This is a genomic window from Pseudoalteromonas sp. SM9913 (assembly GCF_000184065.1).
In the GTDB taxonomy this organism is placed as follows: domain Bacteria; phylum Pseudomonadota; class Gammaproteobacteria; order Enterobacterales; family Alteromonadaceae; genus Pseudoalteromonas; species Pseudoalteromonas tetraodonis.
Genome location: NC_014803.1, coordinates 3,229,700 through 3,287,370, shown reverse-complemented (window position 1 = coordinate 3,287,370; position 57,671 = coordinate 3,229,700). Strand labels below are relative to the sequence as shown.

The 57,671-nt window shown below is 41.0% G+C and carries 42 protein-coding genes (1 of these 42 cut by a window edge); 22 read left to right on the top strand and 20 right to left on the bottom strand.

From position 1 onward, the window contains the following. The first annotated feature begins 273 nt into the window (after nt 1–273). The 3 genes from PSM_RS15100 to PSM_RS15090 all read left to right on the top strand — a co-directional run bounded on the left by PSM_RS15100 (nt 274) and on the right by PSM_RS15090 (nt 4,517). Entirely contained in the window at nt 274–1,863 is a 1,590-nt protein-coding gene (locus PSM_RS15100) for an alkaline phosphatase (RefSeq protein WP_013466246.1), read from the top strand. 11 nt (nt 1,864–1,874) lie between these two features. Further along, nucleotides 1,875–3,668, top strand: a complete 1,794-nt coding sequence (locus PSM_RS15095) for an alkaline phosphatase (protein ID WP_013466245.1) — start codon at nt 1,875–1,877, stop codon at nt 3,666–3,668. Nucleotides 3,669–3,788: 120 nt separating this feature from the next. Then, on the top strand, nt 3,789–4,517 hold the full coding sequence (locus PSM_RS15090; RefSeq protein WP_013466244.1) for a hypothetical protein: 729 nt from the start codon (nt 3,789–3,791) through the stop codon (nt 4,515–4,517). Here the strand turns inward: PSM_RS15090 and PSM_RS15085 are convergent. The 9 genes from PSM_RS15085 to PSM_RS15045 all read right to left on the bottom strand — a co-directional run bounded on the left by PSM_RS15085 (nt 4,492) and on the right by PSM_RS15045 (nt 14,872). Next, entirely contained in the window at nt 4,492–6,387 is a 1,896-nt protein-coding gene (locus PSM_RS15085; RefSeq protein WP_013466243.1) for a monovalent cation:proton antiporter-2 (CPA2) family protein, read from the bottom strand. The genes PSM_RS15090 and PSM_RS15085 overlap by 26 nt on opposite strands. Before the next feature lie 102 nt (nt 6,388–6,489). Then, the gene (locus PSM_RS15080; RefSeq protein ID WP_013466242.1) at nt 6,490–7,329 is read right to left on the bottom strand and encodes a hypothetical protein; all 840 of its coding nucleotides are present in this window, start codon (nt 7,327–7,329) and stop codon (nt 6,490–6,492) included. Between the two features lie 207 nt (nt 7,330–7,536). After that, nucleotides 7,537–10,071 (bottom strand): TonB-dependent receptor plug domain-containing protein, encoded by a 2,535-nt coding sequence (locus PSM_RS15075; RefSeq protein ID WP_013466241.1) that lies wholly within the window; start codon nt 10,069–10,071, stop codon nt 7,537–7,539. A 275-nt stretch (nt 10,072–10,346) separates the two neighbouring features. Next, nucleotides 10,347–11,192, bottom strand: a complete 846-nt coding sequence (locus tag PSM_RS15070; RefSeq protein WP_008466776.1) for a DUF4198 domain-containing protein — start codon at nt 11,190–11,192, stop codon at nt 10,347–10,349. Between the two features lie 34 nt (nt 11,193–11,226). Beyond that, entirely contained in the window at nt 11,227–11,736 is a 510-nt protein-coding gene (locus PSM_RS15065) for a DUF2271 domain-containing protein (RefSeq protein ID WP_013466240.1), read from the bottom strand. Then, nucleotides 11,736–12,368 (bottom strand): PepSY-associated TM helix domain-containing protein, encoded by a 633-nt coding sequence (locus PSM_RS15060; protein ID WP_013466239.1) that lies wholly within the window; start codon nt 12,366–12,368, stop codon nt 11,736–11,738. Before PSM_RS15060 ends, PSM_RS15065 begins: the two co-directional genes overlap by 1 nt. A gap of 82 nt (nt 12,369–12,450) precedes the next feature. Beyond that, nucleotides 12,451–12,846 (bottom strand): YbaN family protein, encoded by a 396-nt coding sequence (locus PSM_RS15055; protein WP_013466238.1) that lies wholly within the window; start codon nt 12,844–12,846, stop codon nt 12,451–12,453. Between the two features lie 142 nt (nt 12,847–12,988). Then, nucleotides 12,989–14,275, bottom strand: coding sequence for a hypothetical protein (locus tag PSM_RS15050; protein ID WP_013466237.1), 1,287 nt, complete (start codon nt 14,273–14,275; stop codon nt 12,989–12,991). A 111-nt stretch (nt 14,276–14,386) separates the two neighbouring features. Then, nucleotides 14,387–14,872 (bottom strand): MarR family winged helix-turn-helix transcriptional regulator, encoded by a 486-nt coding sequence (locus PSM_RS15045; RefSeq protein ID WP_008466785.1) that lies wholly within the window; start codon nt 14,870–14,872, stop codon nt 14,387–14,389. Between the two features lie 415 nt (nt 14,873–15,287). On the opposite strand from PSM_RS15045, the gene PSM_RS15040 reads away from it, so the two are divergent. The 4 genes from PSM_RS15040 (at nt 15,288) to PSM_RS15025 (ending at nt 21,201) form a co-directional block, all read left to right on the top strand. After that, entirely contained in the window at nt 15,288–16,142 is an 855-nt protein-coding gene (locus tag PSM_RS15040; RefSeq protein ID WP_013466235.1) for a D-hexose-6-phosphate mutarotase, read from the top strand. A 16-nt stretch (nt 16,143–16,158) separates the two neighbouring features. Beyond that, nucleotides 16,159–16,704, top strand: a complete 546-nt coding sequence (locus PSM_RS15035; RefSeq protein ID WP_013466234.1) for a PH domain-containing protein — start codon at nt 16,159–16,161, stop codon at nt 16,702–16,704. Further along, the gene (locus PSM_RS15030; RefSeq protein WP_013466233.1) at nt 16,694–18,244 is read left to right on the top strand and encodes a PH domain-containing protein; all 1,551 of its coding nucleotides are present in this window, start codon (nt 16,694–16,696) and stop codon (nt 18,242–18,244) included. Before PSM_RS15035 ends, PSM_RS15030 begins: the two co-directional genes overlap by 11 nt. Nucleotides 18,245–18,387: 143 nt before the next feature. Beyond that, nucleotides 18,388–21,201 carry a TolB family protein gene (locus PSM_RS15025; protein ID WP_013466232.1) on the top strand — a complete coding sequence of 938 codons (2,814 nt, stop codon included), beginning with the start codon at nt 18,388–18,390 and terminating at the stop codon, nt 21,199–21,201. Nucleotides 21,202–21,218: 17 nt separating this feature from the next. Here PSM_RS15025 and PSM_RS15020 read toward each other — a convergent pair whose 3' ends face one another. Then, nucleotides 21,219–22,382: a tetratricopeptide repeat protein gene (locus PSM_RS15020; RefSeq protein ID WP_013466231.1), complete on the bottom strand. Its 1,164-nt coding sequence runs from the start codon at nt 22,380–22,382 to the stop codon at nt 21,219–21,221. Nucleotides 22,383–22,430: 48 nt separating this feature from the next. Continuing rightward, nucleotides 22,431–23,564, bottom strand: a complete 1,134-nt coding sequence (locus PSM_RS15015) for a PepSY-associated TM helix domain-containing protein (protein ID WP_013466230.1) — start codon at nt 23,562–23,564, stop codon at nt 22,431–22,433. A gap of 271 nt (nt 23,565–23,835) precedes the next feature. On the opposite strand from PSM_RS15015, the gene PSM_RS15010 reads away from it, so the two are divergent. Beyond that, entirely contained in the window at nt 23,836–24,450 is a 615-nt protein-coding gene (locus PSM_RS15010) for a PQ-loop domain-containing transporter (RefSeq protein ID WP_010392228.1), read from the top strand. A 65-nt stretch (nt 24,451–24,515) separates the two neighbouring features. Further along, complete coding sequence (locus tag PSM_RS15005) at nt 24,516–25,304, top strand: PhzF family phenazine biosynthesis protein (RefSeq protein WP_013466229.1); 789 nt, start codon at nt 24,516–24,518, stop codon at nt 25,302–25,304. A gap of 52 nt (nt 25,305–25,356) precedes the next feature. Here PSM_RS15005 and PSM_RS15000 read toward each other — a convergent pair whose 3' ends face one another. Beyond that, the gene (locus tag PSM_RS15000; protein WP_013466228.1) at nt 25,357–27,867 is read right to left on the bottom strand and encodes a zinc-dependent metalloprotease; all 2,511 of its coding nucleotides are present in this window, start codon (nt 27,865–27,867) and stop codon (nt 25,357–25,359) included. 292 nt (nt 27,868–28,159) lie between these two features. Between PSM_RS15000 and PSM_RS14995 the strand changes: the two genes are divergently transcribed. The 4 genes from PSM_RS14995 (at nt 28,160) to PSM_RS14980 (ending at nt 35,560) form a co-directional block, all read left to right on the top strand. Next, a complete protein-coding gene (locus PSM_RS14995) occupies nt 28,160–29,338 on the top strand; it encodes an efflux RND transporter periplasmic adaptor subunit (protein WP_013466227.1) in 1,179 nt (392 codons plus the stop codon). Between the two features lie 13 nt (nt 29,339–29,351). Beyond that, nucleotides 29,352–32,483, top strand: coding sequence for an efflux RND transporter permease subunit (locus PSM_RS14990; protein ID WP_013466226.1), 3,132 nt, complete (start codon nt 29,352–29,354; stop codon nt 32,481–32,483). A 277-nt stretch (nt 32,484–32,760) separates the two neighbouring features. Then, nucleotides 32,761–33,336, top strand: coding sequence for a hypothetical protein (locus tag PSM_RS14985; RefSeq protein ID WP_013466224.1), 576 nt, complete (start codon nt 32,761–32,763; stop codon nt 33,334–33,336). 151 nt (nt 33,337–33,487) lie between these two features. After that, nucleotides 33,488–35,560 carry a S9 family peptidase gene (locus PSM_RS14980; RefSeq protein WP_013466223.1) on the top strand — a complete coding sequence of 691 codons (2,073 nt, stop codon included), beginning with the start codon at nt 33,488–33,490 and terminating at the stop codon, nt 35,558–35,560. Nucleotides 35,561–35,624: 64 nt separating this feature from the next. Here the strand turns inward: PSM_RS14980 and PSM_RS14975 are convergent, their stop codons facing one another. Beyond that, on the bottom strand, nt 35,625–36,098 hold the full coding sequence (locus PSM_RS14975; RefSeq protein WP_008112861.1) for a Dps family protein: 474 nt from the start codon (nt 36,096–36,098) through the stop codon (nt 35,625–35,627). Nucleotides 36,099–36,497: 399 nt separating this feature from the next. On the opposite strand from PSM_RS14975, the gene PSM_RS14970 reads away from it, so the two are divergent. Beyond that, a complete protein-coding gene (locus PSM_RS14970; protein WP_008112863.1) occupies nt 36,498–36,707 on the top strand; it encodes a hypothetical protein in 210 nt (69 codons plus the stop codon). On the opposite strand, the gene PSM_RS14965 is transcribed toward PSM_RS14970, so the two are convergent. Together PSM_RS14965 and PSM_RS14960 are read right to left on the bottom strand one after the other, a co-directional pair. Continuing rightward, the gene (locus PSM_RS14965; protein ID WP_013466221.1) at nt 36,704–37,309 is read right to left on the bottom strand and encodes a PGAP1-like alpha/beta domain-containing protein; all 606 of its coding nucleotides are present in this window, start codon (nt 37,307–37,309) and stop codon (nt 36,704–36,706) included. The genes PSM_RS14970 and PSM_RS14965 overlap by 4 nt on opposite strands. A gap of 184 nt (nt 37,310–37,493) precedes the next feature. After that, entirely contained in the window at nt 37,494–38,030 is a 537-nt protein-coding gene (locus PSM_RS14960; RefSeq protein WP_013466220.1) for a YaeQ family protein, read from the bottom strand. Between the two features lie 91 nt (nt 38,031–38,121). Here PSM_RS14960 and ylqF point away from each other — a divergent pair, with 91 nt between their 5' ends. Both ylqF and PSM_RS14950 read left to right on the top strand, forming a co-directional pair. Further along, the gene (gene ylqF / locus PSM_RS14955; RefSeq protein WP_013466219.1) at nt 38,122–39,066 is read left to right on the top strand and encodes a ribosome biogenesis GTPase YlqF; all 945 of its coding nucleotides are present in this window, start codon (nt 38,122–38,124) and stop codon (nt 39,064–39,066) included. Nucleotides 39,067–39,489: 423 nt separating this feature from the next. Continuing rightward, entirely contained in the window at nt 39,490–42,939 is a 3,450-nt protein-coding gene (locus PSM_RS14950; RefSeq protein ID WP_013466218.1) for a PAS domain-containing hybrid sensor histidine kinase/response regulator, read from the top strand. Between the two features lie 14 nt (nt 42,940–42,953). Here PSM_RS14950 and PSM_RS14945 read toward each other — a convergent pair whose 3' ends face one another. Both PSM_RS14945 and PSM_RS14940 read right to left on the bottom strand, forming a co-directional pair. Continuing rightward, on the bottom strand, nt 42,954–43,616 hold the full coding sequence (locus tag PSM_RS14945) for a response regulator transcription factor (protein ID WP_010392247.1): 663 nt from the start codon (nt 43,614–43,616) through the stop codon (nt 42,954–42,956). A gap of 366 nt (nt 43,617–43,982) precedes the next feature. Further along, on the bottom strand, nt 43,983–46,271 hold the full coding sequence (locus PSM_RS14940; protein WP_013466217.1) for a TonB-dependent receptor: 2,289 nt from the start codon (nt 46,269–46,271) through the stop codon (nt 43,983–43,985). 256 nt (nt 46,272–46,527) lie between these two features. Between PSM_RS14940 and PSM_RS14935 the strand changes: the two genes are divergently transcribed. The 6 genes from PSM_RS14935 (at nt 46,528) to fusA (ending at nt 53,537) form a co-directional block, all read left to right on the top strand. Beyond that, on the top strand, nt 46,528–47,829 hold the full coding sequence (locus PSM_RS14935) for a GntP family permease (RefSeq protein WP_013466216.1): 1,302 nt from the start codon (nt 46,528–46,530) through the stop codon (nt 47,827–47,829). A gap of 9 nt (nt 47,830–47,838) precedes the next feature. Continuing rightward, complete coding sequence (locus tag PSM_RS14930; protein WP_013466215.1) at nt 47,839–49,020, top strand: E22 family MetX-like putative esterase; 1,182 nt, start codon at nt 47,839–47,841, stop codon at nt 49,018–49,020. A 4-nt stretch (nt 49,021–49,024) separates the two neighbouring features. Next, complete coding sequence (locus PSM_RS14925; protein WP_013466214.1) at nt 49,025–49,786, top strand: 3-hydroxybutyrate dehydrogenase; 762 nt, start codon at nt 49,025–49,027, stop codon at nt 49,784–49,786. A 10-nt stretch (nt 49,787–49,796) separates the two neighbouring features. Beyond that, the gene (locus tag PSM_RS14920; RefSeq protein WP_013466213.1) at nt 49,797–50,504 is read left to right on the top strand and encodes a CoA transferase subunit A; all 708 of its coding nucleotides are present in this window, start codon (nt 49,797–49,799) and stop codon (nt 50,502–50,504) included. Between the two features lie 10 nt (nt 50,505–50,514). Beyond that, on the top strand, nt 50,515–51,174 hold the full coding sequence (locus tag PSM_RS14915) for a 3-oxoacid CoA-transferase subunit B (protein ID WP_013466212.1): 660 nt from the start codon (nt 50,515–50,517) through the stop codon (nt 51,172–51,174). 278 nt (nt 51,175–51,452) lie between these two features. Next, the gene (fusA, locus tag PSM_RS14910) at nt 51,453–53,537 is read left to right on the top strand and encodes an elongation factor G (protein WP_013466210.1); all 2,085 of its coding nucleotides are present in this window, start codon (nt 51,453–51,455) and stop codon (nt 53,535–53,537) included. A 182-nt stretch (nt 53,538–53,719) separates the two neighbouring features. On the opposite strand, the gene mdoH is transcribed toward fusA, so the two are convergent. The 3 genes from mdoH to PSM_RS14895 all read right to left on the bottom strand — a co-directional run. Further along, nucleotides 53,720–55,684 (bottom strand): glucans biosynthesis glucosyltransferase MdoH, encoded by a 1,965-nt coding sequence (gene mdoH, locus PSM_RS14905; protein ID WP_013466208.1) that lies wholly within the window; start codon nt 55,682–55,684, stop codon nt 53,720–53,722. Then, complete coding sequence (locus PSM_RS14900) at nt 55,656–57,275, bottom strand: glucan biosynthesis protein G (protein ID WP_013466207.1); 1,620 nt, start codon at nt 57,273–57,275, stop codon at nt 55,656–55,658. Before PSM_RS14900 ends, mdoH begins: the two co-directional genes overlap by 29 nt. Before the next feature lie 323 nt (nt 57,276–57,598). Continuing rightward, nucleotides 57,599–57,671, bottom strand: the final stretch of a protein-coding gene (locus PSM_RS14895; RefSeq protein ID WP_013466206.1) for an ExeM/NucH family extracellular endonuclease. Its footprint extends 2,591 nt past the window's final position; the window shows 73 of its 2,664 coding nt (coding positions 2,592–2,664); its start codon lies off the right edge, out of view; it ends in the stop codon at nt 57,599–57,601.

The following is a 57,671-nucleotide window of genomic DNA, read 5'->3' as shown; positions in this document are numbered from 1 at the left end:
GCGCTATTGTAGGCAATAGCAAGCTTAGGCTCAAGCAAGAGATCAATAAACTAATATATTGTGATGTGCTTTTATAGAGCTGTTACATATATTATGAGAAGGGTTAAGCAGTCGATGGAAATACAAAGTAGGTGTTATTGATATAAAATTTGGCTGTCACCTTCTTGTCATTAAAATTACCTTTATTAGTAACATCTATTTCCTATAGTGCAGCGGTTGATGTTTTTGAGCTCACAGTTTTTAAAAATAACCACTACATAATGGGAATTACGGATGAAAATTAAAAAAGTCGCTGCGGCAATCGCACTCACCTGTGCGTTTAGTGCCGTTAGTCATGCCAATGTTCTACCGCAAAGTCAAAAAGACAGCAGCTGGTACAGTGCCGCACAAACAAAACTAACAACTAAAACAACGCAAGCACAAGCGGTTAAAAGCACCAAAGCTAAAAATGTAATTTTATTTGTTGGCGATGGCATGGGTATTTCTACCTTAACAGCGGCGCGTATTTTACAAGGTCAACGAAACAACCAGCTCGGTGAAGAAGGCTACTTAAGCTTTGAAAAATTCCCGTATTCAGCACAAGTTAAAACCTACAATGTTGACGCACAAACGCCAGACTCTGCAGGCACCATGACGGCCATGATCTCAGGTGTAAAAACCGATGTGGGTGTTATTGGGGTTGATGAAAAGGTTGAACGAGGTAACTGTGCAACGGCTATCGGTAATGAGTTATTAACAGCCACGGAGCTGGCTGAAATTAAAGGCTTAGCTACCGGTGTTGTTTCAACTGCACGTATCACTCACGCAACACCGGGTGCAACGTATGCTAAATCGGCTGATCGCAACTGGGAAGATATCTCAGACATGCCTGAGGCAGCAGTTAATGCAGGCTGTGAAGATATTGCCTCACAGCTAGTTAACTTTGAAAAAAACCTAGAAGCGCGTTTTATAGGTACCGATGTTGATGGCTTAGACTTTGTAATGGGTGGCGGCCGTCGTCATTTTTTACCTAAAGATGCATCGGCAAATTCAAATGATGCAATGAGCGCCGTAGAAGGCGATCGTACTGATGAGCGCAACCTTGTTACTGAATGGCAAACACAATATCCAAATGGCACTTATGTGATGGACCAAGCCGGATTTGATGCTATTGCCGATGATGCAACCCAAGTCTTTGGCTTATTTAACGAATCGCACATGCAATACGAAGCTGACCGTGCCAACGATATAGCTGGTGAGCCGTCGCTTACCGATATGACAACTAAAGCGATTGATGTACTGGGTAAAAACGAAAAAGGCTTTTTCTTAACCGTAGAGTCGGGCCGTATTGACCATGCTCACCATGCGGGTAATGCTTTTAATGCACTTAACGACACTATTGAATTTGCAAAAGCCGTTCAAGCTGCCGTTGATAACACCGACCCTGAAGAAACGCTTATTTTAGTTACAGCCGATCACAGCCATGTGTTTACTATTGCAGGTTACCCGAAACGTGGTAACCCAATTTTAGGTAAAGTGGTTGGTGTTGGCCAAACTACACCAACGCTAGCTGCTGATAACATGCCATACACCACAGTAGGTTATGCAAATGGCCTCGGTTTTAGAAACTTAGTTGATGAAACGGATGCAGATGCAAGCTATGAAACAGCTGCGGTTGCAGGACGTGTTGAGCTAAATGGTGTTGATACAAATACGCCAGGTTTTCACCAAGAGGCTACTGTTCCACTTGGCTCTGAAACGCATGCAGGTGAAGATATTTCATTGCATGCAATGGGCCCAGGTGCTCACCTTGCTCAAGGTGTTATAGAACAAAACGTTGTATTTCATTTAATTAATCAAGCTCTTGAACTAACTCAGCAATAATGGCGGCTCACATGAATAAATTAACAGTACTTTCTTTAGCAGTAATGGTCGCATTAACTGGGTGTTCGAGTGATGACGACAAAAACAGTAATAATATTTTAGCGGTAGATAACCAAATCGCAGTAGGCTCAGCACAATGTGTTAATGGCGGCGTAGAAACGCAAAGCGGTGTTGATACCAATACTAATGGGCAATTAGAGAGCAACGAAGTAACGCACACTAACTTAGTATGTAACGACCCAGCTACCTCATTAACGAGTGAACAGCTCGCTTCATTAAGTAACAATGCTTGGTTTAGCGACGCACAAACTAAACTTGCTAGTGCGCAAGATGCAGCAAGTAAGGTAGTAACAGAGTCAGGTAAAGCGAAAAACGTGATCTTGTTTGTTGGTGATGGTATGGGTATTTCTACCATAACGGCGGCGCGTATTTTAGCGGGGCAGTTGCAGGGTGAAATGGGTGAAGATCACCAATTAAGCTTTGAAACTATGCCGTATTCTGGGTTTGTAAAAACTTATAACGTAGATGCACAAACACCAGATTCTGCCGGTACGATGACAGCAATGGCCTCTGGTGTAAAAACCGATGTGGGTGTAATTGGTATTGATGAAGCGGTTGAGCGTGGTAATTGTGCATCAGGCAAAGGGCATGAGCTTGTTACTTCGTTAGAGCTTGCGGAAATTGCCGGTAAATCTACCGGTATTGTTTCTACGGCACGTATTACCCATGCAACGCCTGCGGCAACTTATGCTAAGTCGGCTGATCGTAACTGGGAAGATATTTCAGATATGCCAGCTTCAGAGTCAGCCAATTGTGAAGATATTGCTTCACAGCTGGTTAATTTTGAAAAGAACTTAGAAGCCCGTTTTAGTGGTGTTGATGTAGACGGAATCGAAGTGGTTATGGGTGGCGGGCGTCGTCATTTTTTACCTAAAGATGCAGCCTTTAATTCTGCAGATGCGGTGAGTGCTGTTGAAGGCGACCGTACTGATGCGCGTAATTTAGTGACAGAATGGCAAACAACTTACCCGACTGGTACTTACGTAATGGATCAAACTGGGTTTGATGCCATTAGCGATGATGCCACAAAGGTATTTGGTTTATTTAACGAATCGCACATGCAATACGAAGCAGACCGCGGTAACGATATCGCTGGTGAGCCTTCGCTATCGCAAATGACCGAAAAAGCTATTAATGTTTTAGATAACAATGATAAAGGCTTTTTCTTAACAGTTGAGTCGGGCCGTATTGATCACGCCCACCATGCGGGTAACGCTTACAATGCATTAAACGACACTATTGAGTTAGCGAATGCAGTAAAAGTGGCGATGGAAAATACTAACCCAGAAGAAACACTAATCGTGGTCACGGCCGATCACAGCCATGTGTTTACTATTGCGGGTTACCCTAAGCGTGGCAACCCAATATTGGGTAAAGTGGTTGGTGTAGGCCAAACAGAGCCAAGTTTAGCTGCCGATGATATGCCTTATACTACGGTTGGTTACACTAATGGTGGTGGCTTTAGAGACTTAGGCAATGAAACCGATGCAGATGAAGGATATAACTTTGCACCCGTTACAGGGCGCGTTGATTTAAGCAATGTTGATACTACAACGCCGGGCTTTCACCAAGAAGCACTTGTGCCACTATCATCAGAAACCCACGCCGGTGAAGATGTAGGTGTGTATGCAACCGGACCTGGTGCCCACTTAGTGACTGGAACTAATGAGCAAAGCTTTTTGTTCCATGTTATGGACTTTGCCGCAGATTTTGTAAAAGCGGCGGATGAAAAAGTAGCGCAATAAACCTTGCGATATAAAACAACCCGCACACTGTGCGGGTTTTTTTATGTCATTAAACTGCCATTATTTTTGGTTATGTTAAAGGCAATTAAGCTAAAAGCGATTAACTAAAGAGATAGCCCAATGAAAAAAGTATTTTTAATAATGAGCGCATTATTTAGCGCAAGCAGCTTTGCTGAGCAGTGCGATATAAATCCACAGGTATTAAAAGCCACTTACACTATTATTAATAAGGCTCCACAAGCGCTTAAAAATAATAAGGAAAACAGCCAAACTCTCACCCTTTGGCGAAATGAGCAACAAGTGGCGCACCAAAGCCAAGTTATAACAGAGCTTTGGCAGCATACGAGCAACAATCAAATACGGCCTATTCGTTATTTTAATGCGCAGCAGCGCGGTATTGAATATCAGCCCTCAGAGGTGCAAGGAGTGCAAAACTGGAGTGCAAAAGTACAGCTGGTAGATAATCATCTTATTGAAAAAATGACATTAGTGAGCACCGAAGGCGAAGGCTGCAACGAAATAAAAAATTACAGCTTAGAAGAAAATAACTCTCAGTATAACTTGGCATTTTTTACCCATTCAAAACTAGTAAAAACATTTAGTATTAGTAACCTAGCGAATAAAGCAAGCACGTCACTTAGCTTAGACGCGGTGCAAAATGACACACCAGCGATTAAGGCTCAGTTTGCAAAATGGGATAACTTTCAAACCACCGACTATGCCGACATTGGCGATAACGAAAGCGACCCATTTTTAGCAAAAATGATTAACCTAGGCTTTATAGAGCACGGCGCCACCGGTTTTTATAATCCTCAAGGTGATGCTATTCAAGGTGGACATCATCATTAGGTCGTTTTTTGGGCTTAGCAGAGTCTTCTGTTAAGCCATTTTCATAATCGTTTGCATCACAGGTATTTAAATTTTGCTGTGCTTGCTTATCTTGCTGTAATACCTGTTTTAAATCTTCCATACGTTGGCGTACTGCAACGCCGTAGCTGGCATCATCTCCCCAAAGCTCAGAAAGTTGTAACACAGATGCACGGTCATGATCCCTAAATAATTTACCAGCACGCTCAGCGTCTTCTTTGCTATTGCCAAGTAGCTGCAGTGATTCTATGGCTAAGTTAATGGCTGAGTCGACGGTTTCGCGGTTAAACGCATCCACTTTTAGATTCAGTAGTTGATACGCATGGCGACGATCGATTGCGCGCGCCACTATTTTTAATTGTGGGTAGTTTTTATGTGCCAGCTTAATAATTTCAATGGTTTTATCTGGGTTATCAATCGCAACAACCAGCATTTGTGCAGTATGTGCACCAGCAGCTTCAAGCAGTTCTTGGCGAGCAGCATCACCGTAAAATACGGTGTTACCAAAGCGGCGCAGCAGTTCTATTTGGCTTGGGCTGTGATCAAGTACGGTAATTTCGTAGCCTTGTGCATGTAATAAACGCCCCATTATTTGCCCAAAGCGGCCATAGCCCGCAATAATTACGTGTTTAGCGGTATTTATTTGTTCTGGTTTATCAAACTCAGGCTTAGTGCTACTACTGCGTTTTTGTATTTGCTCATACAACATCAGTAATAAAGGGGCTATCAACATAGATACCGCAACCACTAAGGTCACTAGACTGGTTTGTTCTGGGGTTAAAATACTTAATGTGGTGGTCACGCTTAAAAGTACAAAAGCAAATTCACCACCTTGTGCTAGTGCCAATGTAAACAATAGTTTTTGCTTTGAGCTAATTTTAAATGTGACAGCAAGGGCAAACAAAATGCAGGCTTTAATGACAATTAATAAGGCAACTAAAGCAACCACGGTACTAAATTGATTAAATAATAGCTCAAAATTAATTGAAGCCCCTACAGTGATAAAAAATAGTCCTAGCAATAGGCCTTTAAAGGGCTCTATGTCGGCTTCTAATTCGTGTCTAAATTCACTTTCGGCCAATACTACACCGGCTAAAAAAGTACCTAAAGCAGGTGATAGGCCAATACTGTGCATTACAAGCGAAATAGCCACGACTAAAAACAATGCAAAAATTGTGAATATTTCACGCATGTGGGTTTGTGCTATGTATCTAAACAGTGGTGCCGACACATATTTACCGCCAGCAATGATAGCGGCAATAACGCCAACAGAGACGCCTACTTGTTGCCAAACAGGCCAGCCTGCAATGATTGAATCGCTAATTTGTTTTGAGCTACTTGGTGCAGCAAACGCGAGTAAGGGGAGTAGCGCTAAAATAGGAATAATGGCAATATCTTGAAATAATAAAACCGAAAATGCATTTTGCCCAGCTTCTTGCTTTAACCAGCCTTTTTCTTCGAGGCTTTGCAATACAATCGCGGTAGAAGAAAGTGCCAGCATTAAACCAATGGCCAATGCGGTTTGCCAATGCATGGTAAAAAACCAATAACAAAAGGCAAAAATAACCGCCGCAGTTAGCACCACCTGTAAGCCACCAAGCCCTAAAATAGAGTGCCGAAGCTTCCATAGTCGTGAGGGTTGTAGTTCAAGTCCGACCAAAAATAGCATCATCACTACGCCAAATTCGGCAAAATGCATTACATCGGTTTGATCCCCTACGACTCCCAATGCATAGGGACCAATCAGTATGCCAGCAATTAAATAACCCAGTACTGATCCTAAGCCAAGTCGTTTGGCAATAGGAACAGCCACAATGGCGGCGGCTAAATAAATTAAAGCTATTTCTAACACGCGTTTATCCTAATAATTTCAAGACATTTAGCATGGCTTAGGTGTTAGTAAAATACAATAACTGATGTAGTGAACAGCCATTTATTTCGCTTTATTAGTGTATTAGCGGTCTAATTTTACAGTGCCTGAAATATTATCAATACTGACATCACCCGAGCCTGCTTCTGTAATAGTCAGCGCTTTAGCATAATTAACACGAATATCGCCAGAGCCATCTTCAATCGTCACGCTTGAGCCAATATGTTCAATCAACATATCTCCTGAGTTATCGTCTACGGTGACTGCGCCATTAATATGTTTAATAGTTATGCCGCCCGAGCCATCTTCAATTGCGACATTACCACTGACATTATCAATATCAATGCTGCCTGAGCCATCATTTAATGCTAAATCGCCGACTACATTTTTTACGTAAATACTGCCCGAGCCATCGTCAATATTTAAGTTTTTAGCACTATTAATATCAATATTGCCAGAGCCATCTTTTACATCAATATTGCTTTGCATAGCGTTAATAATAATATCGCCTGAGCCGTCGTTAATATCTAAATTTAGGGTGTTAGGTACGGTAACAACTAAATTGATACTTGGTGATTGCCCGCTGTAAAAGCTAATCCCATTATTACTTTTATTTTGTGCAACAAGTTTTGCTTGTGTACCGCTTTTCTCAAGGGTGAGTTCGTATTCATCGTCAATGTCGGCGGTGTAAATGATGGCATCAACGCTAATATTGGTTGCAGTATTAGAGCCCTGAATATCGAGCGAACCGGCACCACTTAATATCGTTATGTACTCAAGGTTATTGCTTGGTAGTGAAAGCTGCTGGGTTTGTTTAACTGATGCGACACTGGGCGATATGTGAAATACACAACCGCTGAGTAATAAAATGCCGCTAATTAGTGAAACGGGCTTAGTGAAGTTGAATAGAGTTGATGCGCTCATGTTTAGTCCTTTGATATTGATTATTTTAGTTAATATACAAAGTATAGAGCAAAATTGAGGCCGAAATGTAAGTTGTTGTTTTATATGAGATGGCAGCAGTAGTTAAAAAGTTAAAATGCCAAAATATGGTTAAAAATACTAAATGTTAATAAAAAGGATGCACACTGCATCCTTTTGTAATTACTCTATTGTTAATGGGCGTTTTACTTAAAAATTGTAAGTAATGTTACCGTATAAAAAGCGCCCATCTAAACTGTAGGGTGTGTAAGGCGTGTACGGAAATATTTGGCCAAAGTTAGAGTAGCCAATATTATCTACCGTTGCTTGAGGGTACTGATCAAATAGGTTATTCGCACCTACTGCAAACTTCCACGCTTCGTTAGGACGATAAGCGACTTCTAAATCAGCAATCCATTTAGCATCTAAATATTCATCACCCTCGCTGGTGGTTGAAATATCTGCCACTTCCCCATAGCGAGTTGCACGCAAGGTTGTTTGCCATTGGTTAAAGCTCCAAACAGCCGATAGGTTTAGTTTGTTATCGGGTGTGCCTTGCTCAAAACGGCCTACTTCACGACGGGCAAATACCACGTAGTCATCGCCTAAAGAATTTAGCTCGCTCGGGTTTGCATCTACATGAGTCACTTCGGTATCGTTAATGTTTGCCGCCGCATTTAAGCGCACATCACCCAATGTATTTAAATCAAGTGTGTACGTTGCCACAATATCAACACCTTGCGTGCGCGAATTGATGGCGTTGGTAAAGTAACGAACACTTTCGGTATTTAGCTTGCCAGCATTCGCTAGAATTTGCTGCACAGCGTTACCGCTTAAGTTTTCAGAGAGTACAATCCGGTCATCAATATCAATGCGGTACGCATCAACTGTTAAGCTAAAGCCACCTTGAGTGTAAACAAATCCAGCGGTAACGTTAACTGAGTCTTCTGCATCGAGCTGTTTTGCACCTAACGCTTGAGCTGCAGGAGCAGAGCTTGGGAATAGACCAACTTCAAAAGGCTGGTTATTTTCGAGAATAGTCGATATTTGACGGTACGAGCTTTGTGCAAGTGACGGCGCACGAAAGCCAGTACTTGCCGCACCACGTAACGATAGGTTGTCGTTAATACTGTAACGCATGGCTAATTTTGAAGTAAATGTGTTACCAAAATCGCTATAATCTTCATAGCGACTGGCTAAAACAACATTCCATTTATCAGTTAAGTAAGTATCAAATTCAGCAAATACAGCAACATTATGACGACTTTCATTGGTTGCGCTTTGCGGCCCAAACCCAGGAAGCACTTGCGCACCGCCAGCAGCAATTGGGTTGCCGTTGTTATCAAGCGCAGTAATATAAGAGGCTTCCTCGCCTTGCTCTATTTTATAGCTTTCACGGCGGTATTCAGCACCAATAGTGAAAAACACATCATCGGGTAGACCAAAATCAACGCTGGTATTGGCATCAAAATTAACTAAAAATTGATCGTAAACCATGGCGCCGTTATCAAACTCAGTTTGGCTATTAGTACCTAAAGAAGTATTGAGGCTATTTACAACGCCTAAACCAAAGTCATTTCGGCCGTAGTTGGTGCTTACATCCCAAGTCCAGTCGCCACTATCGCCTTGTAAACCAAGTGCCAGCGAGTAATCTTTTACGTCGGTAGCAATTTGTGGCAAAAAGCCATTAGGGTATAGCTCTAAAACATTGCGGCTGTCTTTTGCACGACGGTAAAATCCGCCCGAGTTACCTTCACGCTCTGAATAGCTACCAAACGAATAAACATTAAAGCCATTCTCTAAATCGTATCCCATATTGTAAAACAAAGCGTAGTCTTCCAGCGCTGCTTTACCAAAACGGTGATTGTAGCGATCAATTGTAAATTCGCGTGGGTCTAGGCTGCCATCATCTAGGCGGCTGTATTGTTCGCGCGGATCAAAACCAGAGCGTTGAGTTGAGTCGTTATCACGGTATTCAATTGATACATTTACAAAACCATTGTCTGTTAATGAAAAACCTGAGTTTGCGCTAATTGTGCGGGTACTACCGTCGTTAACGTGACGATCGTCGCCTAAATTAAATGCAAGGTTGCCGTTATCATCCGCATAAGTGCTATTTAGTTGCGGTACACCGGCCATTTGGCTGTCGTATTGGCCATAAGTTACGCTAACACTGCCGCCTTCGGTGGCATCTTTTAAAACAATATTGATTACTCCCGCAATGGCGTCAGAGCCATATTGTGCTGCAGCCCCATCGCGCAGTACTTCAACACGCTTAATTGCAGAGGTTGGGATCATGTTTAAATCAACCGCGGTAGAGCCGCGACCAACCGTGCCCCCTAAGTTTAATAACGCACCAGAGTGGCGACGCTTACCGTTAATAAGGACTAAGGTGTGATCGGGTGCAAGGCCTCTTAAAACCGCTGGGCGAGCATGATCGGTGCCATCAGAGAGTGTGGCACTTGGGTAGTTAAAGCTCGGGACTTGGTTAGCGAGCACTTGGCTAATTTCAAGTTGCCCCGTACTTGCCATATCGTCACTGCTAATAATATCTACAGGCACAGTACTTTGCGCAATACTACGCAAACTGCGACGCGTGCCTGTTACTGAAATTACTTCGATATTTTCTTCGACTTGGTTAGTTTGCTCAGCCGCATTAGCAGCTGAAAAAGAGGCGCTAAGTGCGGTGGAAATAGCCAAGCTAAGTGCTAATTTTTTATTAGCTGATAAATGCTGAAAAGTCATTAAGCGTGCCTTGAAGATTTTGAAAAGGGCGCATCATATATAAGCGGCTAGTGCATCGCAAAGATCTAAATTGACTAAGTTATTCAACTATTTTCATAAAAATAAGTGATCGGAATAATAGATTGAAACAGGAACAGACAAGGAGGCTAAAATATAGGATTATGCTTATTTAGGCAGCGAAAATGACTAACTTGGTTTAAAGCTTTGCTAAAGGGTTTAAATTATAAAGAAGCTACAGGCCAAACGATTAATGTGGCCTGTAGGGAATTAAAAATTTATTCAGGTGCTACTTCAAGGGTGGTAAATAATACATAGCGGCTGGCGTCTACATCTTTTTCGTTTACTGTCACTTTTTGAGAGGTTTCGATTAGGTATAGGCCTGGCTCTTTCCACGTTGTGCTAAACATGCCGTTTTTGTCGGTCGTTACTTTTATTTCGCCACGTTCGTTACGGTAGCGTGTATCACCTTTTAAAATGCTGACTTCAATGCCTTCGCCAACCGGCTTTCCATCGCTTATTAGCTGAAAGCGCGCTTGCTCGCCAACAAATAAATCGTTTGGATGCGTTGGGCCGCTAAGCTCTAAGCCTTGACCTAATTGTGCTGGTTTAGAGGTACCATTATGACTAACAAAGGTATCAACAGTAGAGATGGTTTTAATTGTAGTGATGTCGCTGGCGTCTTTAGGTAGATTGGCATCTGCTTTTTTGGCGAATACACGGCTTCGCTCACCTGCTGCATTTTTGTAGAATGTCATGTACATAGGTTTTTGCGTCATCGCAATATGATAGGTGCCTTGTTGCTGAAGTTTTACTGCAGCAGAGCTTTTGCGTTGTAGGTAGTAGGCACGAATGGTATCGGTAACTTGCTCGCCATTTGGGGCAAGTGCCATAAGCAGAGTATCGTCGTATTCAGCGCCTTTTGTGCTTGGACGAAATGCTTTATCAGGTGCAAAAATTTCGTTAGAAATACTCGCATCAATCATTACATAATGGGCTTTATCCCCTGATAGCGAGGTATGCGAAGGTAGTAACCAGCGGCCATGTGCACTTGCAGCTGTTGATACCAGCGCTGATAAACTCAGTGCGCCAATGAGTGCTGTTTTTAATAAATTAACGTTCATTATTTTTCCTTTAAATTTGAATGATAAGTAGGGACTACCTAGCGGATACAGTGACAAAGCTGGTTGAAAATTCGTTTTTGCCATCAATGGTTATTTTTCCTGATTGGGTTAAATCAAGTTCAATACGGCTGTAATCACGCCCGCCTTCTTCACGAACAACTTCAATATTTAACAGGTATTTTCCTGCGATAACTGATTTGCCATTAAGATCGTTTCCGTCCCAATTAATGGTATAAGTGCCTGCGCGTTTGGTTGCGCTACTAACCCCATCGAAGTTTGCATCACTTTTACCTGCTTTACGCCACCATTGGCGTAGGTCTTTAAACCATTCCGCTTTTTGTACCCAAAGCGCTAAAGTTGTGACATGTTTTCGCTCTGGTGTTTCGAGCCAAACTGCAACATAAGGGCGATGATAGGGCTGCACATCTAACTCAGGTAGAGTTAATTCGATTTCTAATTGGGGCGATTGCGCTGCCACCGAAGTGTGAAAACACACGGCAATTAACAGCAATACGGTGCTAATTAAAGATTTAAACTTGAACATTAAAATACTCCTTTAATTTGTGGAACCCAGCATAAATAAATAACCAATGGTGTTGCGATTCCTAATACGGTTATCCATATTCCTGCTAAGCGTTTTTTTCTGTTTTGAAATAAAATAATCATGCCGGTGATGGCAAATAGAATCATCAGCACCGCTGATATATCAATAACCCAGCTCCATACTTCTCCTGAATGACGACCTTTGTGCAAATCACTGATAACACTTAAAAACCCCCCGGTTTGATAATCGAGTAACAATTCGCCACTGATAAAATCAAACTCTGCATAGGCATAGCCTGCTGGTAATGGGTAGTCGAGCATAACCAGTGAATCTTGCTTTTCCCATTCAATGCTTTTTACTTTATTAAGCCCATAGTGTTTGGCTAAGTAAGCTTCAATTTGGGGGTAAATAGCAGGCAGGCTATTTAATTGTGTATTTGCTTGAGTAAGCAGATCTTGGGGGATTTGGACCGTAATTTGGCCATTGTTTTTATCGTTTTTTAACCAGTCAACATGGTTTAGCACTATACCGCTTACACAAAATAGAATAAGTAAAAAAAACAAAGCGGTGGAAATATAGATATGTAGAGTACGACTTGTACTATATAAAGTGCGTTTATTAACAAAGGGCATAAAAGGTACAAACTTATTTAACTTGTACGGATGATAATGATTTGCATTAGCTGTTACAAATTTATTTACCAAACTTTACACTTTATTTTTTAGGAGGAGCTGAGGGCTTAGAAATTAAGTAAGCCATAACCAGCACTTCAACAACAGCCACTAGGGCAATAATCCAAGCTGGAGGGCTGTTGTATAATAAAAATATAAAGCCTATTAGCATACCTATACCTGCAGCATACTTTGCCTTTACAGGAACCACTTGATGGGCGCGCCAATGTTGTAATGTTGTACCAAAGCGAGGGTGGTTTAATAGCCAAGATTCAAGCGCCGCGGATGAGCGAGCAAAACACGCTAAGGCTAAAATTAAAAACGGTGTGGTTGGCATAACGGGTAATACAACACCAATAATGCCGAGTAATACACACAGTAGCCCCAGCAATTTAAAGCCAAAATTTTTATAATAAATAAAAACGTTTTTTATGCTCACTTTAGCTCTTTTTTAATTAATTAAACGGTAAAAGGGTAAGCTAATTAAAAGGTAAAATGAAGAGAAAATGGCTTAGTTGCATGTTATCAACTAAGCCATTTAGGGTTAGCAAAGGAAAAGAATTTCCTGATTGCACTACCTATTAAAAGTAATAGCCTAAATTAATATTAAAACGGCGCTCGGTATCGCCATCACCAATAATGGTACCGCCAATAAAGGGTTGATTGCGGGCTTGTACGAAATCAACATAACTAAAGAATCCGCCAGCAGTAATGCTCATACCGGTTACATTCATCCAAGTATTGGCGCTATTATCTGACTTGTTGTAGATGATCCCATAGTCGTTATAAAACTGCAGGTTGGTAACTGGGCCCCACTCTATTGCGTAGTCATAGGCAATATTAAAGTTGGTCATTGTGGCTTGGCTCGATACACTGTCATAATAGTCAAAAGCACCCACCGCAAAGCGGTTATTACCATCGTCTAAGTCGTAGTCATATTCACCGTGTTGCAATTGAATATTCCAGTTATTAATGTTGCTGTTTAAGTGAACAGCCCACGCACTGTAATTACCAGCGCGGTCTTCACCGTCGTGAAGTCCACCACTGAGTAACGATACCCCGATGTCAGTGGTGATATTTTTACTATGCTCAAGCTGATAAGTAGCGCGACCAGCAAAGGTGTTGTATTCACCAAGTTGCTTTGCAGGCTCGGCATAGGTGCCTTCATCTGCAGGGCGACTACCAACAATATCATAAGAGTAACGATGATTTTTGTCTGATGCTGAGCCATCAACTCCACCCAGTTCATCATTTTTGAAAAAGCCTAAATCAAGTGTCCAGTTGTCTTTAAGTTTACGCTTAGCAACCACACCTAAATCAAAATCATCTTCTAGGCCAACATAGTAGTTAGTGCTAAAAAAGTAGCTGTGAGAATTATAAGGACCGTTACCAAACGACACGGCTGTTATGCCTGCCTGAGCTTCCCAGCCATCAATAAATTCGTACCCTAAGTAAGCGTACTTTACGACAGTCATATAATCGTAAAAGCGTATTTCACCATTGACTGAAATGTCATTAATTTCGCCAGAGACATTTAACCGGAAAATATCAAAATCAAAGTCACCACCGCGATCTTCATTGTCTTCATCGTAAGAGTTTATACCGTAGTTAGCGCGAATAGCACCTCCTACCTTTATTCCAGATGATTGCTTTTCTTGCTGTGCAGTGTCTGTAGAAGTAGCTTGCAACTGTTTACTAACTTGGTCTACTTGCTGAGACTTTTTTTCAGCGAGTTTGCTTTCAAGTTTATCTACTTGTTGCTTTAACTGCGTTAATTGGCTTTGGAGAGGTTGAAGGTTTGATGCATAAGAATTGCTAGCAACACCACTTAAAATTAATGCGAGTGTTAGTTTTGAGAGTTTAGTCATAATAGCCGTTTTGATTGTGATTAAAAAAATAAAGGCGCAACGATGCGCCTCTTAGTGTGGAAAAAGGAGAAAATGGCAGACTAATTTAGTTTATTGTTTTTATACTGCGTTTTATTCTTTAGTAGAAGTTTGAAACAGTGCGCCTACTTCTAAAAGAGGAGAGGCATCTAGCTTATCTGCATCCATCATTGCGGCAATACGTTGCATTGATGAAAGTAGTAGGCTCTGTTCCCATTCAGCAAGCGCTGAAAATTTTTCGATAAAGTGTTCTTGCAAGGGCTGAGGCGCTTTTTCGAGTAATTCTTTACCTTGTTCAGTAAGGTATAAGCTGACCCGGCGTTTGTCCATTTGACTACGAACGCGTGTTACCAAATTCTTGCTTTCTATTCGGTCAAGAATATTTGTGACAGTTGCCGGACTTAAATTGACGTTTTGCGCAATACGACTGGCGGTAATACCATCAGTTTGAGACACTTCTTGCATAATAAGCAGTTGTGGTCCAGTTAAACCCGCTGTTTTATTAAGTTGTTTTGAATGTAAGTCAATCGCACGGATCACCTTGCGTAAAGAAACTAGTAACTCGTCATATTTTTGCATTTGTTTGTCTCATGGAAGGCGAATCATTTGCCGTAATCATGAAATGTTACACATCAAATAAATTGAATTCAAATGATATATGTTATTTCAGCCTGCTGTTATTAGTTTTTATTGGTTTTTATTAATTTGAGCAGTAATTAAAATGGTGTTTATTATCTTTATTTTATTAAAAGTTAATAACACTCTGTTTGCTAAGGCTGCGCACCTTACGTAAGTTAAAAGCGATACGCAAGCCACAGGTTTAAAACTTTAGTCGTAATTGAGCCGTTGATGTGGCATAAAAATATAGTAACTAACTCAATTTAAATAACTATTCTATGTAGCTTATGCTTTAAGCATGCATTATTGTTTGTGTACAGTAACCTGAACTCAGGTTAAGTACTAAAAAATTAGTCTCAGTGTTAAAGGAAATAAAATGCAATTATCACCCTCAGTATGTATTGAGCGTACACATAGCGGTTTGGAATTTATTAGTATTAATAGTCGCCAATGTAAGGCGAAGATATTTTTACAAGGTGGGCAAATAACTGAGTTTACACCCAAAGGAAAATTGTCACTATTGTGGGTGTCTGGGGATGAAACCTTTAGCGAAGGGAAGGGCATTCGTGGTGGTATTCCTATTTGCTGGCCTTGGTTTGGTCAACATGAAAATAAAGACTTTCCAGCACATGGTTTTGCGCGCACGCACGTATGGCAAGCCGATGAAGTGCATGAAACCGAGAACGAGATTACTGTTAGTCTTAAATTACCAATGAAGCAGATAGATTCTACCTTTTGGCCTCATCAATCTTCTTTAAGGGTTGAGTTTATTTTATCTGAGCAGTTAGAGGTGCGTTTAACCACCTTTAATTTAGGTAACACCCCATTTAGTTATACACAGGCGCTGCATTCTTACTTTCCAACTGATGATATTAATAATACTCGCGTAACAGGGCTGCAAGGGGCGCAATACATAGAATTTGGCCAAGGGCCTTATCAGCAAAGTGATGTGGTTGGTTTTACCCGTGAAACCGATATGGTTTATACCCAAGCCGCCGCTGTGCAAACTATTGAAACTCCTCAAGGGATGATCAGCGTTAGCAGAGAAAACTCGCGCTCGTGCGTGTTATGGAATCCATGGATTGAAAAATCAAAGCGACTATCAAATTTTGCCGATGATGATTATAAAAGCATGTTATGCCTAGAGGCTGCGAATGTACTTGAAGATGCGGTTTCGCTTGAGCCAAAACAAAGTCATACCCTAGTAACAACAATTAAGTGGCTTGGCTAAGCCTACCATACGCGTAATGGAGCAAAGTGTGTTTACTAATCAACAAATAACCGACCTACCGCAACATAAAAGCATAGTGTTTGAGCCGCTTGCGGACAAAGCATTGTTGCATGCACAATTGAATTGGTTGTTATTTTTCATTCCTTTTTGCTTAGTACTAGCGGCTGTTTGCTATTTTAATACAGACTTTGCTGCTATGGCGCAAGGTTACTTATTGGTTGCTGTTCCGCTATTAATTTTACTGTGTATGTTATATAGCGTGTTCAGCATAAAATTACAGGGCAGCGCGTTGCGTACCCACGATATTGCTTTTAAAAAAGGCATTATTTGGCAGCAGGTGACAATTTTACCGTTAGCGCGTGTGCAGCATATTGAAATACACCGTGGGCCCATAGAGCGAAAGCTTGGTTTAGCCAGTTTAAGACTTTATAGCGCCGGCGGTATGAGTGCCGATTTACAAATTAGCGGCCTGACCCACGAAAAATGCAAAAATATTCGTCAGTTTGTACAAAGCTATCGCCACGATGAAACCGCAAGCGAGGCAGCTGCCAGTGAATGTTGATGCTGCGCAAATAACGTCACCTTCACTTAATTGGCAAAAAGTGTCGCCTTGGGCGCTGGCTTATTTTGTAATGCATTTTAGTGTGCGCTTCATAAAAGACGGCTTATTTAATTTACTGCCCGTGTTGGTGGTATTTGTTACCCAAGTAGAAAATAAACTATTTTGGGGGCAAGTTGGGCTCGCGGTTGCTTTGACTTCATTGCTTGCCTATTGTTTTTTGTATTACCGTAGTTTTCGTTTTTGTATTACTGACGAGCATGAAATTTTATTAAACAAAGGCGTATTTAAAAAAGAGCGACTTACCTTAAAATTTTCTCGAGTGCAAAACGTAAATATAGCTGAGCCATTTTACTTTACCCCCATAGGGTTAGTTAATTGTATTTTTGATGCGGCAGGCAGTGTGGCTCAAGAAGCTGTTTTGCCAGGGGTAACTAAAGATTACGCGCAACAAATGCGTAAACGAGTGTTTGACTATAAAGCGCAGCAGCAACCATCAGTAGAGCTCGCTGATACAGCGCAATCTCATATTGAAGAGCAGAGCGAAAATAGTTTAGTTATCACCAATAAAGAAATTGCTAAATTTGGTTTAATGTCGAATATGGCCATTTTAGCACTTGCGGCTATTGCCCCTTTTATGAATGTGGCCATCGACTTTTTAGAGCAGCAGTTCATAACAAAAATAGAGGGTTTTTATCAGCAAGAGCTCGGTATGATGGCTAATGCAGCTGTGTTTGCGGTTATTACTTTAATTATTATGTTGGTATTTATTGCGGTGTTTTTATCGGTGACTATGTCGCTCATTCGTTTTTATAACTATCAGCTTTACTTTAAAAATAATAAATTCAAACGTATTGCAGGGCTGTTAGAGCGTCATCAACTATCAATTAGTTTAGACAAAGTACAGTCAATCGTTATTAAGCAAAACCTAGTTGCCAGGCTATTAAAACGCTTTACTGTGGAGTGTTTGCAAGCCAGTAGCGGCGGTGCTGCAAGCATGGCGAAAAAGAATAAACAAACCTTAGTGCTGCCTGTGCTCACGCAGGAGCAAGTTGATAATGTGTGTCAGTGGATTTATCCGTGGTTTGACAGTAAAAAGCTGGCATTCAATGCGGTAGAAAGGGCGTTGTTATATAAAAACACGGTGTTTTATGCTTTGCTACCGAGCGTTGCTTCTGGTTTTTTTATTAGCTTTATGCAACTTAATATATTAATTGCATTAGCATTATTCTTGGTATTAGCCGCGTTAGTGTTTTTATCTTATAAACGTTATGGGTATTACCTTCATCAACAAGATGGGCGTTTTTATATGGTGGTACGCAAAGGTATGATTGGCGTGCATTACCGGGTCTTTGAGCTGTACAAAGCACAAAGCGCTCGCAGTGTGAGCACCTTTTTTATGCGTCGTTCTGGCTTAAAAAGCCTGTATATACAACTTGCTGCAGGCGGTGCGTACGTCCCATATTTAAAACAGCAAGATGCTGACTTTATTATAGATTTTACACTTATGCAGGCTGAGTCAGACCCTCGCAGTTGGATGTAACTTCCTTTGTTCAAAACTCAGATTAAATAATAAAGCGGGTGTAAATACACATTTGCACATGCTTTATTACACTTTTTTACTGCCCGTTTTTTCCATTTGATAATACTCTAAGCATTATCAAATGTACTATTTAAGGGATTATTGTGAAAAAGTCACTCATTGCATCAGCCTTATTATTGGCTGCACCTAGCTTTGCTGCTGATTGGCAAACCATTCATACCGAGCATTTTAATGTTCACTTTAGTAGTGAGCATACTGATTTTGCTAAATCGACTGCTGTGGAGCTGGAAATTGTTCGCACTAAAGTGCTTGAGCAACAAAACCGTGCGCTTGATAAAATCGTCGATGTGGTGGTGTTTGACCCTCTAAATGCAGCGAATGGCTTTGCCTTACCAACCTCTAATAATCCTGTTATGGCGCTTTTTACTACGCCACCGCAGTCGGATACCGTGATATCAAATTCATCGGGTTGGCAGCAATTGTTGGTGCTGCACGAATATATTCATTTAGTTCATTTAGCGCAGCCAACCCGTAACGACTGGCAGCAAAAGATTCGCGGTGTATGGGATATATACGATTTAACCTATGGTGATACACCGCGCTGGGTAGCCGAAGGGTACGCCACTTTAATCGAATCAAAAATGACAGGTCGAGGGCGCTTATTTGATAACTATGCTGAGGCAATACTTAGAGAGTTTGCTCAGCAGGGAGCGCTTCCCACCTATGGGCAACTAAATAGCGATGAGGGCTTTATGGCGGGCTCTATGGCATATTTAATGGGAAGTCGTTTTTTATATTGGCTAGAGCAAAATTACTCAGAGCAGCTACTCGATAATGTATGGGTTCGTATGCGGGCGGTTAAGTCTCGAGATTTTGACGACGCATTTTCTGGTGTATTTGGGCAAAGCGCTGCAAGGTTATATCGTCGATTTATTGCAGAGTATACCTATAAAGCGATGCAACAAGAGCAAACCGAATCACCACTTAATAGCAAGCTTTGGTTAGAACTTGATTTATACGCTAGCAATCCAGCTCTTTCAAATGATGGTAGCAAAATTGCGATAGTTGAACGTGATGAAAAGAGTAAAACAAAACTAATAATTTACAGTACAGAAGACAACACCAAAGCACGAGATAAGTTTACTAAGGTGCAAAAGGAGCTCCTAGAGAACGATAAGCAAGATGTTCCTGATACCCCGCCAATCGTGTTTAAGCGCGAACAAAAACAAGTACTAAATCAAATTAATCGCGCAGGTATTGCTAACCCGCAATGGGTAAATAACAACACACTTTATTTTAATGCCTACAGTAGTGAAGGATCGGGTATTTATAACAAAGTGTCTGACATTTTTAGCTACAACACCGACACTGGCAACATAGAGCAACTTACAGAGCTGGCCGGTATTCGCCGTTTTAGTGTTACCCGTGATGGTGAAACACTTTACGGTGAGCAAATAAGAGCTGGGTATTCTGAATTAGTAAAAGTCGATCTTAATACGCAAACTATAACGCCGCTTTTCAGCAAGAGCTTAAAAACCACGTATGATTACCCGACGCTTAGCCCCGATGAAACAAAATTAGCTTATTTATCAGCGTCATTAAACGAAAATTGGCAATTGTACATACAAGGTGTGGGCGGTGACACTAGAGAGTCAGTCCCAATGCCTAACGGGTATCAATACTTAAGCCAACCGAGCTTTAGTCAAAACGGGGAGTCTATCTATTTTGTTGCTGGCCTAAATAATAAGACTGATATTTATAATTATCATATAAAAAATAACACCCTCACCCGCTTAACTAACGGGCAAGAAGCGCTCGCATACCCGATTGAGGCTGAAGATGGCTCACTACTTTACTTCTCCATTAATGCCGATGGCCCTGATGTAAAAACGCTAACAATAAAAAGCCGTACAGTCGTAACTGATCTCGCTGTAAACAGTGAGGCTCCATTGTTGATGGTAAATAAGCATACCTTGCCACCGGCAAAAATATATACCGATGAGATAGCAGAACAAAGCGATTACGCAGTACTTGAGCAGCGAGCGACGTTTGCCTTGGGATCACAGTATTATTCAGCGTCAACCAGTTTGCTAAGTGTAGGTATAAAAAGTAGCGACTTATTAAAACAACTTGATTTACAAGCGGGTTATAACATTGATTTGCATGACGGTGCATTACATGGCGGCTTTATACAAGCAAAATACAATGCGTTAAATACAAAGTTTAAGCTTGCGCTATTTGATTATAATTTGGATACATCACATCAATATCAACCTAGCTTAAACGCTGATATTGATGCCCGAGGTGGTTTTGCTTCAATAAACCATCCATTGAAATTTGGCCAGCTTCAGTTAACCCCAGAATTGGCCTATAACTATACAGATTATAAAAATAGCCATAAAAATTGGACACGGTTGAGTATTGCTCAAAGCTGGCAACATGACCGCCAAGCATTTGCTATTGGGCAGAGTATTTATGCCAGCATTTATGATGGGCAGAATCACAGTAGTCATTGGCAAGGTTATGACTTGGCAGCAAAAATATTTGGTAAAGCGTTTGATATACCACTTTTTGTTAACTTTGAGCAAAAGCAAAGAGATGACAGTAGCCTGACATTAGGTGGATTCAGTTCTAATTTAATTAATCAACAGCAAAGTAGTGAATTTGTGCTTGCTGCTGAACTGCCTTTTTACAGTGCAACTGCAGAGCGTTATCAAGGTTATGGCGGTGGTATTAGCTTTAAAGAAGGCATGCCTTGGCTTTATTACAAGCAACATCAATTAGATAGCAACGTTTATGCACAAAGTTACGGCTTAAAGTACCAAGGTGACTTTAGCTTTGGTATGGGGCCTGCGGGCGTTAATGACTTAACCTTTGATATGGGGTTGTCGCGAGTAGAAGGTGACAGCTTTGAAGATGAAATGCGCGCGTGGTTAAGCTTTTACTATTCATTGTAAAAGCCTATTTAGCTAAGTTACTTACTCGCTTTTAAGGACAGTAACTTAGCTTGATATACATTTAACTTTTGCTTGTCTTTTTCGAGCTCTATCGCTTTCTCAAGTAATTTTTGTGTTTGGTGATTTTTTCCTTGTTGATAGCGAATTTTAGCAAGCTCTAAATAAAGTTCTGCAATATACGGCGCTTTTGTTATGGCTTGTTCAATATGCTCTGTAGCGGTATTAATTCGTCCTGTTTCTAGGTCATTTTTTGCAATAACTAAAAGTTCATAAGGATCTTTTTCTACTTCAGCAAGTCGGCTTGCTAATTGTTCAACAAGTTGCTGATCACCAATTTGTTTGGCTAAAACTTGATAATTACTAAGTAAATTTATATTTATCAGCTTATTATCTAAAGCAGTTTGGTAAATAAGCTGTGCACTTTTTAAATCGCCAGCTCGTCGATGTAAAATTCCAGCCATATTAAATAGTTCAGGATCATAAGGGGTGTATTTATTTGCTTGTAAAATAAGAGAGTACGCTTGATCAAGCTGCTTATCTAAAAGCGCGTCAGCAGCTAAGTTACTATAAAATTTAGAGATTAAATCATTATAATTAGCACTATCAGAATACACACTACCTCTGGTTGGGAAGTAGTCTATTAAGGTTCCTGGGCGAAAAAAAGTGATCACATTTTCTTCTTTTTCAGGCAGTTCCTCTTCTGGGGCATAAACTTTAGTTCTAAAATGGTTTGCTACATAAACCAAGTTATCTTCCTGTGCATAAACTGGCTCGCTAGTCATTTCTTGAAAGCTGGTTTTAAGCCCTAATGTTTGTGCATAACTTTGGGTAAGAACAGCAAGGCTGATACAGTTACCTTGTGCAAGGTTGAGAGATTGAGATGATGTAAGCGTATCGCCATGATACTTAAAATTAGAGAGCTGATTTTCAAGGTAGTTATAAATAATACGGTCACTACGAATATTAGTTGTTTGTTGTTTTGTTACGAATGCTAAAAAGCGTGCTTTTTCTGCCTCGGGAAGTTCAAATATAACTTTTTCAGAAGGTGTGGTTTGTTGTACAAATAATGTGTGATTAATTAATGAACTTAATTGTACGCGCTGAGTTTGCGTATTGATTTTGCTGCTGCACCCCACAACAAATAAAAAAGTTAAACTTATTATTACCTTGAACATATTCATTAACTCACTCCCTCGTTGGTTTCACTTTACAAGGGAGTGATTGTTTTATCAAACATTCGCGCTTCGTCGTTGAGTTAAGCGATTTTTGTGTGATTGCTTTTTACGTTTACGGCGTGTGAGCCATAAATAAAAGCCTGTACCAGCGAGCCATACAGGGCTAAGGCCAACAATACACCATAGTATTTTACTGATAAGCCCAGCAAAATAACCAAAGTGTAGTTTTCTAAAACTGTCTATTACTTGCCAACCAGCACCAGCCTCTCGAATATCCCAGTTAGTCATGTGTTCACCTGTTTGCTTATTATAGGTTATGGTATTGGCATATTCACTGGTAAGTGGATTACTGGTATTTACTTCGCCATAAAGAGTGATATTTTCATCGGGCTCTCGTGGAAAAACTAAAAAAGTTGTATTAAAAGTGGGTATTTGCAGTTTGCTATCATTAAGAATCCGCTCAAAAGAGATGTCGTCACTATATAATTTATTTGTAATAGTGTGGTGCTCTTCTTCTGCGTGTTCTATTACTTCGTGATACCACACTGCACCATTAAAATAACCACCTGTAATCGCTAAAACGATAAGAATAGGTGAGCCTAAAACACCGGTCATCTTATGAATGTCACTGAGTACTATTTGTAACGTTGCGCGCCAGCGTACGCTAAATAGTCGCTGCCAAAATTTGCGGTAAATAATTAAGCCGGTGATGCCCAGAGTTAATAAAAATAAAGCAAAAAAGAACCCTAATACGGTACCTGTTTGCCCAGGTAAACTTTTTAAGTCGTTAAGTAAAAAGGTGTAATGGAGCTCTAAAAACCAGTCGGTAAAATAATGAGTTGTGCTTACTGGTTTTGATAAAATCTCTCCGGTGTATTGGTCTAAATGCAACTTATACCAATCGTCAGTGCCACGCTTAACCAAATAAAGCCGGTCGGCGGTGGTGTTATTAAAAAGCTCCCAGCTTCCTACTACATACTCAGGAAAGGCTGCTTCGGCTTTATCTATTAATGAGTCCATAGGTAAGCGAGCAGCTTGCTGCTGTACCACAAAGTGTTTGTCAGGCATCAGTAAGCCATCAATTTCACTTTTAAACACTAAAACACTGCCGGTAATGCTAATAACAATTAACGGAATAATGGCAATTAGCGCCAACCAACTATGAACTTTAAACAGTGTTTTTCTCATTACTTAAGCTTGCATGTTAATTTTTAGATATGCGCATGATAACAGTTATCATTTGTGTTGCAATTATAAAATAGTGAGACTGTGAAGTTATAGCAACGGTTTTTGTATACTCAAGTTGCCACAGGAGGAAACTAAAGTAGGTGTGAAGCTTGTATAAAACCTAGCCAGCTCTACAATGCGCGCACAAAAATAAAGCCTTTAAAAACAAATGTTTAAAAAATGTTTTATTTCTTCCTTTTTATTAACAACAATGTAACGAGCGAGGTTTGCTTTGGCGTATTATTTGCCTATTTTATCAGTGTTTATTTTGGTTTTTAGTTTTTTACCGTTACTTAATAAAATTATTAAAAACCGCAGTGTATCGGGTGTATCACTGCTAATGATGACATTTGGTTTAGCGCAAAGTGTGTACTTTATTAGCTACAATCTTTATTTTGCTCGTTTTTATATTGCCTTGCCGTTTTTTGCGACAGGTTTATTAAGTGGTTTAATTTTATACTTTTTTGCACGTTATAATGCCGCTAAACGTCAGAAGCTGCAGTTACTTGGCATGCTTAGCTTTTCGTTATTACCTTTTTTGTTGCTGTTAAACCCTAACCTAGATACTGCCACTGTGCTAAATGGCTTAACTTATGTGGGCTTAATTATGAGTTCAGTACGGGTTATGCCACAAACCTATAAAACATTACGAACAGGGAATATTAGTAACCTTAGTGCGCGCTATTTTAGTTTGCAATTTATAGCAGGTATCTGTGGTTTGTTTGCAGAGCTAGCCATGCCAGTGCAAAGTACTTCGCATATATTAATGTTTATTATGATATTGCTAACTAATGCGCTGCAATTTGCGTGTATGCAGTATTATCGCGTACGTCCTGTGTTGGCATAAAATTATAGTGACCGTTAATTTCATTTGTGGCACTTTGAGTGACCAATAAATAAAAAGTGCCCACTATGAAATTAACTATCCATCAAATCGATGCGTTCAGCAGTGAACTGTTTAAAGGTAATTATGCTGCCGTGATCCCACTAGAGTCTTGGCTTAGTGATGATCTTATGCTGAATATCGCTTCGGAAAACAACGTGTCTGAAACCGCTTTTACTTGTCAGTCGGCAGATGGAAGCTTTGCGATACGTTGGTTTTCGCCATTAATGGAGATTGATTTTTGCGGCCATGCTACTTTAGCGGCGGCCTATGTGCTTTGTGAGCAACATAGTATATCGCAGGTGTGCTTTAGCGCAGAGGCGGTGGGCAAACTGATTGTTAATAAAAATAACGATGGCAGCTTTGCTATGACCTTTCCTAAACAAGCCCCTGAAGAGGTTCAGCTCATCCCTGATGCTCTATTAGCTGGCCTGTCTATACAACCTGTTAAAGTGCTGAAAAACCGCCAAGCTTATTTTGCTATTTATGATAATGAGCAGCAGGTTGTAGATCTGAAAACAACCAATGAACAACTAAAAAAATTAGCCCCATTAGATGTGGTTGCAACAGCACCGAGTGTTGAGTACGACTTTATTTCTCGTTATTTTTGGCCTGCCAGTGGGGGTGATGAAGACTTTGTAACCGGCTCAATTCATACTGGGCTTGCCCCTTATTGGGCAGGGCAGTTTGGAAAAAATTCTCTCAGTGCTTATCAAGCCTCACAACGAGGTGGGAAGCTACACTGTGAAGTGGGCAATACAACAGTGACATTAACGGGTCATGCCGTAAGGTACCTTAAAGGCACTATTTACCTTTGAGTTAGTGTAAAAAAGGCCACGTATGACGTGGCCTTGGTTTACTCAGTGTTATTTATGCTTCTAGCGCTTTGCTAATTAAGCGGTCGATATATTTTTTATGTGCTTTGGTTGCGGTATCAGCGCCCCATGCAACCTTTTTATCGGCTATTTGAGTTAGCTGATATAGCGCGGCTGTTTTCGCTAAGTTATCGTATTTACTTGCTTTTTCTAGGCCTGCAATCGCAATTAGCTGATTAACATATTCAATCTGTAAATTATGACTGATTGAATTAGCGGTTTTACTATCAACAAAGATACTTGCAGTTAAATCCTCCATAAATTGCGTAAGGCTGTATTCATTACCATATAAAGCAGTATCTGAAATACGCAGTAACACAGCAGGATGTAGTAGTTGCGCTAGTACACTCTTTTGCATACCTAAAATCATTTTATGCGGTTTAGGGTCTTCGTTTTTACCGTAATGATTAAACCCACGACGCTGCTGCTGCATAAAGTTATACAATGGCTGCATGCTTTGCAGTACATTTGGAGCAAACACATACTCAGCTAAAATAGCCATTGCTTGGGTTTGACGCTCAAGTGGTACCGGTGTAAAAGGCTTTGCTGCATTTTCATCGCCCACGACGGCACGCTCTACATACACGCCACCAATTTGACGAGATACCACGCCTGCTTGTGCACGATACTGGCCAAATAGGCTGTTAGCTGAAGTAACAAGCTGTTGGTAAGACTCACCTTTTACTGTAGCTTTGTCTTTAAGTTCTGCAAAGAGCGTATTGATCAGTGCCATTCTATCTGCCCCGTAAGCTGCAGGGTTAGACGACAAGTCACCTATCATCACGCGAGGGTCTATATGGCGGCCAGGGGCACGCATGTCGTCGGCATCGTTACCAAAGGAAAGCGCATGTTCGCTTGAGCGAGCGAGTATTTTATCAAGGCGAGCTTGCTCTGCAGCTTCATCTTTAAGCGCTGCGCTGTAGCCGTAATTTATTGCCCAATCATCGTATGGACCTGGTTTAGTTTGGAAAATATCGCCTTGAGTCACACCCGTTGGCGCTATATTTGCTGGCGCATAGTCCATTACCGAGCCGGTAACTATGCCTTGGGTTTTACTTTTGTCGTGAACTTCTTTCTCATCCCACAAAATAGAAGACTTCATGTTGTGATTAAGACCTAGAGTATGCCCTACTTCATGTAAAACCAGCTGAGTTAAGCCTTGGCGTAACATTTGGGTATCTTCAATATCAGCGCCATTTGCTAAGCCCTTGGCCATTATTAGGCTTTGCTGTAATTCATGACCTAAAGAGCAATTGAGTTCTGAATAGTTGGTTGGCTGTGTATGGCTCATCGTGCCTTGAGTATACAGTGTGTCGTATATCCAGCGGTTTTTCATAAATACAAACTCAAGCATAATGTCTGAGCCTAAAATTTCACCGGTTAACGGGTTCGCTAATGCTGGCCCATACCCACCAAACGGTGGTTTGGGTGATGAAGTCCAGCGTAGTACGTTATAGTTAATATCGCCGGCATCCCAATCGGCATCGTCAGGTTGTATTTTCACTTCAAGTGCATTTTTAAAGCCTGCTTTTTCAAATGAGGTGTTCCAAGCAAGTACGGCATCACGCACGGTGTCACGCCATTCAACCGGTGTGGTGTTTTCTATCCACCAGGTAATCGGTTTTACTGGTTCTGAAAGTGCAGCGTTTGGATCTTTCTTTTGTAAATCCCAGCGCTTAATGACATCTTGGTATGGCGCCCAGTCGGTTGACGTCATTTTATCAAACTGATTGGTGAAATAACCAATACGTGCATCATCAAAGCGAGGTTGGTAATTGTTTTCTGGTAAAGCCACAAATGAATGTTGTACTTTTACCGACACACTTCGGGGGTCGCTTATCGCACCTGAACCTCGAACGGTTGGGCTGCTATTGGTAAAAACATAATCAACAACCACATCTAGGTTGTTAGGGTATGGGCGCTGTTTGATGATGCGTGATTTTTTATCGTCTAATTTACCTACTTTAAAACGCTTTTTAGCATTTCTATCGTTTGGGTTAGGCGTAGGAGATACTTTATGTAGCGCTTCACTTAAAAAAAGCTTATTTACATTAAAGGCTATTTTACCTTCTTCTTGTTTTTCTATTTTTATACTTGCAAGCACGGCTTCGCTGATGTTAGCTTCACTGGCTTTGGCAAGTGCGCTATTTTCGTTAAATAAGTAGCGAGGGGTTTTACTAATAATATCAATACGATCAAAGTATTTTCTAAATTCAATCAGCTTTGTTTCACGATACGACCCACGAAAATGACCCGCATCAGTTACACCATCAATGGTATGCGCAAAGTACACAAAGGGCGTATCGAGCTGTGATTCGTTTATCACCATTAAGTGATCGCCGGTTTTTTCATCTTGGTAAAGATTAAAAATACCCGCAAATTCGATTTGCCCTTTAATCATTTCAGTTAATGTTTGTGGTTTCTTTTCTTCTTTTTTTTCTGCTGCAACAGCATAGCTGCCACTAAGCGCTATACTCAGCGCCAAGGTAAGTGTGGTTAATTTCATCGTTTAGTCTTTTTTAGTTGTTAATGTAATTTTACTGTACGGTGTGTCATGCTTTTTCGCACAGTATGATTAATAAATACTAACCTAAAGTGATTAGCTTTATGATTTATAATGGTAAAAGATTGTAACAATACATTTATAAAGCGGCTTAACAGTGCTTTTGACTTACCTTTTATTTGCTGAAGAAGACCTTATTTATACCTTTTTGTAACAGTTGCTTACAAATGTCACGTTAATGTTTCATTAAGCTTTGGTATCATAGTGCTAATAGTAATTTGGGAGAAATAAACAGATGCAAGGTAATGTACTTAGATGGGCTTTTCCATTTGTAGCACTGGCATTAGGTGTTGCTGGTTTTGTTGCAATTAATGCGATTGCAAAAGAGTCAGATAAAAAAGAAGTCATAGACACTCGACCAACGGTGCAAGTTGAAGCCGTTTCCGCTAACGATCATCAAGTTATCATTAATAGTTATGGTGAAGTGCAGCCACTAGAAAATACCCAACTTTCAGCGCAAGTGTCAGGTGAAGTCGTCAGCTGGCATCCAAGCTTTGTGGCGGGTGGTGTTGTGGGTCGCGGCGAAACCTTATTTACTATTGAAAAAGATAACTACGAGGCTGCGGTATTGCAAGCTGAAGCTGAACTTGCCCGCGCTCAAGCGATGTTAATTGAAGAGCAAGCGCAAGCCAAAGTCGCAGAAGACGAAGCAAAACGTTTCCCAAATAAAGCACGTACAGATTTATTTTTACGCAAACCACAAGTGCTGAGTGCGCAAGCATCAGTTAAGTCGGCGCAAGCAGCATTAAAAAGAGCCCAACGCGATTTAGACAATTGTGAAATCACCGCACCTTACGATGCATTAGTGGTTAGTCGGAATGTGGGGGTTGGCCAGTTTGTTAGTATGGGCGCTCAAGTTGCCGAGCTGAATAATATTGAAACCGCTGAAGTGATTATTCCGATCGCAGGTTTTGACAGTGTGTTTTTACCTGAGCGCGTTAAAGGAGTAATGGCAACCGTTATCAAAACAGGATTCAATGGGTTTACTCGCCAAGCAGTAATAGACCGCGATTTAGGGATTGTTGATAACGCGACTCGCATGAGCAGTTTAGTGGTAAGAATTGAAGATCCTTACGGACTGACTAATCAGCAGCCTGCAATTAAATTTGGCACTTATGTACAAGTAAACTTTGCCGGCACTATGCTCAATAATATTTATCGTTTACCGCAAGAGTTAGTAAATAACCAAACCGTGTGGATAGTTAATGATGAGCAACAGTTAGAGCCGCGTAAAGTAAAAGTGATTCGTGAAGAAGGCGAATATTTTTATATTAGCGATGGCTTACAAGCCAACGATAAGCTCGTTACCACCTTACCGGAATACCCTCAAAAAGGCATGGCAGTAAAAATAGCCGGTTTAACAGAGACTAAAAATACAGATGCAGCAGAAAATGCATCCACTGAAAAACTTTAAGGTAGGGTGAGTTATGAATAACACAGAACAGCCCAATACAACCAAACAAACAGGGTTAATTGCTTATTTTGCTAACAACTCTGTTGCTGCCAATTTAATGATGTTTTTTATTATTGTAATGGGGCTTATAAGCTACTTTACCATTCAGCGACAAATGTTCCCTAATATAGAAGTTAACTATATTACTGTAAATGCAAACTACCCGGGGGCGTCGCCACAAGAAATTGAAGAAAGTATCTTAATAAAAATTGAAGAGTCGCTAAAAGATATAACTGAGATAAAAAAAGGGGTATATCGCGCTTTTCGTAATGGGGGTTCTGCCAGCCTTGAAATTAATACTGACGCAGAGCTTACCGACGTTCTCGATAAGGTAAAACTGCGAGTAGATGGTATCGCGACTTTTCCTGCAGGAATGGAGCCGGTTACCATTAGTCAAATAGAGTTTCGCCAAGATGTAATTGGTATGACGCTCGTTGCCGACCTACCGCTAAATGAGCTTAAGCCAATCGCAAATCAGGTTGAAGATGAACTCTTGCAGTTATCGAATGTATCTTTAGTGGTAAACGATGTGCCACTGGATGAAATTGCCATAGAAATAGAACCCGATACATTGCGCCAATATAATTTAACTTTATCGGATGTAGCGAACGCGGTACGTCGTTATTCGGCTAACTTTTCAGCCGGACAATTAAAAACTGATGCGGGTGTTATTTCGGTTCGAGTAGAAAATCAGTTTTATTCTGGTGAAGAGTTTAGGCAAATTCCGGTAAAAATTGGCGCCAATGGTGCCAAAGTGTTGCTACAAGATATTGCAATAATCAAAGATCAGTTCGTTGAAGGTGAGCGTTACTTTAAATTTAATGGCGAAAACGCGGTTTATTTATCGGTAAAAGCCACCGAAGATCAAAACATTATTCCGGTGGCCGATTCGGTTAAAGCGTATATTGATCAAAAAAATAAAGAACTGCCATTGGGTGTACGTATAGAGCCGCTAATGGACTTTACTTACTATCTAAATGCACGCTTAGACATGATGAAAGCTAATTTGCTGCAAGGTGCAATTTTAGTCGCTATTATGCTTTCGTTATTTTTACGTTTTAAGCTCGCCCTGTGGGTAATGATTGGTTTACCAGTGTGCTTTTTAGGTGCGATGATGCTGATGCCGTTATTTGGTATCACAATTAATATTGTGTCTTTATTTGCCTTTATTATGGTGCTGGGGATTGTGGTGGACGATGCCATTGTCATAGGTGAAAGTGCCTACACCGAAATAGAAAAAAAAGGCGGCGGTGTTGTTAATGTGGTTAATGGCGCTAAACGAGTGGCAACCCCCGCCACCTTTGGTGTACTAACAACCATTGCGGTATTTGCGCCGTTTACGCTTTCAAGCGGCCCTGAAAGTTCCTTTTTTATAGGTATTTCAGTGGTGGTGATTTTATGTTTAATATTTAGCTTGATTGAATCTAAGCTGATATTACCGGCACACATTGCGCATACTCACTTTTCACCTATTAACCCTGACGGTTGGCGAGCACGCTTTAATAAGCGCTTTTTTGGCTTTGTAAATGGACCGTATAGGCAGTTTATTGTTAATTGTATAAAGTGGCGTTGGACGGTGCTGTTTAGTTTTATTGCGCTACTAATTTTCACCTTTGCGTTAATATCGTCTAATCAGGTGAGAATGATCCCATCGCCTAAAGTGCCGCATGACTTCCCGCAAATTAATGTTGAGATGAACGATAACGTATCAGACATTCAAACTATTAATGCTATTCGCCAAATCGAAGCCATGGTGCTTGAAATAGATAAGCAAACCGAGCGCGAAGAAGGGCAAAAGATGATTCGCGATGTATTGGTATTTAACCAAGGTCGTACAGAGGCGCAGTTATTAGCGCCATTGGTTGATGAAGATTTACGCCCTTATAATGCCTTTGAGCTTTCGCGCCGCTGGCGTGAAGCGATGCCTAATATTGCGGGCGTTAAATCGTTAACTATTCAGGATGATGTTGGCGGTGGAGGTGGCGGCGGTAACGGTGAGTTTGGTTACTTACTGTATGGCTCTGATATCGATACATTGAATGAAGCAGGGCGTCGCTTTATTGGATTATTGCAGCAGCAAGAAGGCTTATTTGATATAAGCTCTACCATTGACCCTGCTAGCAAAGAAGTACAAATGAGCTTAAAACCAGTCGCCTTTGACTTAGGGTTAGATTTGGCCTCAATTGCAAATCAAGTCGGTGCCAGTTTTTATGGTGGCGAGGCGCAACGTGTTATTCGTCGCGGTGAAGAAGTACGGGTGATGGTACGTTACCCTAAGCTTACTCGCGAAGCGTTTTCATCGCTTAAACACGCGGTTATCACCACGCCCCAAGGCAAAGAAGTATTGCTAGGAGATGTGGTTGAGCTAACTGAAACCCCTGGTATTAGTTATATTCGTCGTGAAGGTGGTTATCGTACTGTTTATGTGTATGGCAACATTGATGAGGAAGTGATTGAGCCAGGCGAAGTGGTTAAGCAAGTAAAAGAAAATTTACTACCACAACTGTTGGACGAATACCCAAGTGTTAAGTCAGAACTAGGTGGCGCAATTGAAGAGCAACAAGCGCAAGCTAATGAGCAATTGTTATTTTTTGCTGGTGGTATGATTTTAGTTTATATATTACTTGCCGTGCCGTTAAAAAGTTACTCACAACCTCTCATTGTAATGTCGGTTATTCCATTTAGTTTAACGGGGGCAATATGGGGTCATTTTTGGTTTGGTTTAGATATTAGCTTAATGTCGGGCTTTGGTTTAATTGCTGCTGCAGGGGTGGTTATTAACGACTCCTTAGTGATGACTGATTTTATTAATCAGGCGCGTCGAGCTGGTATCAGTATAAAAGATGCGGTTATTGAAGCAGGCTGTGCACGTTTTAGGCCCATATTACTTACCTCAATTACGACCTTTGCAGGGGTATTGCCGATTATGTTTGAAACCAGTTTACAAGCCAAATTTGTAATACCTATGGCGGTAGCTCTGGGCTTTGCGGTTATGTTTGCAACACTGATCACCCTTATTTTGGTGCCGTGTTTGTATATTATTTTAACCGACATAGGCGCGCTATTTAAGCGCCCGTTCGCAAGTAAAAAAGCGAGCGTAAGTTAACATCACCCAGATCATGTAGCTGAAAAAAGCCAACCGTTTATAAAGCGGTTGGCTTTTTTGTTTTATGCTCATTAGTGCAAACTTTAGTATTGTTTTTAAACTCTGGTTACATTCTTTTGTTTGATTATTGCAACATTGCGAATTACAATCAGTCGGTATTGGTATTACACAATGGTTTTTAACCTAATACTTTAGTTAACGCATATTAGCTCATGAGCTAGTTTGCCTGTTGAAAGCCATATGTTATGGGCGACGTTTGACTCTTTAAGGTTTTGCAGTGTTTATACATTCATCATTAACATGTGGAGAATGGTTAACTATTGGTTGTCTTGGGCTCGATCAGTATAGCCAGCTCTTTGTTGGTGATACGGTTAGTGTGAGCTTTTACGATGAGCATGGCGAATTAACTCAGCTAGCGTTTGATTATGAAATACTCTCTCCAGAGCAGGGCGAACCGCATGCTTGGAGTTTGCTGGTGGTTGAGCATATTAATATGCATATTCCGCTTGTGTGCGCTGGCAGAATGACAGAGCAAGGATTGGTGGTTGCGTACCGACATAACAAAATATTTGCACTTGAAAGCAGTGGTATTTGTAGCGCGGTGGTTCACTTTAATCGCGCTGAAAAAAATAAAAAATTAATCACAGTCAATAGCCTTGGATACGACGCGGTTTATCCTCAAAATGGCGATATGTACAGTGCGGGCACAAAAGTATTACAGCCAAAAACAGGGCATATATACCAGTGTAAGGCATGGCCATTTAGTGAGTTTTGCCGTGTGAATGAGAATAGCGCTATGTTTGAGCCAGGCGTTGGTGAAAGCTGGGCGATGGCTTGGCAGCAAATACAGTAAATCAACTTCCCTTAGGTATAACGACAACAATAAAAATTCTCGTAGTTTTTAGTTATCGAATTTATACCGCTTTAGCCCACTCAACTATGAGTGGGCTTTTTTATTTTTATGATAAACTGACCGCCATTGTTATTTTTTAAGCGGTTTTTTTGTGTCTTCTTCTGATTATTCTTTAAGCTTATTACCTAATTTCCCTGTTGCTAAAAAGCAAGCTCATGCGCTGACTACTCATGCTAAAACACGCAGTGATGATTATTATTGGATGCGCGATGATGAGCGACAAAATGCCGATATACTCGCACATTTAGCGCAAGAAAATGCCTATTGTGATGCACAATTAGCTGCCATTAAGCCACTACAAAATACATTATTTGAGGAGCTTAAAGGTCGTATTGTAAAAGACGATAACACTGTACCGGTAAAAGACGGCCAGTATTGGTATCACTCAGAGGTTCGCGGAGATGATGAATATGCGCGTCATTATCGCAGCCGCAGTATGGCAATGGCTGATAAAGAACTACTACTTGATGTTAATGAACTTGCCAATGGCTATGAATTTTATGAGTTAGGGGAAGTGGCACTGAGCCCCAACGAGCAATTAATGGCTTACTCTGAAGATACCGATGGCAGACGGATATACACAGTACGGTTTAAAGATTTAAGCAGCAATAAAATGCTCGACGATATACTTGAGATTACCGAGGGGCAAGTGGTTTGGGCGAACGACAATAAAACCGTATTTTATGTAAAAAAGGATTTAAAAACCTTATTAGGTTATCAAGTTTTTAGACATGAACTAGGGACTGAGCAACACCAAGATGTGCTGGTATACGAAGAGCAAGACAGCAGCTTTTTTATGGGCTTAGGTAAAAGTCGTGATGAAAGCTTAATTATTATTGATTTAGCGAGCACAGAAACTAACGACATGTGGGTGCTTGATGCCAATCAACCTAAAGGTGAGTTTACCGCTTTAATGCCGCGCGAAGAGGGGCATGAATTTGATATCGATAAGCTTGGTGGTACTTTTTATATAGTGACTAACTGGCAGGCCAAAAACTTTAGATTAATGACCGCAACAAGCGATACCATAGCGGATAAAAACCAGTGGCAAACACATACCCCTCACCGTGAAACTGTATTATTAGAAGGCGTTGAACTATTTAACGACTTTTTAGTGCTTAGCGAGCGCGAACAAGGCCAAGCACGCTTTGTTGTGGTTAATAAAAACGGCGAGCGAATGCACCTTGAGTTTGATGATCCTTGTTACTACGCCGCTATTGCGATGAACCCAGAGCCAAGTGTAACCCATGCACGCATTTACTATTCAAGCTTAACAACGCCAGGCTCGCTCTATAATGTTGATTTAACCACAGGCGAAAAAACCTTACTTAAACAACAAAAAGTACTCGGTGATTTTAACGCAGAAGACTACCAGTCAGAGCGACTTATGGTAAGCGCTCGAGATGGGGTAAAAGTGCCGGTGTCGTTGGTATATCGTAAAGATAGCTTCAAAAAAGATGGCTCAAATCCGTTGTTTCAATATGGTTATGGCGCGTATGGGATCACCATAGATCCTAGCTTTTCGAGTACGTCACTTAGCTTACTCGACCGTGGTTTTGTCTATGCGATTGCGCATGTGCGTGGTAGCGAAATGCTAGGGCGTTCATGGTACGAACATGGTAAGAAACAGCATAAACAAAATAGCTTTAATGACTTTATAGATGTAACCAAAGCGCTCACTGAGCAAGGATATGGCAACAAAAGTAAAGTGTTTGCCTCTGGTGGCAGTGCTGGGGGGTTATTAATGGGAGCTGTGGTAAATCAAGCGCCTGAGCTTTACTGTGGAGTGGGCTGCCATGTGCCATTTTTAGATGTACTCACCACAATGTTAGATGAAAGCATTCCGCTTACAACAAATGAGTATGATGAATGGGGTAACCCAAATGACCCCCATTTTTACGACATTATTGAAGCGTATTCACCGTACGACAATATTAGTGCGCAACACTACCCCAATATACTGGTGACAACCGGTTTGCACGACTCACAAGTACAGTATTGGGAACCAATGAAATGGGTGGCTAAAATGCGTGAATATAAAACCGATGATAATATTTTAGTGTTTAAAACCGACATGGATGCAGGGCATGGAGGCGCATCGGGTCGCTTTAAGAGTTTAGAGGAAAAAGCGCTAGAAATGGCCTTTTTTATCGCTTTGTCATAGCCCGTAAATGATTTTTACAAAAAAGCCTCAGTAATAACTGAGGCTTTCTATTTTTTAAAATAACTTAATCTAGGTAGGCTTTTAACATCCACACTAGTTTTTCTTGCTCTTTAATGTAGTCACTCATTAATGACGCGGTACCTTCATCATCAGCTTCAGCGGCTTGTGCAAGAATATCGCGCTGCATTTTAATTAAGCTGCTGTATCCGGCCAGTAAGTTCTCTACTGCGGTTACGCCGTCGCTGATCCCTTTTGCTTCTTTAATTTCACTTACTTCTAAGTAATCTGAAAATGCATGTAGCGGTGCACCATCAAGCGTTAAAATACGTTCTGCGATTTCATCTACTTTTAACAGTAGTAAGTTATAAATTTCTTCAAACTTTAAATGTAATTCAAAAAAGTTTCGGCCTTTAATGTTCCAGTGAAAACCACGCGCATTCATATATTGAATTTGATAGCTGCTTAAAAGCGTATTCAGTGACTTAATAATATCTTCACTTTTTGTACTGTTTAAACCAATTGCATTTACTTGCGACATACATTGCTCCTTAAATAACCGTTTTATGAATTTGTTTACACCTTGTTCAATACAGTCAGTATTACCTAAGATGGTGTATTAATAAAATCGTTTATACATATTGGTGTCATAGCTAAAAGCTATCACCTTAGCTCGACTTTTTAAATAAGTTAGCTAACGCTGTTCAATAGATATGGGTTGTGTTTATAAAAATACTACCTTGAGCAGCGAAATTGTTTATTTTGTGAGTACAAAATATGATCTAAAACAAGCTTTTGAAAGGCTCAGCACAGACTTATTTTATTTATTGATTTAGGTCAAAAAACGCGCACAAGTAAAGCGCATAATCAATATAACCCAACTTGATAGAGAGTACTTTATTAAGTTAAGGGGCTACTTGATTAGATGCGGAGAGAAATAATGGAAGCTAAAACACGTAAAGAAAATAAAGCTGAACTCATCGTTATTGGTATTGCTTTGGTCGCGTTTGTTGTTGGATTAGTTGCGCACTTAGCGGGTGCGAGTTTTGCAAACTCTGATACCTTTGGTTATATCGCTGCACCCATGCCGCTGGTGTTAGGTATTATATTTTTGATCAGCTATAAAGTGGCCGCTGCAGCTGAGGATTAAATGTCCTCGTTCAAGCGCTCAAGAATATAATTAACGACTTGGCGAGAGTAAATCATACTTGTATGGCTTAAATGAAACACCTTGTGTTCAGCCATACCCTTTAGCTTGGTTTCATCTAGCAATACAGTGCCATCAGAGCGGCTGCCTTTTACAATGAGTGGCATTAAGCCAATCGGTAAGTCGCCGGCAATGCTATATAGCTTGGCTTTAAAAGGCCAATCACCATTCTTAGAGAGTAAAAACTCAACGCTATTTTTTAATAATAGCTCGAACCCTTTTTGCTGCATTTTTTCAGCAATATGGCTGCCAGTATGTGGCGTTCCTAAGGTGATTACCTTTTCAACATGATGACTTGGCGCTGAGTTTGCCTCTAAATAGGCGCGAGCAACTAAGCCCCCCATAGAGTGACACACTAAAGCAGAAGGCTCATTGCTAATAAACTCATCTATTTGCGTAAAAATAGCATCTCGATTAGGGTCTCGAGTATTGTAGGTTAAGTTTAAAACTTTAACCCCCGACTCTTCTAGACGCGAACATAACGGGCGCATCACCAAGCCAGACATATATAAGCCATGTAAAACAATAACGTGTTTAACCTTCATACGCCCCCTAATACCAATTTTATTAAAAACATGATCATTCTAGCGTATTAAATAATCCGCTACCTACGTTAAAAATTATTTATATAGAACAACTATATGTCACAATTTTCGCCTTGTTACCGACTTATTTACTTGTCGCTATAATAGATAACTAATTTAATGCAATTGGTATAACCTATTCTAGTTACATTAATTGCTGAGGTTTTATCTCAATGTTAGTGGTGTCGGTATTAACCCAAACTTCACCATCTTGAATGGTAATAGCCAATTTAATATTACGATCAACCAACGCAGCTAATAACTGAGTAGCAGCATAATCAAGGCTAAAAATGCTTAAGTTTTTAAACTCGTACAATTTAGGCTGATGCTTTTGCCACCAAATAGCTTGGTTATTCTCGCCATAGGTATATAAAACTACTTTTTTAGCTTTATTACAGGCTTTTTTAAGGCGCTTTTCATCTGGTAACCCCAGCTCAATCCACAGCTCTATTTCTTCACTGTAATTGACATGCCAAAGCTCCGGCTCATCATCAGCGCTTAACCCTTTGGTAAACTCTAAACCATCACAGCTATTAAGTGCAAAAGCGAGTAAGCGGATCATCAACCGCTGATCTGTTTCTGATGGGTGTTGTGCCAAGGTCAGGTTAAAGTCTTGGTATACGTGACGGTCCATATCGCTAAGCGATAACTGCGCCTTCATGATGGTAGATTTGAGAGCCATAGTGTCTTATATGAAAAAATTTGCGTCAGTATAGCGCAATTAAATGAATTGCCAGTTAAAATAGCTACAAATTATACGTTAGGAGTTAAAAATGGCTATCCAGTGGTTCCCTGGGCACATGAATAAAGCCCGAAATGAAATTAAAGAAATAATGCCACAAATGGATGTGATCATTGAAGTGCTAGATGCGCGCATTCCTTACAGTAGCGAAAACCCGATGGTGGCTACCCTGCGTGAAGGTAAGCCGGTCATCAAAATTCTCAATAAAGCCGATTTAGCTGATCCTAAAATGACGCAAACCTGGAAAGACTATTTTGAGCAAGAAAATGGCGTAAAAGCCATTGCATTTGGTAACGATAAAGCCGCAGAAGTGCATCGAATTAATGAGCTATGTAAAAAGTTAGTGCCACATAAAGTCGGTGCCGATAAGCAAATTAAAGCCATGATCATGGGTATTCCTAACGTAGGTAAATCAACACTCATTAATGTGCTTGCTGGGCGTATAGTAGCTAAAACGGGTAACGAGCCTGCAGTTACTAAGGCGCAGCAACGTATTAAACTTGATGATGGCATTATGCTTTACGATACGCCAGGGATGCTGTGGCCAAAAGTAGAGAACGAAAACTCAGGTTATCGTTTAGGCGCAACCGGTGCGATACGTGATACCGCTATTGAGTACGAAGAAGTGGCAAGTTACACCGCTGAGTATTTATTGCATGCTTATCCTGAGCTTTTAAAAGCGCGCTATAAATTAGATGAACTGCCAGAAAGCGATTGGGAGTTTGTTGAAATGGCGGGTAAAAAGCGCGGCTGTATTCGCGGTGGTAACCAAATCGATACGTATAAAATGTCGGAAATTCTAATTAATGAATTACGAGATGGCATTATTGGTCGTATTACCATGGAAACACCTGCTATGCGTGAAGAAGAAGAAATAATGGTGGCTGAATTGCGCGCGGCAGCAGAGGCGAAAAAGCAAGCCAAAGAAGAAGAGAAAAAACAACGCCGAGCACGTGCACGAAAAAACCGTCGTTAATTTATAAAAGCGCAGGTTAAGGCCTTACGCACTAAATTACAGACATAAAAAAAAGCCCGTAAGGGCTTTTTTAGTTTCATATCTACCGTCACCGATATGAGCAATGTAGCAAGTAAATGAGTAGGGCGGAAACAGGTCATAAACAGCAAGGGGCGTTGTGGTTTATAACAGGTTTCCATAGCTGTTAACGTGCGCCACACGTTGTTTCAGGGTCGAGAAACAAATGAACTTTTCCGTCACAAGAAGTATGCTTCTTGTTGATAGTGATTATCAATTAGATTTAAATAACTGTCAACACCTAAATGCAAATAATTCTTATTTTACCTTTTTGTTCATTTATAGCACTAAAGTAAGGGCTGCTTTTTGCTACACATCCCCTTATGCTAAGTTAAGTATTATAAAAATAATAACAAGAACAAAAATATGTTTTCAATTTGGTTTATTAGCCTTATTGCTGTGGTGTATCTAGGGATATTATTTGCAGTTGCTGGCTGGGCGGATAGGCGTAAGGTACTTCCTTTCAAAGGTTTAACCTACGGGCTGTCATTGGGTGTTTATTGTACCTCATGGGCTTTTTACGGCACCACAGCACAAGCGGCTAGTAATGGCTGGTGGTTGGCACCTACCTATGCGGGCACGATTATATTATTTATTTTTGGCTGGCAGCTGTATTGTCGTATTGCGCATATTTGTCGACAGCAAAAGCTTACTTCTATGGCTGACTTTATTGCCACTCGTTATGGGCAGTCGTCGAGTTTGTCAGGGCTTATCTCACTTATTTCAGTGATAGCAATTGTACCGTATATTTCTTTACAACTTAGTGCGACCGCACAAAGTATTAATTTACTCACCGACCGAGCCCCCACTCAAAGTAACCAAGTATGGGCAGACAGTACGTTTTATATTACGTTATTGCTGGCTTTATTTGCTATTTTATTTGGCGCTCGCAGGCTTAAGCCCAGTGAGCATAACCCCGGGTTAATTGCCAGTATTGCCTTTGAATCAATTGTTAAGTTACTTGCCTTTATTGCGGTGGGCTTGTATGTGTGTTTTTCTATATTTGATAGCCCTATTGCTTTGTATGAACAGGCGCAAGCGCTAAACATACCAACACACGTTGCCGCGACTCAAAGCCCCGTTTATGTCTATGTTGCACATACCTTGTTGGGGATACTAGCAACGTTATGTTTGCCGCGCCAGTTTCATATGAGCTTTATTGAAAACAATAACAATAATGAGCTGGCAACTGCTCGCTGGTTATTTCCGTTGTATTTATTACTGATCAACTTATTTATTTTACCTATAGCTTACGCTGGGCTGGTTTATTTTAGTGATAGTAGCGTTGGTCAAGATACTTTCGTATTAGCGTTGCCAATGGCGACAGATAATAGCGGGGTAACCTTACTGGCCTTTTTAGGTGGCTTTTCAGCGGCCACAAGTATGGTGATTGTGTCGGCAATTGTGCTGTCGGTGATGATCACTAATGATTTTATTAATCAGTTTATTTTGCGTCGCTCACAGTTAACGTCAAGCAGCCGAGGATTGGATAAAAACAACTTATTGCATGCGCGTAAAATTGTAATTGTACTTATTTTATTACTCAGCTATTTCACTCATAGAGTGCTGGCAGAAACCACCACTCTTGCAACCGTTGGGCTTATGTCGTTTACCTTAGTTGCGCAATTTGCTCCTGCGATGATTATTGGTTTATGGTGGCGCCACGCATCGTGTCGTGGTGCACAGCTCGGTATTTTAAGTGGCTTTGTAATTTGGGGTTACACTTTACTGCTACCTAATTTAGCCAGTGGTTTTGGCAGCCAAAGTAGTTGGTTAATAGAAGGGCCATGGCAAGTTGCTTGGTTAGCGCCCACTAATTTACTTTCATTGAATTTAGAAAGTATTAGCCAATCATTACTGTTGTCGTTAGGGGTTAATACGTTAGTGTATTTGCTTGTACCACTATTTAGTCGTGCAACGCTTGCTGAGCGCCTGCAAAGCAATAAGTTCATATCTCAATTAAACGACTCGCGATTAAACACCACATTACAGCCACTCAATTATGAAGATTTAGGGGCATTACTACAGCGTTTTGCTGAAAAAGACGCGAGCCATTCTTTAGTGCAGCAGTATTTTCCGCATGACAAAAGCCAGTGGAAACGGATTGCTAATGTTGAGCTTGAGTTATTAGTTGAGCGTGAAATGTCAGCGGTTATTGGTGGTGCATCAGCACGGCTAATTTTAGATGTAGCGAAAAATGAGCAGCGTCAGCCTTTAGAGCAAGTTGCTGAGTTTGTAGATGAAGCTAGCCAAGTGCTTAAATTTAATCGTGATTTACTGCAATCTACCATTGAAAACATTCAACAAGGGATTAGCGTAGTAGATAGTGAGTTGCGTTTGGTCGCTTGGAATCAGGGCTATAAGCACATGTTTAATTACCCCGATAGTGCTTTGTATATAGGCCGACCCGTTGCCGATATTATTCGCTTTAACGCTGAGCGAGGCTTATTTCGTGGTGAGGATATTAATACAGAAGTCGATAAGCGTTTAGCTTATTTAAAACAAGGCAGTGCGTATAAATATCAACGCGCACATAGTGATGGCCGAGTATTTGAAATGCAAGGAAATCCCTTGCCTGGTGGCGGGTTTGTAACGACCTACACCGACATAAGTGAGTTTGTAAAACAACAAAAAGCACTCACCGAAGCGAATGTTAGTCTTGAAGAAAAAGTGGCTACGCGCACTGCCGCATTAACACAGGCTAACCAAGCGCTTTCTAAAGCTAAGCAAGTAGCAGAGCAGGCAACAGTAAGTAAAACGCGTTTTTTTGCCGCGGCGAGTCACGATTTATTGCAGCCATTTAATGCCGCAAGTTTATTTTGTTCGCTAATGAACGAAAAAGCCCAAGATACTGAGCTTAAAGATCTAGCTATGAATATTAAAAATTCCTTAGCAAGTGCAGAAGAGCTACTTTCGAGTATTTTAGAGTTAACTAAACTCGATTCAGGTTCGTTTAAAGTACAGTTAACGGAATTTAATGTGAGTAGTTTAATAGAGCCACTGCGTAATGATTATTTAGCACTAGCTCAAGAAAAAGGCCTCGGTTTTATCGTTGAGTCGTGCGATGCGCGAATTTATACCGACAAAGCATTACTTAAGCGTGTACTAAGAAACTTACTTAGTAATGCTATACGCTACACAGAGTATGGTGAAGTACGTTTAAAAGTTTTACTTGATGAACATCATGTATCGTTTGTGATTGAAGATACAGGCATAGGCATTGCTACCAGTGATCAGCAGAGTATTTATCAAGAATTTAAGCAGCTGGGCGATAAACCTAATGCCGAGGGATTAGGATTGGGGCTTTCTATCACCAAACGTATTTGTGATTTATTAAATATTCCTTTGGTAATGGGCTCTCAGCTTAATAAAGGCACTCAATTTACTTTAACCATGCCATGCAAACCTAATTTAAAAACACCAGCCACTGCGCATGTACCTGCCAATTCAGAAACTGAATTGGGTCGTTTATGTATTTGGCTTGTGGATAACGATCGTAATGTACTTGAAGCGCTAAAACAGTTGCTAGAAAACTGGGGCTGTGAAATTGCCACCGCCACTAACTTAATTGAACTTGAGCAACTCAAAGCAGAAAATACACTACCACAACTACTTATTGTTGATTATCAATTGGATGATGGTGTAACGGGGCTTGAGGTGATTGAGCAAGCAGGATTAATGACGTTGCCTGCCATTGTTAATACTGCAAACCACGATGAGCAAATACGCGAGCGCGTACTCGATGCAGGTTATCCTTTATTGTACAAACCACTTAAAGCACCGGCATTAAAAAGAATGATAAAACGACTGACTTAGAGATGTACACTATATTAGCTCGCCTCTAACTTACCAACTTGAGATAGCTGATTAAACAAAATGCCTGCTTGGGTACGGTTATACACATTCAGCTTTCGCAAAATGGCCGATACATGTTGTTTTATGGTGGTTTCTTGAATCGACATTTCAAAGGCAATTTGTTTGTTCAAGAGCCCGTCGGCTATCATCGCGAGTACACGGTATTGCTGTGGAGTGAGTTTTTCTAGGTTGCGGGCAAAATTGCTCTGTTCGTCATTAACAACCACATCAGTTAAGTCAATATCTGTTGGCAACCAAGAGTCTCCATTGAGTACATGTTCAATGGCTTCACTGATCACATCAAGGGATGATGACTTTGGAATATAGCCTGCAGCACCTAAGCTCATGGCTTGTTTTATGATAGTGGGGGTTTCGTTAGCCGATACCATAATAATTAATATATCAGGGTATTGATTTCTTAGTTGCGAGAGCGCTTGTAAACCATTGGCGCCAGGAATTGTTAAATCTAAAAATATCAGCTCTATCTCGGGGTGTGATTTTAATAAGCTAAACAAACCGTCGATATCGCTGGTTTCTTTTATATATTGTTCTGGTACTGAAGTCGCTGCTGCTTGACGTAGCGCACTTCTGAATAAAGGGTGGTCATCAGCAATTATGGTATTCACAGCACAAGCCATTTCAAATAGTCTCCAATGCATTAAGTTATATGTGATTTTGCGATGTGAAACAAGGTTTGTCTGTGGGGATATACAGACAAACCCTAGGGTCTGTTCACCTTTCAAGATTGAATTTGCAGCAGTCTGTTTGATATTTAGGCAAGGTAGAGCCTATGTCATGTGGTTATTCCACATAAATAGGCGATAACGCAGCATCAATGCCAAACAGGCGCTGCCCTTCGGGTTCTTCCGAGGGGCGATTTACTCTTTGTTGCTCGGTTTTTACTTAGCCCACTAGGTTACAAACCTCGCGCCGCGATTAAAATAGCCCCTAGTTTGAACAAATTTCAATCCGCAAAGGTCAACAGGCCCTAGTGATATTAAATTTTAAAAACGATAGCCCACAGTGAGTGATATTGTGCGGGGGTCACCGTAATAACCAATTAAGGTATTATCGCCACCAAGACCCGGTGTGTATTTGCTGGTATCAGTTGGATCTGATGGGTCAGGAGCCACGAACTGATAACCACCAATCATGTATTCTTCATCGGTTAGATTTTTACCATAAATACCCGCAGTCCAATGGCCATCTGCGCTATACCAAGTAACACCAATATTTAATAATCCGTAGGCGTCTTGTGTTAAGAGGCTATCTTCTTCGAACAGTGCGTAATCACCTCGGTGATAGTAATTACCGTTTATAACGAAGTCGCCCATTTCTGTGTATAAACGATAGGTAGCACCTAAGTTGAAAGTTAGATCTGGGGTGTTTGAAACACTAAAACGGTCTGATTTATCAAATGTTTCACCGGTATCAGGATTGGTATCAATTACATTTTCAAAACTACTGTCGATGTAACCTATTGACGCGTCGAAAGTTAGTGCATCGTTTGCAACATAGCTAAGTTCTAATTCAACGCCATCAGACTTAGACTCGCCAATATTACCTAAGCGCTGGTTTAAATCGGCGGCGCTGTCACCGGGTAATACCGATATGTACTGACGGTCTTTATGATCAAGTGTGAATACAGTTAAATTTGCGCGTAAATTATCATTCCATTCGCTTTTCATGCCTAACTCAATAGAGTCAACCACTTCGGGCCTTGCTGCAGGTTCTGCTGTTGTAGCTCGTGGATTAAATGTCCCTGACTTAAACCCTTGCGAGTAACTAGCAAAAAACATGATGTCGTTATTATATTGATATTCAACACCCGCACGAGGTGTAAAGCGTGACCAATCTTCGCTGTCATCTAGTACCGTAGGCACGAGTTGTCCTTCTGGGCGAACATAACCCGGGATCCAACCTGATTCAGGGTAAACAATGTCAAAAATAAGACCATTATTTACAACCGCTTCTTTGCTGTCTTTGGTATAGCGCGCGCCAAGTGTCATTGACCATTTTTCATCAAAGTCATAACTACCTTGAATATAGGCTGCTTTACTGGTGGAATTGCTGCAACCGCTTACTTCACGCGTAAGCCCAGGGGCACCTAAACCTTGACCAAGCACACCTAATATTGCTTCAAACTGGCCACACGATTCGCCATCATAGTAATAAAGCCCTGAGACCATTTTATAGTTATCGCCACTGTGATTTAGCTGCAACTCATGCGTGGTTTGTTCATCGTCATAAATGGCTGGAACATCAAAAATAGGTAAAGAGGTATTATCAAAGTCGATGTTAGTTGGTGAATAGCTCTCTCTTGTTGCTGCAACGTATTTAATACTCGTGTTTGCACTCATATCCCAACGAGCAGTTAAGCTCATACCTTCAAGCTCTACTTTGTTCCATGTAGGTAAACTAGTATAAGAGTCATACACGCTATCGGGTACAGGCGCATTCGTTAACAAGCTTGGAAGTAAGCGATACCCGCCTTTTGCGTTGGAGTCATCATCAGTTTTATCCCACGCAAAACGAAAGAATAAGTCATCGGTAGGGGTGTACTCTAACGTAACCCGTGCTGCGGTAACATCTTTGTTATAGTTTTCGCGGTCTTGATTATCAAGCGCTGACGTTAAAAATTCACCATAGCCATCACGGTTCAATGTGGCAAAACCAAAACCAACATAGAGTTTTTCGTCAATAAGCGGGAGCTGCCCAGTGACTTTTAAATCTTTTTGGCTGTAGCTGCCTACGGTGCCTTGAATATTTAGCGTTGCATCTCCGCTCATTTCTTTGGTGACATACTTTACTGCACCACCAATAGTGTTTTTGCCATATAGCGTACCTTGTGGGCCACGTAACACCTCAATTTGTTGTACATCAAGTAAGTCGAGCACGGCACCTTGCGGGCGGGCGATGTATACATCATCAATGTAAATACCTACGCCAGGTTCATAGCCCCAAAGCGGGTCTTGCTGACCTACACCGCGAATAAACGCAGTGATGGTAGAGTTAGTGCCTCGGCTTGATTGTAGCGTAGTGTTGGGTGAAAACTGCTGTACTTCAGTCATTACGCTGATGCCGTTTTCTGCTAATTCTTGTGCGCCAATTGAGGTTACGGCAACCGGAACTTCTTGTAAGTTTTCAACGGTTTTGCGAGCGGTTACTTCTATTCGCTCTAACTCTGCTTTTTTTACTTTAGGCGCTTGTTCAGCTGCCACACTTGTTGCACTTAATAAGGCGAGTGAAACAGCGAGTGTAACGGGTGTGATATTTTGTTTGAGCTTTATCATGGTGTGTTCCTGTTGTTATTAGTTGATTATTTGTTTGCTCATGTCACCTGCACTTAATGTAGAAGATAGTGTTAAAAAATGAATTAGTACCATAGTGCTATAAAAGCTTAACACCTTGACTTATATGATTTTTGTGTGAGTTTTATAACGTATAGTACCTTAGTGCTATGTCTTTATTTGCGCTGAGCGATAAAACTAACAACAGTTACTGCGATGTCACCTCATCTGGGTAATAACAATAATTATAGGAATGTCTATGCTGAGCATGATAGGGCTGTTAGGCGGTTTAATACTGCTAATAATTTTAACTTTGCGCGGGGTCAATTTATTTATTGCCGCGCCAATATGTGCATTGTTGGTGGCACTAACAAGCGGGATGGCTATATTCCCGGTGACTGCCGACAGTAATTTTATTAACGCGTACATGGATGGCTTTGCTGGATTTTTAAGTGCATGGTTTTTTATGTTTTTACTGGGCTCGTTGTTCGGTAAGTTTATGGAAGATACTGGTGCAGCAGATAGTGTAGCCAGTTACATTGTTGGCAAGTTAGGTATGAAGCATGCGGTGCTGGCGGTGGTGATTGCTTGTGCCGTGCTGACTTATGGCGGAGTCAGTGTATTTATTGTGGCGTTTTCGGTTTACCCGATGGCGCTCAGTTTATTTAAAGATGCCGATTTGCCGCGGCGCTTTATACCCGCAACATTAGCGTTTGGCTCAGTGACATTCACTATGACCTCTGCGGGCTCGCCTGAAATTCAAAATTGGATACCCGTAAAGCATTTAGGTACCTCACCCTATGCGGCATGGGAAGTAAGCTTAGTAGTGGCCATTTTTATGGCAACAGTCGGTTACTTTTGGCTAAATAAAATGATTAAAAAGGCGGTTGCCAAAGGTGAGCGTTTTGCTGCTAGAGAAGACGACCCAATTATTTTAGAGCGTGAACGCCCTCATCCAATCACCGGCGTAATTCCTTTGCTGGTGGTGCTACTCTTATCATTTATGTTGCATGATGTTTTACAACAAACCGCACTAATTGTGGCGTTGCTTGGTGGTGTTTTAAGTATTGTGGTCATCAATTATAAGTATTTTCATAACATGGCAAATGCCATCAATATGGGGACCACTGGCGCCTTAGTTGCTATAGGTAACACTGCTGCTGTAGTAGGGTTTGGCGCAGTGGCTAAAGTATCACCGGCGTTTATAGCTGCTGTTGATGCTATGACTCATATGCCAGGTAATGAGTTGGTGGGGGCTGCTGTTGCCGTGAGCGTAATAGCCGGATTAACGGGTTCAGCATCCGGCGGGCAAGCGATTGCACTACCGCTTGTGGCTCCTGGATATTTGGATATGGGGGTTAATCCAGAGCAATTACACAGAGTGGTTGCTATTAGTTCTGGTGCATTAGACAGCCTGCCACATAATGGTTACGTGGTCACAACTATACGTGCCATTTGTAAAGAAACACATCAACGCGCTTATTGGCCATTAGCCGCATTGACGGTGGTTATCCCATTGGTTGGGGTGGCTCTTGCGCTGAGCTTATTCATCACTTTTTAAGGAATTGCAATGAAAACAATATTAATAATAGGGTTGCTGTTTTTATTTAGTAGTACGGTGTCTGGCGCTGATAAAGCCGAGCCGTTACTAGTAGAAAAGCAACATTTCAGCACAGAAAACTTCACAACGGTTTCTGGCACAACGTTGCCACAGGTTGATATTGGTTGGGAAAGTTATGGTGAGCTTAACAAAGCCAAAGATAATGTAATCTTGATCACTCATTATTTTTCAGGAACCTCTCATGCAGCAGGTAAATATTCAGCCGACGACGCCGCAGCAGGATACTGGGATGCGTTAATTGGCCCAGGAAAAGCCATAGATACTAACAAGTATTTTGTGATCAGCTCTGACACCTTAGTCAATGCTAATTGGCATGACCCACACGTAATCACTACGGGTCCTGCATCAATTAACCCTGCGACAGGTAAACCTTATGGCTTGGATTTTCCAGTGGTTACTATTACTGATTTTGTTAACGTACAAAAACGCTTATTAGAGAGTTTGGGCATTACTAAATTACATGCCGTGATGGGCGCATCTATGGGCTCTTTTCAGGCGCTAGAGTGGGCAACGCGTTATCCAGATCAGGTTGAACGCCTAATCCATGTTATTGGTGCAGCAACCATGGATGCATGGACTGTCGCTGCGCTTGAAAAATGGGCACTCCCCATTCGTTTAGATAAAAACTGGCAGCAAGGTAATTACTACGACAAGGAGCGCCCATTAGATGGACTTGCCGCAACCATGTTAAATATTACCCAAGATGCGATGCATCCAATTATTTATAACGCTAGCTTCCCTGACTTTAACGTACTTGATGAAGGTGCGTTAAAAGACATTCGTACCTTACCTAAGTTAAACCAAGTACTAGCACAGCGTGCAATGGCGCGTGCAAAAACCCAAGATGCAAATCATGTATTGTATTTGGTACGGGCATCACAACTGTTTACTGCCGGTATGGAAGGGAACTTAAGCGCAGCACTTAAAAAAATTAGCGCTAAAACACTGTTATTGCCTGCAACCAATGATTTACTGCTACGCCCTGAAAATATGCGCACTGTATATGAGTCAATGAAGTCGCTGGGGAAAGAGGTTCAGCTTTCTGAAATTGAAGGCGGCTGGGGGCATCTCGATGGAATTTTTTCAATCTCGCCTAAAGCGCAGCTGATCAGTGAATTTTTAGAGGAGTAGCAGTATGAGTAAAAACGTATTAATCACCGGCGCGGCTAGTGGTATAGGGCTACACATTGCTGAGCAGCTAGCCCGAGCTGGGCATAGCATTATTGTGACCGATCTTAATGAACAGGTAGCTCAACAAGCCGCGCAAAAAATAGTTAATCAGGGCGGTAACGCTCAGGGCTATGCATTGAATGTGGCAGATAGCCAAGCGATTGAAGATTTTTTTAGCACTTTTACGCTACCTGTGGATGTATTAATTAATAATGCAGGAATACAGCATGTAGCGAAATTAGAAGACTTTCCTGCAGATAAGTGGCTGCTTTTACAGCAAGTGATGTTGGTAGGTCCCGCAATGATGAGTAAAGCGGTACTGCCACGCATGCGTGAGCAAGATTTTGGCCGCATCATTAATATAGGTTCTATTCACGCCATGGTGGCCTCTAAGTATAAATCTGCTTATATCGCCGCGAAGCATGGCTTAATTGGCTTTGCTAAAACCATGGCATTAGAAACAGGTGATGCCAATATTACTATTAATACAGTGTGCCCAGCGTATGTAAAAACGCCATTAGTGGAGCAGCAAATTGCCGCACAAGCCAAAGAGCATGGTATTTCTGAGCAACAAGTAATTGACACCATTATGCTGGCACCCATGCCGAAAAAGGCATTTATCGGCTTAGACGAAATCTTGCATACCGTGAGTTTTTTAATGGCAGATGCTGCACGCAACATAACCGCTCAAGCAATCGCTATTGATGGCGGTTGGACTGCACAATAAGGGGGAGCTAATGGCAGGTTTTGATAAAGTAGTAACAAGCTACAGTGACGCTATGACTGGGCTTGAAGATGGCATGACCGTGATTGCTGGTGGTTTTGGTTTGTGTGGTATTCCTGAGGGATTAATTGCACAAATTAAACGCCAAGGGACACGTAATTTAACCGTAGTATCTAATAATTGTGGTGTTGATGGTTTTGGGCTTGGATTACTACTTGAAGATAAACAAATTAGTAAAATGGTCGCTTCTTACGTCGGTGAAAACGCACTTTTCGAGCAACAATTACTTAGTGGCGAGTTAGATGTTGAACTAACGCCACAAGGGACGCTAGCCGAAAAAATGCGCGCAGGCGGCGCCGGAATTCCAGCGTTTTATACCGCAACGGGTGTCGGTACGCCTGTGGCTGAAGGTAAAGAAACCCGTTCAATCAAGGGGCGCGAATATTTATTAGAGCCCAGTATAATCGGTGACTTTGCCATTGTGAAAGCATGGAAGGCAGATCGCTATGGTAACTGTATTTATCGTCATACAGCGATGAACTTTAATCCTATGGCAGCCACCGCTGGTAAAATTACCGTATTAGAGGTTGAAGAAATTGTCGAGCCCGGAGAGCTTGAGCCAAGCCAAATTCATACGCCAGGTATTTATATCGATCGCGTTATTAAAGGTGAGTTTGAAAAGCGTATTGAAAAAACCACCACTCGAGCGACAAAGTCCTAAGGAGCACATAATGGCATTAACACGAGAGCAAATAGCAAAACGCGTGGCAATGGAATTACAAGATGGCTACTACGTTAACTTAGGAATAGGGATACCTACATTGGTGGCCAATTATGTGCCTAAGGGCATTGAGGTAATGCTGCAATCAGAAAATGGGTTACTGGGCATGGGGCCCTATCCTAGCGCTAAAAATGTAGATGCCGATATGATCAACGCAGGAAAAGAAACAGTAACCGCAGCTACGGGTGCCGCTATTTTTAATTCTGCTGAAAGCTTTGCCATGATCCGTGGTGGGCATGTTGATTTAACCGTGCTGGGTGCGTTTGAAGTGGACCAAAACGGCAACATTGCCAGTTGGATGATCCCTAATAAATTGGTCAAAGGTATGGGCGGGGCGATGGATTTAGTGGCTGGGGCAAAAAACATTATTTGCACTATGACCCATGCTAATAAACACGGTGAATCAAAGCTACTGAATGAATGCAACCTACCGTTAACCGGTGTTGGGTGTATTAATAAAGTAATTACTGATTTGGCTCTACTAGAAATAAAAGATGGCGCTTTTCATTTATTAGAATGTGCACCCGGTGTGACTATTGATGAAATCAAAGCCAAAACTGCGGGTAATTTAGTTATTAGCGACAAAGTCAAAACTATGAGTTTTGAGTGATTTTACTAACGATTTACATGGAGCAAAATAATTGTGTTTGCTTCATGTCATCATCCGATTGCGCTTTTGATGTTCAACAATGACGCTGATAAAGACTTAAGTCGTTTAAATACAGTTTATAATATGCCTCTTTTAAGCCCATCTCATACCTCAAAATATCTTTAAAGCAAGTTTTTTATAAATTGATTGCATTTTAAGCGACTTCTATGGTGATGTTCGCTTTAAGTAATGCTATACTCCCGCCGAATAATTTATCGACTTTATTAAGAGTAAAATTAATGGCAGATTTATCGAAGTACAGAAACATTGGTATTTTCGCGCACGTTGATGCGGGTAAAACCACAACTACTGAGCGTATCCTAAAGCTTACAGGTACTATCCACAAAACAGGTGAGGTTCATGATGGTGAATCGACTACCGATTTCATGGATCAAGAAGCTGAGCGCGGTATTACTATCCAGTCTGCGGCAGTAAGCTGTTTCTGGAAAGATCACCGTTTTAACGTTATCGATACTCCTGGACACGTTGACTTCACCGTTGAAGTTTACCGTTCACTTAAAGTATTAGATGGCGGTGTGGGTGTATTCTGTGGTTCTGGTGGTGTTGAGCCACAATCAGAAACTAACTGGCGCTACGCGAATGAGTCAGGTGTTGCACGTATCATCTTCGTAAACAAATTAGACCGTATGGGTGCTGATTTTTTCCGTGTAACAGCGCAAGTACAAAAAGTACTTGGTGCTACTCCACTTATCATGACTTTACCAATCGGTATCGAAGATGAGTTCTGTGGTGTTGTTGATGTTTTAAACAAAAAAGCATACATCTGGGATGAGACAGGTCTTCCAGAAAACTACACTATTGAAGACGTTCCTGCAGACATGGTAGAGAAAACTGATGAATACCATGAAATGCTTATCGAAACTGCTGTAGAGCAAGACGATGACCTAATGGAAGCGTACATGGAAGGTGAAATCCCTTCAATCGAAGACATCAAGCGTTGTATCCGTAAAGGTACTCGTGACCTTGCGTTCTTCCCTACATTCTGTGGTTCTGCATTCAAAAACAAAGGTATGCAACTTGTACTTGACGCAGTAGTAGATTACCTACCTGCTCCTACAGAAGTTGATCCTCAACCTCTTATGGATGAAGAAGGTAACGAAAACGGCGAGCATGCAATCGTATCTGCTGACGAACCTTTCAAAGCGTTAGCATTTAAGATCATGGATGACCGTTTCGGTGCATTAACATTCGTACGTATCTACTCTGGTGTGCTTAACAAGGGTGACACTATCCTTAATGCATTTACTGGTAAAACTGAGCGTGTTGGCCGTATGGTTGAGATGCAAGCAGATGAGCGTAAAGAGCTTACTTCAGCGCAAGCGGGCGATATCATCGCTATCGTTGGTATGAAGAACGTGCAAACTGGTCACACTCTTTGTGATCCTAAGCACCCAGTAACACTTGAGCCAATGGTATTCCCAACTCCAGTAATCTCGATTGCTGTACAGCCTAAAGATAAAGGCGGTAATGAGAAAATGGGTGTTGCTATCGGTAAAATGGTTGCAGAAGATCCATCTTTCCAAGTTGAAACTGATGAAGATTCAGGTGAAACTATCCTTAAAGGTATGGGTGAGCTTCACTTAGATATCAAAGTAGATATCCTTAAGCGTACTTACGGTGTAGACCTTATCGTTGGTCAACCACAGGTTGCTTACCGTGAAACTATCACTCGTGAAATCGAAGATAGCTACACGCATAAGAAACAATCTGGTGGTTCTGGTCAATTCGGTAAAATCGATTACCGTATCAAGCCTGGCGAAGTGGGTTCTGGTTTCACGTTCACATCTTCAGTTGTTGGTGGTAACGTACCTAAAGAATTCTGGCCTGCAGTTGAGAAAGGCTTTAAGTCAATGATGAACGAAGGTGTTCTAGCTGGCTTTCCAGTACTTGACGTTGAAGTTGAACTTTTCGACGGTGGCTTCCACGCCGTGGATTCATCAGCAATCGCATTCGAAATCGCAGCTAAAGGCGCTTTCCGTCAGTCTATCCCTAAAGCGGGTGCACAACTTCTTGAGCCAATCATGAAAGTTGACGTGTTCACGCCAGAAGATCACGTAGGTGACGTAATCGGTGACCTTAACCGTCGTCGTGGTATGTTAAGCGACCAAGAAGCTGGTTTAACTGGCGTTCGCATTAAAGCAGACGTACCGTTATCAGAAATGTTCGGTTACATCGGTTCACTACGTACAATGACATCAGGTCGTGGTCAGTTCTCTATGGAGTTCTCACACTACGCACCATGTCCACAAAACGTAGCTGACACAGTAATCGCTGCAGAAAAAGAGAAAAAAGCAGCTAAGTAATTAGCACTTTAACTCTTTAAAAAAACCCGCACTTGTTGCGGGTTTTTTATTGTCTGAAGGTTATTAAGCTCGAAAATTAAAGCGTGCGGTCATAAAAAAGGAGCAACAGTTAGTTGCTCCTTTTTTATTTATTATGACTATACCAATCTTCAAAATAGCTGACTTAATTAAGCGAATTGGTATTAATTTAGCTTATTAGCTGTTTTTGTAATGAGTGCTTTAAACTTCTTACGATGTGATTCACTACTAAAGCTCTGAATAGGCATGGTTACTTTGTGTTCTTGTGGTAACAGCGGTATTGCTGTTGAATAACGCCCTGCAGGTGGAACGGTTATCTCTTTGAGGTGTACTTTAAGTGCCGCTAATGTTACATCATTATCGACTTCACTCGGGCAGAGAAAAATCCCCCATTGTCTGAGCTTAACGCCTAGCTTGATACTACTTGAATAGCGCACAATAGGTGCAGCGAGTATGAGTCCTAATAAAATAGGAGATAACCACCAAAAAAAGACTGGCGTAAAGTAATAAGCAACGCTACCCCATACAATGGCAATCAGAGAAGAAAGCAATGTATAACTAAACGCTTCTTTCCATGGCACCATTCTGCCTTCACGCGGTTGAGCGTCCCATTTTACTTTTTTACCTAAAAATACACAGACTACAAAATATGCATGAAAAACCATCATTAATGGTGCCACAATAATGGCAAATACGGTTTCAATTATAGACCCTAAAGTAAGTTTTAATGCACCACCAAAGCGCTGCTTACGGTGTACTAAGGTAACAATCACGCCCATGAGTTTAGGCAATAATAAAATAATGATAGTTAGGTAAAGTAATGAGTCAATGAGTTCTGTTTTGGCTATTTGCCAAGTTGGAAATAGTTGATAGGCGCGATTAAAATAGACATCACTATTTAAAGCGCGTGTTACCGCATCTATGGTACTTAACGCCAGCATAGATAACCAAATGAGTGATGATATATACGCGGTTGCACCCAGTAAAAAATGCAGCTTACTCATTAGCTTTAATTTTGCTGATGATAATAAGCCAAGGTGTTGAATATTACCTTGAACCCAGCGTCTATCGCGTACAGCATAATCTAATATGTTGCTCGGAACTTCCTCGTAACTGCCTTCAATATCGGCAAGTAATAATACGTCCCAATTCGCGCTATGTAATAAAGAGGCTTCCACAAAATCATGACTTAAAATTTCACCACCAAAAGGCGCTTTACCTTTTAGTGTTGGCAAGCCACAGCAATCAATAAATGCTTTGACGCGAATAATGGCATTATGGCCCCAGTAATTGGCTTTGTCGGTCTGCCAAAAAGCAGAGCCGGTAGCTAACATTGGACTATAAAGAATTGAAGCGAACTGTAAAAAGCGTCCAAAAAAGGTATCTTGGCGCACAGGAATAGGGATAGTCTGAATCAATCCCGCTTGTGGATTATTTAGCATACTGGTAGTGAGCTCTAGCATGCATTGGCCAGTCATTACACTATCGGCATCCAATACAATCATATGCTCGTATTGGCTACCCCAGCGCTCACAAAAGTCGGTTAAGTTACCCACTTTACGATGTTTGTTATCTTCACGGCGACGATAAAATACCTGCTTTGCAGTATCACCTAAGCGCTCACATAACGCATGCCATGCACTTAATTCATTACTAGCAATAGTTGCGTCTTGTGTATCGCTTAGTAAATAAAAATCAAAGTGTTTTAATTGCCCTGTCGCTTTTAATGATTGTAAGCTGACTTCAAAGCCTGCAATCACTCTGTGCGTATCTTCGTTATATATAGGCATAACCACAGCTGTTTTTTGCTGTGACAGTGCTTCACTGTTAATAGAGACCGGCTTTATTTTTTTAAGTGTGAGTGGATCTATCCGAAATAGCTGCAGTATAAAACCAATACAACCACTACAAAATGCGGTGACTATCCACGCAAAAGTAATAGAAAATAAAGCAAGAAGTGCATACTCAAGCAAGGTCATGCCATTTGAGTTTAAAATTTCAAACATAATTGAAATGCCATAGCCTGAAAGACCAATAGCAGCGATAGCAAATAACCACACACGAAGTGTTTTAAAAGGCATCGGCGTGCCTGCGCTTTGTTTACTTGATGTCATTTGGATACCAAACATAGCTCCATACCTCGCTCACTTCTTTATTACGTAGCTTTAGCGATAAACGCATATCTACAGGATCACTACCTTGGGGAGCGACTTTAAAAGCAACACGCCAACCTAATGATTTTGGTAATTTTTGCACTGTAATATCGCGGGCTTCACCGGTAGTAAGCTGAAGATCTGCGCTAAGTGCTAATTTTGCTGATAACTGATTGATATCAGGGCCGGTAAAGTCAACAGTAAATTGACGATGGCTTTTTGGCGGTGGATTATCTTCACCAGGTAATGCGGCACTACCAATACGCGTTCTAGCTACTTTGGCCAAATTATTTTGGCTTAGATAATCATTAAACGTCGTCATCTTATAGCTAAACTTTAATGCCTCTCCTGCTTTGAACGGCTTTTCAGGAACCCAATAACTTACAATATTATCGTTTGTTTCAGTATCTGTTGGAATTTCTACTAGCTCAACACGGCCATTGCCCCATTCACCTTGTGGTTCTATCCAAAGGCTAGGGCGTTCATGGTAATGCGCTTCTATATCAAAGTAGTTATTAAAGTCACGGTCACGCTGCACAAGGCCAAAGCCTTTTGGATTCTCATATGAAAAAGAGGTTACACTGAGTTGGGATGGATTATTAAGCGGACGCCATACCCAATTACTCTCTTGTGACTGCGTGAGCAAACCATCTGAATCATGTACTTCAGGGCGGTAATCATCAAAAAACTTAGTGCTATTTTCACCGTGATAAAACATGCTCGTTAATGGCGCTATACCTAGCTTTTTAACATCTTTACGCGCAAAAATTTGCATGTCGACGTTAACTCGTGTCTGTGTGTTTGGGTCTATTTCAAACTTGTAGGCTCCGGCTACCGATGGGCTATCGAGTAAAGCAAAAATAGTAATATTAGTTTGCTCTGGTGTTGGTTTTACTAACCAAAACTCTTTGAATGAAGGAAACTCTTCACCAGATGTTTGTGCGGTATCAATTGCCAATCCGCGTGCTGATAAGCCATAAACTTGATTAGGTCCAACTAGGCGAAAATAAGAAGCGCCCTGAAACACCACAATTTCATCTTTATAGTCATCGTTATTTAGTGGGTAATGCAATCTAAAACCAGCATGCCCTAACTGTGTACCTTCAACACTTTTTGCTATTTCATCTTTTAGGTGTGCTGCTGTTCCATCATATTGATAAAAGTCTGTGCTAAATGGGAGACGGCTAAGCTTGGCATCTTGATCAACGATATTGATTTTGACTGGGGTTTTATATAAAAAACCTGGGTGAAACAGTTGCAGCTCATAAAGCCCTTCATCTTTCCATACCGATTGATCGTGTTTGAAGCGGATTGAGCGGTAGTCTTGATAATCAATACTATTGAGCGCTTCTATTTGTATGTTTTTAGGTGCAATGTAATCTTGCTCAGCAAGCTTTTTAGCACGCGCACTTATCACATCAAATAAGCTGCCTTGTGGTATTGCCGCTTCTAATGAGGTTGCTGCAATGGCGTTGTTCGTTCCCCACAGTGAAAAAACTATCAACATCCCTACCAAAGGTTTAAAAGCCCTTTGACAAGTTGATATAAGGTGAATGCGTTCTTTCATTTTGAATCCTTTATAAAAATATATTTACAGCGAGAGTAACGTCTATCTCAATGGTTTTTATATGGGTTAGCAGGACTGGGCAATTATCGTTTTAGCGCAGGTGTAGTAACGCAGCTTCACACTTTGTATTTATTAAACAATAAATGAAAGGTGTGAAATTTGATAAAGGCCATATCAAGGTTTGCATAGATAGTAAGCAATGTTTGCTGAAGCTTGTCTGAATTACATTTGTATAAAAAATAAAAAAGCCGCGAAAGCGGCTTTTGAGTAACTATATAGATATTTTAGGTCACAATACCTAATTGTTAACCGACTAATTAAGCTTAATCAGCATACTTTGTTGCTTTGTACGTTAATTTAACATTACCAAAAGGAATGGCGCCGTTTACACGCACT

Bases quoted from the DNA above. Each gene is read 5' to 3' on its own strand.
- fusA (WP_013466210.1), top strand. From the start codon at position 51,453: ATGGCAGATTTATCGAAGTACAGAAACATTGGTATTTTCGCGCACGTT.
- PSM_RS15060 (WP_013466239.1), bottom strand. From the start codon at position 12,368: ATGCCCTTTGTTAATAAACGCACTTTATATAGTACAAGTCGTACTCTA.
- PSM_RS15090 (WP_013466244.1), top strand. From the start codon at position 3,789: ATGAAAAAAGTATTTTTAATAATGAGCGCATTATTTAGCGCAAGCAGC.
- PSM_RS14930 (WP_013466215.1), top strand. From the start codon at position 47,839: ATGAAAACAATATTAATAATAGGGTTGCTGTTTTTATTTAGTAGTACG.
- PSM_RS14920 (WP_013466213.1), top strand. From the start codon at position 49,797: ATGGCAGGTTTTGATAAAGTAGTAACAAGCTACAGTGACGCTATGACT.
- PSM_RS15065 (WP_013466240.1), bottom strand. From the start codon at position 11,736: ATGTTCAAGTTTAAATCTTTAATTAGCACCGTATTGCTGTTAATTGCC.
- PSM_RS15100 (WP_013466246.1), top strand. From the start codon at position 274: ATGAAAATTAAAAAAGTCGCTGCGGCAATCGCACTCACCTGTGCGTTT.
- PSM_RS14975 (WP_008112861.1), bottom strand. From the start codon at position 36,098: ATGTCGCAAGTAAATGCAATTGGTTTAAACAGTACAAAAAGTGAAGAT.
- PSM_RS15095 (WP_013466245.1), top strand. From the start codon at position 1,875: ATGAATAAATTAACAGTACTTTCTTTAGCAGTAATGGTCGCATTAACT.
- PSM_RS15080 (WP_013466242.1), bottom strand. From the start codon at position 7,329: ATGAGCGCATCAACTCTATTCAACTTCACTAAGCCCGTTTCACTAATT.
- PSM_RS14945 (WP_010392247.1), bottom strand. From the start codon at position 43,616: ATGGCTTGTGCTGTGAATACCATAATTGCTGATGACCACCCTTTATTC.
- PSM_RS15045 (WP_008466785.1), bottom strand. From the start codon at position 14,872: ATGCAAAAATATGACGAGTTACTAGTTTCTTTACGCAAGGTGATCCGT.
- PSM_RS15000 (WP_013466228.1), bottom strand. From the start codon at position 27,867: ATGAAATTAACCACACTTACCTTGGCGCTGAGTATAGCGCTTAGTGGC.
- PSM_RS15050 (WP_013466237.1), bottom strand. From the start codon at position 14,275: ATGACTAAACTCTCAAAACTAACACTCGCATTAATTTTAAGTGGTGTT.
- PSM_RS15020 (WP_013466231.1), bottom strand. From the start codon at position 22,382: ATGAATATGTTCAAGGTAATAATAAGTTTAACTTTTTTATTTGTTGTG.
- PSM_RS15075 (WP_013466241.1), bottom strand. From the start codon at position 10,071: ATGACTTTTCAGCATTTATCAGCTAATAAAAAATTAGCACTTAGCTTG.
- PSM_RS14990 (WP_013466226.1), top strand. From the start codon at position 29,352: ATGAATAACACAGAACAGCCCAATACAACCAAACAAACAGGGTTAATT.
- PSM_RS15005 (WP_013466229.1), top strand. From the start codon at position 24,516: ATGAAATTAACTATCCATCAAATCGATGCGTTCAGCAGTGAACTGTTT.
- mdoH (WP_013466208.1), bottom strand. From the start codon at position 55,684: ATGTTTGGTATCCAAATGACATCAAGTAAACAAAGCGCAGGCACGCCG.
- PSM_RS14970 (WP_008112863.1), top strand. From the start codon at position 36,498: ATGGAAGCTAAAACACGTAAAGAAAATAAAGCTGAACTCATCGTTATT.
- PSM_RS14965 (WP_013466221.1), bottom strand. From the start codon at position 37,309: ATGAAGGTTAAACACGTTATTGTTTTACATGGCTTATATATGTCTGGC.
- ylqF (WP_013466219.1), top strand. From the start codon at position 38,122: ATGGCTATCCAGTGGTTCCCTGGGCACATGAATAAAGCCCGAAATGAA.
- PSM_RS14960 (WP_013466220.1), bottom strand. From the start codon at position 38,030: ATGGCTCTCAAATCTACCATCATGAAGGCGCAGTTATCGCTTAGCGAT.
- PSM_RS15070 (WP_008466776.1), bottom strand. From the start codon at position 11,192: ATGAACGTTAATTTATTAAAAACAGCACTCATTGGCGCACTGAGTTTA.
- PSM_RS15040 (WP_013466235.1), top strand. From the start codon at position 15,288: ATGCAATTATCACCCTCAGTATGTATTGAGCGTACACATAGCGGTTTG.
- PSM_RS14935 (WP_013466216.1), top strand. From the start codon at position 46,528: ATGCTGAGCATGATAGGGCTGTTAGGCGGTTTAATACTGCTAATAATT.
- PSM_RS15035 (WP_013466234.1), top strand. From the start codon at position 16,159: ATGGAGCAAAGTGTGTTTACTAATCAACAAATAACCGACCTACCGCAA.
- PSM_RS14900 (WP_013466207.1), bottom strand. From the start codon at position 57,275: ATGAAAGAACGCATTCACCTTATATCAACTTGTCAAAGGGCTTTTAAA.
- PSM_RS14950 (WP_013466218.1), top strand. From the start codon at position 39,490: ATGTTTTCAATTTGGTTTATTAGCCTTATTGCTGTGGTGTATCTAGGG.
- PSM_RS14915 (WP_013466212.1), top strand. From the start codon at position 50,515: ATGGCATTAACACGAGAGCAAATAGCAAAACGCGTGGCAATGGAATTA.
- PSM_RS14925 (WP_013466214.1), top strand. From the start codon at position 49,025: ATGAGTAAAAACGTATTAATCACCGGCGCGGCTAGTGGTATAGGGCTA.
- PSM_RS15015 (WP_013466230.1), bottom strand. From the start codon at position 23,564: ATGAGAAAAACACTGTTTAAAGTTCATAGTTGGTTGGCGCTAATTGCC.
- PSM_RS14995 (WP_013466227.1), top strand. From the start codon at position 28,160: ATGCAAGGTAATGTACTTAGATGGGCTTTTCCATTTGTAGCACTGGCA.
- PSM_RS14940 (WP_013466217.1), bottom strand. From the start codon at position 46,271: ATGATAAAGCTCAAACAAAATATCACACCCGTTACACTCGCTGTTTCA.